This window comes from Chryseobacterium sp. CCNWLW53 (genome assembly GCF_037083525.1).
GTDB classification, from domain to species: Bacteria; Bacteroidota; Bacteroidia; order Flavobacteriales; family Weeksellaceae; genus Chryseobacterium; species Chryseobacterium lathyri.
This window is the reverse complement of sequence record NZ_JBAOJR010000002.1, coordinates 115343-173013: the sequence shown is the minus strand read 5'-3', so window position 1 is coordinate 173013 and position 57671 is coordinate 115343. Positions and strand designations below refer to the sequence as shown.

44 protein-coding genes (1 of these 44 cut by a window edge) are annotated in these 57671 nt (G+C 40.4%); 15 read left to right on the top strand and 29 right to left on the bottom strand.

Features of this window, described 5'->3' with window-relative positions; genetic code table 11:
• Nucleotides 1-480: 480 nt before the first annotated feature.
• Entirely contained in the window at nt 481-1869 is a 1389-nt protein-coding gene (locus tag V6R96_RS05790) for an MFS transporter (protein WP_336378284.1), read from the bottom strand.
• Between the two features lie 142 nt (nt 1870-2011).
• Between V6R96_RS05790 and V6R96_RS05785 the strand changes: the two genes are divergently transcribed.
• Nucleotides 2012-2482, top strand: coding sequence for an Lrp/AsnC family transcriptional regulator (locus tag V6R96_RS05785; protein WP_336378283.1), 471 nt, complete (start codon nt 2012-2014; stop codon nt 2480-2482).
• A 291-nt stretch (nt 2483-2773) separates the two neighbouring features.
• The gene (locus V6R96_RS05780; protein WP_336378282.1) at nt 2774-3544 is read left to right on the top strand and encodes a methyltransferase domain-containing protein; all 771 of its coding nucleotides are present in this window, start codon (nt 2774-2776) and stop codon (nt 3542-3544) included.
• A gap of 55 nt (nt 3545-3599) precedes the next feature.
• On the opposite strand, the gene V6R96_RS05775 is transcribed toward V6R96_RS05780, so the two are convergent.
• A complete protein-coding gene (locus V6R96_RS05775; protein WP_336378281.1) occupies nt 3600-4115 on the bottom strand; it encodes a hypothetical protein in 516 nt (171 codons plus the stop codon).
• A gap of 19 nt (nt 4116-4134) precedes the next feature.
• A complete protein-coding gene (locus V6R96_RS05770) occupies nt 4135-5187 on the bottom strand; it encodes a hypothetical protein (RefSeq protein ID WP_336378280.1) in 1053 nt (350 codons plus the stop codon).
• Nucleotides 5188-5721: 534 nt separating this feature from the next.
• Between V6R96_RS05770 and V6R96_RS05765 the strand changes: the two genes are divergently transcribed.
• A complete protein-coding gene (locus V6R96_RS05765; RefSeq protein ID WP_336378279.1) occupies nt 5722-6900 on the top strand; it encodes a T9SS type A sorting domain-containing protein in 1179 nt (392 codons plus the stop codon).
• Between the two features lie 344 nt (nt 6901-7244).
• Here the strand turns inward: V6R96_RS05765 and V6R96_RS05760 are convergent, their stop codons facing one another.
• The 3 genes from V6R96_RS05760 to V6R96_RS05750 form a co-directional block, all read right to left on the bottom strand.
• Nucleotides 7245-7967, bottom strand: a complete 723-nt coding sequence (locus tag V6R96_RS05760; protein WP_336378278.1) for a siderophore-interacting protein — start codon at nt 7965-7967, stop codon at nt 7245-7247.
• Between the two features lie 82 nt (nt 7968-8049).
• On the bottom strand, nt 8050-8922 hold the full coding sequence (locus tag V6R96_RS05755; RefSeq protein WP_336378277.1) for an AraC family transcriptional regulator: 873 nt from the start codon (nt 8920-8922) through the stop codon (nt 8050-8052).
• Between the two features lie 53 nt (nt 8923-8975).
• A complete protein-coding gene (locus V6R96_RS05750; protein ID WP_111954469.1) occupies nt 8976-9611 on the bottom strand; it encodes a LysE family translocator in 636 nt (211 codons plus the stop codon).
• Nucleotides 9612-9857: 246 nt separating this feature from the next.
• Here V6R96_RS05750 and V6R96_RS05745 point away from each other — a divergent pair, with 246 nt between their 5' ends.
• The 5 genes from V6R96_RS05745 to V6R96_RS05725 all read left to right on the top strand — a co-directional run bounded on the left by V6R96_RS05745 (nt 9858) and on the right by V6R96_RS05725 (nt 15667).
• The gene (locus V6R96_RS05745; protein ID WP_336378276.1) at nt 9858-10016 is read left to right on the top strand and encodes a hypothetical protein; all 159 of its coding nucleotides are present in this window, start codon (nt 9858-9860) and stop codon (nt 10014-10016) included.
• 180 nt (nt 10017-10196) lie between these two features.
• Nucleotides 10197-12536, top strand: a complete 2340-nt coding sequence (locus V6R96_RS05740) for a TonB-dependent receptor (protein WP_336378275.1) — start codon at nt 10197-10199, stop codon at nt 12534-12536.
• Nucleotides 12537-12539: 3 nt separating this feature from the next.
• Nucleotides 12540-13355 (top strand): DUF4249 domain-containing protein, encoded by an 816-nt coding sequence (locus tag V6R96_RS05735; RefSeq protein WP_223558998.1) that lies wholly within the window; start codon nt 12540-12542, stop codon nt 13353-13355.
• 294 nt (nt 13356-13649) lie between these two features.
• Nucleotides 13650-14309: a hypothetical protein gene (locus tag V6R96_RS05730; protein ID WP_111954463.1), complete on the top strand. Its 660-nt coding sequence runs from the start codon at nt 13650-13652 to the stop codon at nt 14307-14309.
• Nucleotides 14310-14650: 341 nt separating this feature from the next.
• A complete protein-coding gene (locus V6R96_RS05725; RefSeq protein WP_336378274.1) occupies nt 14651-15667 on the top strand; it encodes a hypothetical protein in 1017 nt (338 codons plus the stop codon).
• A 116-nt stretch (nt 15668-15783) separates the two neighbouring features.
• On the opposite strand, the gene tssD is transcribed toward V6R96_RS05725, so the two are convergent.
• From tssD to V6R96_RS05615, 22 genes are all read right to left on the bottom strand, one after another.
• A complete protein-coding gene (tssD, locus tag V6R96_RS05720) occupies nt 15784-16191 on the bottom strand; it encodes a type VI secretion system tube protein TssD (protein ID WP_111954459.1) in 408 nt (135 codons plus the stop codon).
• A 198-nt stretch (nt 16192-16389) separates the two neighbouring features.
• The gene (locus V6R96_RS05715) at nt 16390-17955 is read right to left on the bottom strand and encodes an ABC transporter permease/substrate-binding protein (protein WP_336378273.1); all 1566 of its coding nucleotides are present in this window, start codon (nt 17953-17955) and stop codon (nt 16390-16392) included.
• The gene (locus V6R96_RS05710; RefSeq protein WP_336378272.1) at nt 17952-18863 is read right to left on the bottom strand and encodes an ABC transporter ATP-binding protein; all 912 of its coding nucleotides are present in this window, start codon (nt 18861-18863) and stop codon (nt 17952-17954) included. Before V6R96_RS05710 ends, V6R96_RS05715 begins: the two co-directional genes overlap by 4 nt.
• Before the next feature lie 9 nt (nt 18864-18872).
• Complete coding sequence (gene egtB / locus V6R96_RS05705; RefSeq protein WP_336378271.1) at nt 18873-20045, bottom strand: ergothioneine biosynthesis protein EgtB; 1173 nt, start codon at nt 20043-20045, stop codon at nt 18873-18875.
• A gap of 253 nt (nt 20046-20298) precedes the next feature.
• Nucleotides 20299-21282 carry an L-histidine N(alpha)-methyltransferase gene (gene egtD / locus V6R96_RS05700; RefSeq protein ID WP_336378270.1) on the bottom strand — a complete coding sequence of 328 codons (984 nt, stop codon included), beginning with the start codon at nt 21280-21282 and terminating at the stop codon, nt 20299-20301.
• Nucleotides 21283-21421: 139 nt separating this feature from the next.
• Nucleotides 21422-21916: a GNAT family N-acetyltransferase gene (locus V6R96_RS05695; RefSeq protein ID WP_223558992.1), complete on the bottom strand. Its 495-nt coding sequence runs from the start codon at nt 21914-21916 to the stop codon at nt 21422-21424.
• A 357-nt stretch (nt 21917-22273) separates the two neighbouring features.
• Entirely contained in the window at nt 22274-23416 is a 1143-nt protein-coding gene (locus V6R96_RS05690) for a 1-acyl-sn-glycerol-3-phosphate acyltransferase (protein WP_336378269.1), read from the bottom strand.
• Between the two features lie 393 nt (nt 23417-23809).
• A complete protein-coding gene (locus tag V6R96_RS05685) occupies nt 23810-24355 on the bottom strand; it encodes a hypothetical protein (protein ID WP_223558990.1) in 546 nt (181 codons plus the stop codon).
• A 184-nt stretch (nt 24356-24539) separates the two neighbouring features.
• Nucleotides 24540-25565, bottom strand: a complete 1026-nt coding sequence (locus V6R96_RS05680) for a terpene synthase family protein (RefSeq protein ID WP_111954443.1) — start codon at nt 25563-25565, stop codon at nt 24540-24542.
• Nucleotides 25566-25585: 20 nt separating this feature from the next.
• Nucleotides 25586-26410: a terpene synthase family protein gene (locus tag V6R96_RS05675; protein WP_336378268.1), complete on the bottom strand. Its 825-nt coding sequence runs from the start codon at nt 26408-26410 to the stop codon at nt 25586-25588.
• A 198-nt stretch (nt 26411-26608) separates the two neighbouring features.
• Nucleotides 26609-27625 (bottom strand): terpene synthase family protein, encoded by a 1017-nt coding sequence (locus V6R96_RS05670; RefSeq protein ID WP_336378267.1) that lies wholly within the window; start codon nt 27623-27625, stop codon nt 26609-26611.
• A 28-nt stretch (nt 27626-27653) separates the two neighbouring features.
• Nucleotides 27654-28652 (bottom strand): terpene synthase family protein, encoded by a 999-nt coding sequence (locus V6R96_RS05665; RefSeq protein WP_336378266.1) that lies wholly within the window; start codon nt 28650-28652, stop codon nt 27654-27656.
• 684 nt (nt 28653-29336) lie between these two features.
• Complete coding sequence (locus tag V6R96_RS05660; protein WP_336378265.1) at nt 29337-29675, bottom strand: hypothetical protein; 339 nt, start codon at nt 29673-29675, stop codon at nt 29337-29339.
• A gap of 30 nt (nt 29676-29705) precedes the next feature.
• Nucleotides 29706-30242, bottom strand: coding sequence for a hypothetical protein (locus tag V6R96_RS05655; RefSeq protein ID WP_336378264.1), 537 nt, complete (start codon nt 30240-30242; stop codon nt 29706-29708).
• The gene (locus tag V6R96_RS05650) at nt 30239-31492 is read right to left on the bottom strand and encodes a condensation domain-containing protein (protein WP_336378263.1); all 1254 of its coding nucleotides are present in this window, start codon (nt 31490-31492) and stop codon (nt 30239-30241) included. Before V6R96_RS05650 ends, V6R96_RS05655 begins: the two co-directional genes overlap by 4 nt.
• Nucleotides 31489-32760: a condensation domain-containing protein gene (locus tag V6R96_RS05645; RefSeq protein WP_336378262.1), complete on the bottom strand. Its 1272-nt coding sequence runs from the start codon at nt 32758-32760 to the stop codon at nt 31489-31491. Before V6R96_RS05645 ends, V6R96_RS05650 begins: the two co-directional genes overlap by 4 nt.
• A gap of 3 nt (nt 32761-32763) precedes the next feature.
• On the bottom strand, nt 32764-35169 hold the full coding sequence (locus tag V6R96_RS05640; protein WP_336378261.1) for a nucleotide disphospho-sugar-binding domain-containing protein: 2406 nt from the start codon (nt 35167-35169) through the stop codon (nt 32764-32766).
• Nucleotides 35162-35956: an alpha/beta hydrolase gene (locus tag V6R96_RS05635; RefSeq protein ID WP_336378260.1), complete on the bottom strand. Its 795-nt coding sequence runs from the start codon at nt 35954-35956 to the stop codon at nt 35162-35164. Before V6R96_RS05635 ends, V6R96_RS05640 begins: the two co-directional genes overlap by 8 nt.
• The gene (locus V6R96_RS05630; RefSeq protein WP_034728171.1) at nt 35947-36246 is read right to left on the bottom strand and encodes an acyl carrier protein; all 300 of its coding nucleotides are present in this window, start codon (nt 36244-36246) and stop codon (nt 35947-35949) included. Before V6R96_RS05630 ends, V6R96_RS05635 begins: the two co-directional genes overlap by 10 nt.
• Complete coding sequence (locus V6R96_RS05625) at nt 36234-40466, bottom strand: beta-ketoacyl synthase N-terminal-like domain-containing protein (RefSeq protein WP_336378259.1); 4233 nt, start codon at nt 40464-40466, stop codon at nt 36234-36236. The genes V6R96_RS05630 and V6R96_RS05625 overlap by 13 nt, the downstream gene beginning before the upstream one ends.
• Before the next feature lie 19 nt (nt 40467-40485).
• The gene (locus tag V6R96_RS05620; RefSeq protein WP_336378258.1) at nt 40486-47487 is read right to left on the bottom strand and encodes an SDR family NAD(P)-dependent oxidoreductase; all 7002 of its coding nucleotides are present in this window, start codon (nt 47485-47487) and stop codon (nt 40486-40488) included.
• A gap of 694 nt (nt 47488-48181) precedes the next feature.
• Nucleotides 48182-50557, bottom strand: a complete 2376-nt coding sequence (locus V6R96_RS05615) for an outer membrane beta-barrel family protein (protein ID WP_336378257.1) — start codon at nt 50555-50557, stop codon at nt 48182-48184.
• Nucleotides 50558-50666: 109 nt separating this feature from the next.
• On the opposite strand from V6R96_RS05615, the gene V6R96_RS05610 reads away from it, so the two are divergent.
• Nucleotides 50667-52331 carry a histidine kinase gene (locus tag V6R96_RS05610; protein ID WP_336378256.1) on the top strand — a complete coding sequence of 555 codons (1665 nt, stop codon included), beginning with the start codon at nt 50667-50669 and terminating at the stop codon, nt 52329-52331.
• Nucleotides 52331-53029 (top strand): LytTR family DNA-binding domain-containing protein, encoded by a 699-nt coding sequence (locus V6R96_RS05605; RefSeq protein ID WP_111959651.1) that lies wholly within the window; start codon nt 52331-52333, stop codon nt 53027-53029. Before V6R96_RS05610 ends, V6R96_RS05605 begins: the two co-directional genes overlap by 1 nt.
• Before the next feature lie 30 nt (nt 53030-53059).
• Here V6R96_RS05605 and glsA read toward each other — a convergent pair whose 3' ends face one another.
• On the bottom strand, nt 53060-54067 hold the full coding sequence (glsA, locus tag V6R96_RS05600; protein ID WP_336378255.1) for a glutaminase A: 1008 nt from the start codon (nt 54065-54067) through the stop codon (nt 53060-53062).
• Between the two features lie 234 nt (nt 54068-54301).
• Here glsA and V6R96_RS05595 point away from each other — a divergent pair, with 234 nt between their 5' ends.
• The 5 genes from V6R96_RS05595 to V6R96_RS05575 all read left to right on the top strand — a co-directional run.
• The gene (locus tag V6R96_RS05595; protein WP_336378254.1) at nt 54302-54712 is read left to right on the top strand and encodes a hypothetical protein; all 411 of its coding nucleotides are present in this window, start codon (nt 54302-54304) and stop codon (nt 54710-54712) included.
• Nucleotides 54713-54896: 184 nt separating this feature from the next.
• Nucleotides 54897-55910 carry an NAD-dependent epimerase/dehydratase family protein gene (locus tag V6R96_RS05590; protein ID WP_336378253.1) on the top strand — a complete coding sequence of 338 codons (1014 nt, stop codon included), beginning with the start codon at nt 54897-54899 and terminating at the stop codon, nt 55908-55910.
• Nucleotides 55911-55949: 39 nt separating this feature from the next.
• Complete coding sequence (locus V6R96_RS05585) at nt 55950-56522, top strand: Crp/Fnr family transcriptional regulator (protein ID WP_223558975.1); 573 nt, start codon at nt 55950-55952, stop codon at nt 56520-56522.
• A 95-nt stretch (nt 56523-56617) separates the two neighbouring features.
• On the top strand, nt 56618-57316 hold the full coding sequence (locus tag V6R96_RS05580; RefSeq protein WP_336378252.1) for a DUF1826 domain-containing protein: 699 nt from the start codon (nt 56618-56620) through the stop codon (nt 57314-57316).
• 94 nt (nt 57317-57410) lie between these two features.
• Nucleotides 57411-57671: the 5' portion of a cupin domain-containing protein gene (locus V6R96_RS05575; protein WP_336378251.1), read on the top strand. The gene runs 207 nt beyond the window's last position; 261 of the gene's 468 nt are visible here — the first part of the coding sequence; its start codon is at nt 57411-57413; its stop codon lies off the right edge, out of view.

Sequence of the window (57671 nt, the reverse complement as noted above, 5' to 3'; positions counted from 1 at the left end):
TTTTTTAACGAATCAAATTATAATTTTCTTAACGCTACAGCTTCCTAGGCCAACATTATCGGCCATAATAAAAATGATACTATCAGACATATTTATAAGCCAATAACTATTATAATTTTATACGTTCTTTTGTCTTGAAACAAAAATGAACCAAAAATTCAAGACTGGAATCTTTCGCTAAAAATTAAAACTTGCTCATAAAATTCCCAAACTCGTGCGGATTCATTGTTACCGCTTCGGTTCAATATTCTTACCGCACTCAGACAGTGGGAATTTTTTAACGAATCAAATTATAATTTTCTTAACGCTACAGCTTCCTAGGCCAGGATACAGGCTAAACTACGAAAGGAAGCAGGTGTATTCAAAATATTTATACTACAGCTTAATCAACGGCAGAGACGTCTTCTTTACTCTCCTCAAAATAGAAAGTAACAATAATTTCTTTGCGTTGAAATCATGGATTTATACATATTTCTCTTTTTATGAAACAGCAATTTCCGTCTGCCTGATTTTTAAACTTTTAAAGATAAAATACAAAAGCATTCCAAGAGCCAGTAAAGCATAACCTACCAGGATGATTAAACTCAAATCTCCAACCGCATATTTTGACGGAAAGATCTGACTCATCAGAGTCATGAACGAAAGGCCGATACCCGCTCCCAGAAAGTAACTGGTAGAACTTAAGCTGGAGGCCACACCATAATGAGAAGGCTCCACATCCTGAATTCCCATCACCGAAAGTGCCGTAAAACAGAAGGTCATTCCGATTCCTGAAATACAGGCTGCTCCCAACAATACCACTGCCAAAGGATGCCCTGTATACACCGCAATCAGTAGGGATAAAGCGCCTGTCAGCATAAAACTCCATCCGAAAACACCCATTTGTGAAGAACTTAATCTCTTGGAAACATGAGGTAAAACAAATTTTGCCGCCAGTGCAGACATGATACTGAACGGTACAAGCATCAACCCTGCTGATGCTGCACTATGTCCCATATCTTTCTGAAGCATTAATGAAATTAGAAAAAGAAATCCTATGAAAAATGCTCCCAGTGTAAAGAAAACTGCATTAGAAATCATCAGCGATCTGTGTTTCAATAACTGTAAATCGATCAAAGGCTGAGCTACAGATTTCAGTCTGATAAATACAGCAGTCAAAAGTAAAACAGCAAGTACCAGAGAACCGATGATCATCATTGGATTTTCTTTGATATGAACCAATTCATGGGTTCCGTAGGTAAGACTCAGCAGGCCTAAAACCAGCAGCATTCCTGAAATGAGATCTGTTTTTTGTCCGGCTTCGCTTTTTTCATCTGCAGGAAGGTACTGGTAGGCAAAAATCAGGGTCAATAAAAGAATAGGAACATTGATCAGGAAAACCCAGTGCCAGCTCAGATAAGTACTGATAATTCCTCCTACAGAAAGCCCGCTTCCGGAACCGATCGCAGCAAACGAACTGAAAATCCCGATCGCCCGGTTACGTTCCTGCTCTTCCCTGAAAGTATTCGTCACAATGGATAAAGCGGAAGGCATGATCAAAGCCGCTCCCAGTCCCTGAAGGGCACGGAATACAGCCAAGACTTCAAAGCTTTGCGAAAGTCCCGCTCCCAATGATGTCAGCATAAAAATAAGAGCTCCAATAAGGAATATTTTTTTACGCCCGATCTGGTCCGAAAGTTTTCCGCCAATAATCAGGAAACCTCCAAAAAACAGTACATAAAGGGTCTGCAGCCACTGTACAGTCTCCGCCCCAATATGAAACTGCTCCTGAATAGAAGGAATCGTTAAATTAATAATGGCAATATCCAAAGCCTCTACAAAAGTTCCTACTGATGCTAATATTAATATTAAATTTTTCCTTGTACTCATAGATTTAAATTTCCTGCAAAATTAATTTTAAAAGAACATATGTAAAAATTATATAGTAAATTTGGAACAAATTTGTATTTTTATCAAATTTAAAAGAACAAATACATTATCACCATTAATAACAAGCTTAAAAACAGAACAAATGACCGCAGAACATTACATTCCCGATGAAAAGGACCTTTCTATCCTGCGTTTACTACAGAAGGATGCCAAAATGAGTGTGCGTGATATTTCCGCAAGGATCAATTTAAGCCCCACACCCACTCATGAACGGATCAAGCGGATGGAAAAGCTTGGCATTATAAGGGAGTATACGGCTGTACTAGACCGTAAAAAGGTAAATAAAGGCATGATGGTGATCTGCATGATTGCCCTGAATGTTCACAATAAAAAAACAGCCGGAAAGTTCATTGAAGAAGTAGGAAAACTGAAAGAGGTTGTAGAGTTTTACAACATCAGCGGGGATTTTGATTTTATGCTGAAGATCCTGGCTCCAAATATGGATGACTTCCATGAGTTTTTTGTCAATAAGCTCTCTGAAATTGAAGGAATCGGGCAGACGAAAAGTATTTTTGTGATGAACAGCATTAAGGAAAGCACGCAGATTTTATAAAGGATGGAAGCGGGAAGATGGGAGATGGAGGCGCTTTCAGTCTGTAAATGGATTCAAGAGCTTTTTAAGATCCTTGTCAAGTTTTAAAACCATGACAAAGACTTTTACCAAATTCATACTAAATTAAAACCTCAAATATTCAATAAAAACGAGATTGATTACCCTTTCTCACTACAGTAACTTCCCGCTTCCATCTTCCCGCTCCCCATCTTTTAAGAATCTTTTAATATTTTAATTTCCTTATTCTATTCAGGAATTGCTAAATTGAAGATTCATTTAAATTCACTGAATATGCCCTGGAATCCTGACGTTTACAATCAATTTAAAAATATCCGTTTCAAACCGTTTTATGATCTTGCCGAGCTGATCACCGATGAAAGTAACATGAAAGCAGTAGACATCGGATGTGGAACAGGTGAGCAGACTGCCATCCTTACGGATAAACTTCAAGGAGCTGTTTTTACTGGAATAGATTCTTCTCCCGAAATGCTTGAAAAATCCAGGACCCTTGAAAATGAACGTCTCCACTTTAAATTATCGACAACTGAAGCTATGCTTGATGCTGATGAAAGCTGGGATCTTATTTTCAGTAACGCTGCCCTGCAATGGTCCGACAACCATCAGGAATTATTTCCAAAGCTGATCTCCAAACTGAATGTGGGTGGTCAACTAGCTGTACAGATGCCTTATCAGCCGGGAAATACCCTGAATAAAATTCTTTTTGAGCTGGCGGATGAAGAGCCGTTTAAATCTCAGCTTAACAGCTGGAACCGTCCTTCTGCCGTCCTGACCATTGATGAATATGCACAGATCCTCTTCGATAACGGCATTCAAGATTTGAATCTTTCCCAAAAGGTATATCCTATTATTGCCGAAGATCATGATACCCTATTCAACTTTATCTCAGGATCGGCCTTGATTCCTTACCTGGAAAGACTTGATGAGGAACAGCAAAAAACCTTTACAACAGAGTTCAAACTGCGTATTACGAGGAATTTTCCAAAACTTCCGGCTATTTATGCTTTCAAAAGAATCCTGCTGTATGGGAGAAAAAATAAATAAAAAAAGCCCTGTTTACTTCTAATACAGGGCTTTTTTGAATAGTCTTATCGTATTGCTATTTCCAATAATTCCAGACCGTTCCGTCAAAAACAGCAAACGTTTTACTGGCTGTATCGTAGCATATCATTCCCGGGTACGGATTTTTCACATTGAGATGCGGCGAAGATATTTTGGGAAGAATCATCGCTTTATCTGATGATTCAAGGACCAGCACTCCATCTGCGCTACCTTCCTTATTACCTATCACTACTCCATTTCCGGCTTCATCCGAATCATTAGGTATTACTGATGCAGCATTTCCCACATCACTAAGCGCTTTCCAAGTATTATTTTCGTACACCTTCACTTTGCCATCGGATGTATCAAATACAAATGTTCCGTTTGCCGGACTGCCTGCAGGAATTCCCTGTGTTGCCGGAAGAATAAGCCCTTTTGTATTGGTGGATGTATTATTGAAATCCAGTATGGTGCTTCTTCCGTCAATTGTTTCTTTCCCTATAGCGACCTGAGTGTAAAAAACATTAAAAATCATCAATGTCAGCGCTATACTTATCTTTTTTATAGGTTTCATATTATGTTCAAAATTTAGGTTAATCATTACAGCTTCTTTCAATACATTTCCATTGGGTACCGTTGTACAGTTTAACACAGTTGTCCTGAATATCATAAACAAGCATTCCTTCTTTCGGTTCAGCAACTGCATCTCCTGGCTTAGGAGTCTGGTCTACATGCTGCACTCTGGTGATAACAAAGCCTTTAGTTTTCGATTCTAATGCAAGAAAACCATTAGGAATATTCTCAGGCCAGCTTTTGGCTTTCTGCTGTGTAGTGATTCCCATTTTCGTATAGCCATCAGGAGTTCCCGAAAGTCCGGGTTTTGTACAGTAATTATCTAATTCATGAACAATTTCATCCGCAAAACCACAGGCAAATTTGTCATCAGGAAGCCCGGCAGGCCAAAGACCCGGACATGAAGCCTGAGTAGCATTTGGTCCGCAGAAGCTGGCATTTCCGGGAGCAAGTCCTGTTACCGTATCCATTGCAATGGCTATAATCTGGCTGTCATTACTGAGTATGGAGCTTCCTCCTCCATTTACCTGGGCTTTGGCAATACAATAGGCTTTTCCCAAAGGAGCACCAACATAATTTATAAAAGGATAGGTAATGGACTGCTGGCTGAAAGTTCCGCATATTTCCACGACGCTGTATGTTCCCATATCAATGGTTGAAGTAGCTCCGGGAAATGTCCCCCAGAATGAAGGGTCTCCCTGAGAAACCGAACCGGTAAGGGAAAGGTAAGCTTTTGTTCCCAGTTTCACTTTTGAGTTCTTCTGGCTTCCGAAAATTCCTATGATGATTGATCCCTCAGATTTTACACTGGCAGCATCTCTGATCTCAAGGTTACCGTTTACCGTAACACCTTTTACAGTAAGCACTCCTCCAGGTTCAATAATAAGAAGTGTACCCTGTGGGATGGTTATATCATTAGCTAAAGTCAGGTTTCCGGTAAGACAGTAAGTCTGCCCGGGATTCATCGCCTGACCTGTGTAGGCTGTACATTGCGCGTTCGTAATACCGTAAAAAAGAACCATTAACAAGAAAATGAATTTCCCATTAATGGTGCTAAAATTTAAATTATTCATATGACTTTATAATAAATTAATATTTTTCACATAATTTAATGCGTTAAAAATAAAATTTTAGTTAGCCCTCTATTCAACAATTTACATACCAAAATTTTATTCAGAGTCTCATTTGAGCTCGAATTATTTAGGTCAAAAACACTTAATTAACGCAATAACAGGAAATTAAACACGTGTTTAAAAAAATAAAATTATTTTAAAAATTAAATCAGTGTTTGCCAATTCAGATTGATTTCTTTTTAACAGCATTTATAAAAAAGATGACCATCATGATATATCTTCTGAATTAAAATTTATTGTTTCAAATTTAGTTAAGCTGCCACTCAATTATATCCGTATTGAAAAGGCTTTCAAAAGTAATTAGATGACACAAATAAAATGTATAGAAATTAATTATAATGCACAGATTTCCCTTTATTACTGAATTTAAAGCAATAAATAATCCTTAAACATCACATCAAAGTGAGAAAAAATCCATTACAATAATAATATTTCATACTTTAGTGATAACTAAAACCATCAAAACTCAAATTTATGAAAACACCATTATTATCCATGAAAAGTGGCCTGGCAGCAGCTATGCTTTTTTTAGCAGGAATTGCTAATGCCCAGCAATGGCAAATTACCGGAAACGCTGGCATCACATCGGCAAATTATGCAGGCACAGTAGATCCGAGACCTTTTTTCCTGAGAACCAACGGAGCATCTGCCAATCCGGGGCAAGCTATCCTTAATGAAGCAGGTTCGTTTATCGTAGACGCTGTGAATAACTCCAATACCGCCAAAGTAAAAGGAAGTATCGTGACGGGAAGCTCCAATATTCTTGGAGGACTGGCCAGCAGTTCTATAGTAAGCGGCTGGGGAAATGATCTCGCCAACGGCGGAGGTGCCAACATCGTGAGCGGACAGGACAATGTGATCCTGAATAATTCAAGCAAGTCTGTGGCATTGGGCTGGAAAAATACTATCAGAAACCATAACCAGTTCGCATTAGGGGTAGGCATCGATCTTAAGGATGTATATTCCGGAGGATTCGGAATTGACCTGGCTGCTACCGGAAACCGTTCTTTCGTGATTGGGTCTGGAACCGGAGGAGTGAAACTGACGAATAATATTCCGCTGTCCATTATGTTTGGCTTATCTCCTACATCAACCATGCTGATCAAGGATCAAAGTGTCGGCATTCTTACACTCGCCCCTACCGCCAATTTCCACACGGTGGGAACGGTAAGGCATGAAAATCTGCCCACAGGAAGCGGCCGCGCCCTGGTTGTAGATACGAGTGGTAATGTAATGGTTTCGAATACGCCGCTCAACAAAACATCTTCGGCTTCAGATGAAACCATCCAGCAGCTGGAAGACCGCATTAAAAACCTTGAAAATACAGTAGAGGAACTGAAACAGCTTCTATTGAATAAAGGAGTTTCATCAACTGATCTTTCTTCTTCAGATGTTGCCCAACTCGCTCAAAATGTTCCCAATCCCACCAAAAACGGAACGAGCATCAGCTATTATCTTCCGAAAAGTATAAAAACAGCTTCTATTGAAGTATACAACATCACTGGCCAACTGGTGAAATCCCTCCCACTCCGTGAGAAAGGCAACGGAACGATCACCCTATCAGGTTCAGATCTGCAATCCGGAACATATGTATATACCATGATGACAGACGGAAAAGTGACGGGTTCTAAAAAAATGGTTATCCGGGATTAAATTCTTGATATTATATTTTCAAAAAAACGGCTGAAGAGGATTCTTCAGCTGTTTTTCTGATTCAATCCATTTTTCCGAAGAAAAGAATATTATTTTTTGGATTTAAGGATTTTCACCTCCCGTTTCAGGGAATCTATCTGTTCTTTTAGAATTTTAATGTACTCTTGTTGGTTTTCTAATATGTATTCTGGGATGTTTCATGAAAGCACCTGAATTAGTTGAAGTATTACCAAGCCTGGAGAAGAAAAAATTAGTGGTGGAAATGAGGAAAAAACTAATTTCAGAATTGCTTCTGTAATATATTGACTCCACCAATCTTTTAATCTTTACTAAAGATTTTATATTTACAACCCCCTCTTCCCCACCATCCAATACGCCTGCGACCTGATACACTTCCCATCCACTCCTTTCGCCTTAAGAAACTTCCGGATCACAGACATGGTATTTCCGTTTCCTGTAAGATAAAAAACCGCTTCATTATTGTAAACGGCTTGTTTTTCTTCTTTTAAAAAATCGTTTAAAGCTTCCATGATGTTCTGAATGTCGTTTTTAGGAGCGTGATAGCCGTACAGTTCCAATTTTTTCAAAACAGAGGAATCTTCCAGCTCATGAAGGCATACAAATGCACCGCCGATCTCTTCCGCTGCTTCTTTGATGGACAGAGAGCTTCCCAGCGAAGTTGCATCCCCTATGGAAAAATGGATTTCTGCATTGGGTTCAAAAAAGCGTTTCCCTCTTGGCATCAGTATTTTTGTAGTTTCGCCTGGTGAAAGACGGCTTGCAAAACGGCTTCCTACAGCATCCGTATCATGAAGATGGAAAATCACATCAAAAGTTCCTGCGTTCTTATTAAAACTGAAGGGTGAATAATTACGGTAATCCCTTTCGTTGACTCTTATTCCTATAGCGTAAGCCGGTTCAAAAGGAACATCTTCCAGATCAGAAGTAAAACGGATAAGGCGGAGATCTTTTGAAACAGCTTCTGTATGGGTAACGGTGCATTCTTTAAATTTTGAGGACATGACATTTTCTAATGTGTCATTCATCCATTTTGGTAGGCTTGGCATAAATAATTTTTAATGCAAAGGAAGCTTCAAAATGAATGCAGACCGATAGCCGTATCAGGGTATTAGTTGGACAATTCGTGGGTTACTTCCTGTTCCGGTATTTGTTCCGGAATTCTGTCGGCGGGCAGCCTTCAACTTTAGAAAATAAGCGGGAAAAGTAGGCATGATCGCTGTAGCCCAGCTCATACGCAATTTCTTTTACACTAAGTTGAGTGAAGGATAAAAGTCTTTTGGCTTCTATCAAAACTTCCTGATGGATCCAGTGCTGGGCAGATTTACCTGTTACCTCACGAATAACCTCAGTCAGATAGCCGGGTGAAATATTCAAAAGCCCGGCATAGGCTGATGGACTTTTCAGGGTTTTAAACTCTTTTCTTACCAGAATCCTGAACTTTCTGGTCAATTGAACGACACGGTTTTCACTGGATGCTCCTGCATGATTTCCGCCTAAAAAGATAAGGACATACAAGCCTGTAAAAGCACTGATTAATGACTGAACAACAAGAAATCCTTCTTTAGTAGCCAGCATTTCTTCCGTACAGGACATCTGAAGCAACCCGGCACAGGCATTGAGCTTTTCAACCCAGCTATCATCAGCAGGTACCGGCTGTACATCTACTAAAGTTTCTTCAAAAACCGATCTTGCAGCATCGGGTAACAGGTCTGCTTTCACGGCAATAAACCATCCGGTGACCTTTTCCATTAAAATTCCCTGATGAACCTGACCGGGCAGCAAAAAGAAAACAGCAGCATCCCGGGCTTCTATGATCTTGAAATCAACCATCATCTTAGCCCTTCCACTTTCCAGAAATGTAAAAATATAATGGCTGTCCCGGTGAATTCCTTTATCAAAAAGGTTATCTATGGTGCTCATCGTCCGCTTTTCAATTCTTTCGATCAGGATACCATGCCGGGTAATACTGTTTAAATCATAAGTGGGAATGGTCTGTTTCATACTTTGGAATCAGTTATTGATACGACATTTACAGCAATAAGCTATATACCCGCTTATTTAGCCTTCGACAAAGCCATTTTTACAGCTAAATAAGTAAGTACGCCCGCCATAAACCATTTCTGAATCTTTACCCAAAATGGATTACCCGCAAAAAATGCGGCCACCTTTGCAGCTGTGAGTACGATGATAAAATTAACGCTGAAGCTTACAAAAACCTGGACAATTCCCAGTTCAAAGCTTTGCAATAAAACAGAACCATATTCAGGTTTTATGAATTGCGGGAAAAAGGACAGGTAAAATACAGCGACTTTCGGGTTCAGTGCGCTGGTGAGGAAGCCAACGCTAAAAAGCTTTTTGGTGCCATCATGCGGGCTGTTTTTATCTACTTCAAATATATTTTTACTCTTAGGTTTTATTGCCTGGTACGCTAAATACAGAAGATAAACGGTTCCAAGTGTTTTCAGAACGGTATAAGCAACCGGAACTGCCAGTAATACCGCTGTAAGCCCGAAAGATACCATGACAATATGAAACATAAAACCACATACTACTCCTGCCAGAGAAATCAGTCCGGATTTTTTTCCCTGTGTAATTGATTTTGAAATGAGGTAGATCATATTAGGCCCGGGACTTATCACTAAAACAAGGGCAGCCAGAACAAAGAATAAAAGTTCGTGAAGTGGAATCATTTTTTATGCAGTTATTTATTAAACAGTCTGTGCGGAAAATAAGGTACCCGGATTCGGAAAATACTCATTGAACAAATATATTTAATTTCATTCACAGTCTGTATAAAGTGATACTCATTTTTATCTGCAGTGATCATTTAACATTAAGATGACAATCAAAATATAAGCCTGGTTGTGGTATTTTGTTATTTTTGTATTCCCGGAACAGGGATTTTCTACCTTTTCAGGATGACCATACCAAAAACTATGAACCGAAATCAATTGCTGCCTGTTAACTATACAGGAAAAAAGACCATAAAGAGATCAATTCAGTCTCAAAATACCTTCCCTCCTCTTCAGGCTATTCAGGAACCCATCTGCCATAAAAGATTGAGAAATTCTTATTCCGGTTTTAGTATCTGGTAGAATATTTTTTTCAACTTCTGTAATATTGCTTGAATTTTTACGTTTGACAGTAAACCATGAACTATTACCTAACACTAAAAGTTTTACCCGTCTAATTCCTTTTTCTGCAATTAGCTTTAACATCACTCAAACTAAACATACTATTTGACAGGATTTCTACTACATTAAAATTTAAACTCAATGCAAAAATTGTTTTTTAAAACTGCCGTCACCGCCGCTGTAGTCTGTTTCAGCTCCATGGCGCTGGCGCAGCAGAAATACTCGGTAAGTGGTACTGTGAAGGATCATAAGAACGGAGAGCTGCTGATCGGGGTTACTGTAAAAGTAAGTGAAGATCCGTCTGTTTCTGTGGTTGCCAACGAATATGGCTTTTATTCCCTATCACTTCCCGAAGGAAGTTATACGCTGATCGTTTCCTATCCGGGTTACCGTGATTTTGAGCTGCCGGTAAAGGTGGAACAGAATACCAAGCTGGATCTGCCACTCGATCAGGAAGAAAAAGGAGATGAAAAAGTGGGGAAAATTGATGAAGTCGTTATTTCAGGGATTAAAAAGGATAAAAACCTTACCTCGGCCCAGATGGGAACTGAAACTTTAAGCATCAAAAATATAGAAAAACTGCCGGTTTTGTTCGGGGAAAAGGATGTGATGAAAACGATACAGCTTTTACCGGGAATCAAAAGCAATGGTGAAGGAAGCAGCGGATTCAGCGTAAGAGGCGGTGCTACGGATCAGAACCTGATCTTACTGGATGAAGCACCTGTTTATAATGCTTCGCACTTATTAGGTTTCTTCAGTACCTTCAACAGTGATGCACTGAAAGATGCCAGCATTATTAAAGGAAACAGTCCTGCCCAGTACGGGGGCCGTCTTTCTTCTGTGATGGATGTTAAAATGAAAGACGGAAATAATAAGGATTATAATGTGAATGGAGGAATTGGACTGATCAGCAGCAGATTGAGTGTGGAAGGCCCTATTCAGAAGGAAAAATCTTCATTCATTGTTTCCGGAAGAAGGACCTATGCCGATCTGTTTCTTAAGACGAGTGATGATTATAAGGACAGTAAGCTTTATTTCTACGATTTGAATTTGAAAGCCAATTATCAGATTAATGAGAACAACCGTCTTTATTTATCCGGATATTTCGGAAGAGATGTCCTGGGACTAGGTGATACCTTCTCAACAGATTGGGGAAATACAACGGCAACACTCCGATGGAACAGTATTATCAGCAGTAAGCTGTTTTCCAATACTTCATTAATTTACAGCAATTACAATTATAAAATCAGCCTGAAAAGCAATGATAATACGTTTGGCCTTGATTCCCAGATCGAGGACTGGAACCTTAAGCAGGATTTCACGTGGTTTGCCGGAAATAAGCATTCGGTGCGTTTCGGGCTTCAGTCTATTCACCATACGATCACGCCAAGCAGTGCTTCCGGTACGAGTGTGAGCAGCTTTCCGAGAAACCCGAGAAAATCATGGGAAAATGCGGTGTATATCAATGATGATTTTAAAGCCTCAGATAAATTAACCGTAAATTATGGTTTAAGGCTTTCTACCTTCAGCATTTTGGGTGGTGACACGTATAATACCTATGATAATGGAGTGATTACGGACAGCAGATTTTTGGAAAAAGGCAAATTCGGGAAAACATACTTTAATCTTGAACCGAGAATTACCGCCAATTACCGCATCAATGAGGTAAGCAGCATCAAGGCCGGATATTCCCGCAACACACAGAATCTGCACCTTCTGAGCAACAGCAGCAGCGGAAATCCTACAGACCAGTGGATAGGGAGCAGCTACAGCGTAAAGCCGGAAATAGCCGATCAGATCAGTGCCGGATACAGCAGAAATTTCAATCATAACAATTATGAACTGAACGCTGAGATTTATTACAAATCCATGCAAAACCAGATCGACTTTAAAAATGGTGCGCAGATTACCTTTGATACGGCAGCAGATGTAGAAAGTGAATTGCTGTATGGTAAAGGAAGAGCCTACGGACTGGAACTGATCGCCAAGAAGAAAAGCGGAAGATTGACAGGATGGATTTCTTATACGTTGTCTAAAACAGAAAGAAAAATAAACGGAATCAATGATAATGAGTGGTATAATGCCAGAATGGACAAAACCCACGATCTATCTATTGTCGCCACTTATGAACTGAATAAGAAATGGTCTTTATCCGGATTATTCCTTTACAGCACAGGGAATGCCGTTACCTTCCCTACTGCCAAATATGAGCTGAACGGGCAGACTATTTTTCAGTACAGCAGCAGGAATGCAGACCGTATGCCTGCCTACCACAGAATGGATCTGAGCGCTACCTATGAACCGGAATCTACCAAGCGTTTCAAAGGATCATGGTCATTCGGTATTTATAATCTCTACGGCAGGGAAAATGCCTATACCATTACGTTTGAAGACAATCCGAACAATCCTGGAACAACGCGCGCTATGCAGACTTCCCTTTTCCGTTGGGTACCCAATATCACTTATAATTTCAAATTTTAGATCATGAAGAATATCATTTTTATCATATTATCGCTGTTTTTACTAACTTCCTGTGAAAAAGAGATCGATCTTGATCTGGATGACAAGAGTGGAAACATCGTCATAGAAGGCAATATAACAAACCAGCCGGGACCCTATATTGTAAGAATCACAAAATCTGTAGCTTTTACACAAAACAATCAATATCCTGCGGTTACTGATGCACAGGTTGTTGTAAGTGATAATACAGGTCAAACAGAAACTTTACAGTATGTAGGGGACGGCAAATATATAACCACAGCTTTTACCGGAGTGACCGGGAGAACCTATACCCTGAGAATACAGGCTGAAGGAAAGCAGTATACGGCTCAAAGTACCATGCCTGAAGTTGTCAGCTTTGATGGCCTGACGCAGGATTCGTTTACCTTCGGAAGCGAAACCACCTATACCCTTTTACCTGTTTTCACCGACCCCGCGGTATTAGGGAACCGTTATCTTTTCAATTTTACCATCAATAACATGACGAAAAAGACATTTGAGGTATTTTCAGATAATGTAAATAACGGAATGGTCAACCAAAGACCTTTGTTTCTCCCGAATGAGGATAATGATGATGACCCTACGGATCATAAGGTAGTGCCCGGGGATACTGTTTATGTAGAAATGCAGTCCATTGATCATAATATATTCACCTATTATTCTGCTCTTCTTCAGATTTCAGGGGATGGCGGGCCCGGCGGAGGCGTTACCCCTTCCAATCCTCCAAGTAATATTAACAATGGGGCTTTGGGTTATTTCTCAGCACATACGGTACAGAAAAAAAGTATTGTCATTCAATAAATTATAATCATCAAGCTATATAAAAAGGCTATTCCTAATAATTTGGAGTAGCCTTTTTTATCACTCTGCTAAAATTATTCTTCTACAGTTTATCTGAATTGTTTTATCAGAATTCATGTTTACAGGATTGGTTAAAAATAATTCACAAACAACTAATAAACAACACATTACCATCAATAAGTATTTCTACTGACGATAATATTTGGTTATTTACACGCTAAAATCCGGTTCTTTTTCTTCGTTCCTTTGAGTTGTTCAATAAGTAATTACAAACACCAACCAAAAAACAAAACAATGGAAACAATTCAAATTACACAGACCGAAGTGGGTTTCAAAGATCCGTTCGAACGCGTTATTTCAACCTCAAAAGCAGGAGGAGAATCCAAAGAGTCTTATTCTATCGAGGTAGCAGGAGAAGGACAGCTTACAGGGCTTTCCTATAGTGTACCACCATTCACTCAGGGAAGAATCACAGCTTCTCTTCAGGTATCTGCCATGTCCAGCCAGGATGTGAAAAATCTGAATGACCTGGCCATGAGCATGCTGAGTGCCAGCTATAAAGAAGAAGTTAAAGAGTACGAAAAAACATCGGCAAGTGCCAATTTATCCGTTTGGACTTGGTTCTTCGGTGGCGGTGGCGCTTCTGCTTCTTATGAAAAAACAAAAGAATCTATGAAATCCAAAGGGCTTACAGAGGCTCAGATCACTACATTAATGGATGCTTTTCTTGAAAAGGCAAAGCAGATGTCTACTGTAAATATTGACTTTTACGTGAATAATTCGGCCAATGACTTTGCTGTTTCGGGGGACCTGTATCTGTATACGGTTTCAGGAACCATCAAAACTGAAAAAGGAACGGCACAGTACCGTATGCTGGCTGATCAGGCTTCTGCAGGCGGACCTCCTCCTTCTGGCGGCGGTGCTCCTTCTTCGGGAACCATTAAACTGAACTAACATTAAGTTTTAAGTTTATTGAGATGATTAAAGTTCGGAACGGTGATGCCGTTCCGAATTTTGATACAATGATTATTTATCTATTCTATTTAGCCTGAGTTCCGGATAAGATATTTCTGTTTTTAATAAGCTAAGGAAGCCTGAAGCCTGAAGAGAAAAGTTTTTGAGGTCATAAAAAATAATTATATATCAGTTTTTATTAATTTTCTTAAGACTAATTAATTCAATTTTAAGAAACATCAGTCCAATAATAACTTCAAACCTCCCACTTCCAGCTTCCAGCACATTAATCTTTTCTTAACCCGAACTCCTATTTATCAATCCAATAAAACCACCAAATCATGAAACTAAGTAAAGAAGAACTGGCCCTGCACGATGAAATGGCCAAAAGACTCCCTGAACTCGTTGAAGAGTATTTTAAAAGACCCGAGATCACTTCTTTAGGGGTCTCTTTGAAAACAGTGAACGATCAACTGATCCCAAGCCTTAGCTATACGTTCGGAGTAAAAAAGAAACTGCCTTTAGCCAAAGTCAGCAATCCAATTCCGGCTATCCTTTTTGGCTATCCTACAGACGTTGTGGAGTTTGAAATTCAGCCTAATAATTTAGCAGCTCCGGATTCAGTTTTGGCAGCAAGAAATGAAAAAACAGATCCGCTTATCGGCGGGGTAAGCATTTCGGCTAACGGGGAACTGATGCAGAACGGAAGGGAAGTCGCCGGAAACGGGACGTTGGGCGTCATGGTAAATAAAACAGGGGACGATAATCCTTATTTAATAACGTGTGCCCATGTACTGGCAGGAACGACCACAGAACTGGATTCGGATGTGTGCCAGCAGTCTAAATGGGAAACAACCCTGAATTACTGTCACAATTGTGCGTCCCTGAAGAGTTATTACCATGAAAATGTTACATTTAAACGTAATTCAGCAACGATCAGTGCATGGCTGGACTGTGCTATTGCAAGAAAGGGATGGTTCAGATACGCCACAATAGGAAAAGTATACGGTGTGGGAAATATCATTGGGGGATTTTCTGATATCAACCCTGAACTTATTGGTGAGGAAGTGATGAAAAGCGGCATTGCAACAGAAGTCACCACCGGGGAAGTAACAAGTATTACCACTTCGCTGAAAGCCAGAAACTTTAACGGTACAGAAGTGACAGCCAATAATATGATTATGGTAAAGGGTAACTCAGGATCTTTTTCTGCTTCAGGAGATTCCGGGTCTGCCGTTTTTACAACTAATGGCTCCCTGATGATCGGTGTGCTTACAGGCGCTGGGCTTACCAGCGGCTTAACTTCCGTTTCTGCGGCTGATGCTATTTTAAGCCAGTGGTCGGATTTGAGTTTTTAAATTCAAAAAAAGATCAGTCCACAAACTTTATTTACAAACAAAAAAGACAGAATGGTATCCTAATTTTATAGGTAACCATTCTGTCTGATTTTTTTTAAGTTTAAGAAACTATATTCCTAAGAAGTAGGCCATTCTGCTTTGTAAGAAGAATTACCTAAGTCAATCTGCTCTGCACTTACGATGAAGCTGATGTACATACTGTTTTCATCTACTGCATTGAAATCTACTTCGTGCTGAATTACATATCCGTTCTCCCATTTCAGAGTAGTCAGTGTTCCTTCTTCATGAGATTTGTTGAACGTTACTTCTCCGGTTGTAGGCTTGTATTTTCCGTTCAGAAGACTTTCCAGAATATCTGATTTTTCTGTAGCTTCCACTGTGATTTTGATAAGCGCATTAGAAGGATCTGATGCCACTCTACCTGATACGTCCGTAGAACGTGATACACTGTAGTGAAGTTTTAGCAGTTTCTGCCCTTCTCCACCATTGAATTTTAAGATTCCTCTTGAATTTCTTTCTGCCATGATTTGTAAATTAATGGTTAATATTTTGTGATCTGATGTTATTCTAATTCACCAAATATAGAAGTAGTTGCGGTATAAAAAGGGCTTTTTATGATTTATCTGAGAAAGTGTAGTAGTAGTACGACTAACAAGTGTTAGGGTTTTTTATTAATTATAAATCAAATATTTACAGTTTTAAAGGAAAGATCAGATTTTATTTTATCTGTCTTTGAAATATTTTTTAAGATCTGATATATTCTTTATCTGAAGATCCTGAGACTGTTTTCTGCGCATCATCAATGCATAGGAATTATTGAATCCAAGAGGTTTAAGCCACTGAATACCGTACTGCTTTTTAAACTCCGAATTGACATAATTGTATGTTTTATCAGGACTCTGGGTTACATTTTTAAGCGTTTGCTCCGAAGGCTTTAAAAGGACCAGAAGTCCGGTTCCCGTATATTCAGGATAAAAATCAATTCCATCATTCATTAAGGCATCAAAACAGATCTTGGTGCCACCCAGCCCTGTTTTTGTTTCCACCTTATAGTCTGTATAGCCTTCAATAAGCATTTTATACATTTCTGTGAGAATATACTGCTCACCAAAAATCTTCGACCCTATGCGTATTGTTCCGGAATTTCCTTTCCTTGAATTTTTATACAAATTATTTTTAATTAAAAAATCCTTTGCTATTTTTTCCGGTGTCTGGTTAAGATAATCAGATTTATAATTCAGATCGGTCATTATGGAGTCATTGAATTTACCGGCCAGCAGACCAAGGGTTTCTTCCAGCTCAGGAAATTTCTTCAGTGTTTTTGTTTTAAGAATGGGTGCTGCAAAATAAGGCGGAAATATTTTTTTGTCATCATTCAGAACATACAGGTCAAAAGCTTTGATCCTGCCATCGGTAGAATATCCGCTGATAAGATCCAGCTCCTTTTCATAGGCCGCTTTATACATAATGGCATCGTTTACCACAACAGGATTTACATTCAGTCCGTACACCGAACGCAAACCTAGGTCACCATCCTGTCTTCCCATAAATTCAGGGGTAAAACCTGCCTTAATTTTATTCTTTGACCCGGAAGTAAACAGATAAGCTGCACCAACAATAATAAAAACAGCCGGAATTATATATTTCAGTTTCTGAAATAAACGATAGCCGGATTTCTGTACAATGGCAATGATTTGGTCGAGCAAAACCGCCAACAAAGCCGCAGGAATAGCACCTGCCAGGATCATATTGGTATTATTCAGAGAGATGCCTCCGAAAATAAACTCGCCCAAGCCACCTGCTGCCACAAAGGATGCCAATGTAGCCACTCCGACATTGATCACCGCTGCCGTTCGGATTCCGGCAATGATAACAGGCATGGCCAGAGGAAGTTTCACTTTAAAAAGGAGCTGCCTTCTGTTCATCCCCATTGCTTTGGCCGCTTCTACAACGGTGGGGCTTACTTCTGTAATCCCTGTATAGGTGTTTCGGATGATGGGTAAAAGAGCATAAATTAACAGGGCAACGATAGCAGGCCTGGCCCCGATTCCAAAAACAGGAATCATAAAACCCAGCAGGGCAATACTCGGAATAGTCTGCAAAATACTGGCAAAACCAAGCACAGGGCTGGAGAATTTTCTTTTCCTCGCAATCAGTATTCCTAAAGGTACTCCGACAACAATTGCCAAAAGTAATGATAGAAAGGTAAGCCCCAGATGCTGTACAACCTGGGTCAGTAATTTTTCCTGCTGTTCTATGATAAACTGCCAAAGACTTTGCTGCGTCATACGATCTGTAATTTTCTATACTCATTGAATGCCCTGATCAGGCTTTCATAATATTCAGTGTTTCTGTGATCCGAGCTTAATTTCTGTAAAGCATTCCAGACACTGGTATTTTCAGTAAAACCAAATTCACTGTACAGGCTTTCTGAATTAGCAAGATCTTTCAAAACCGCAATTTTGTATTCAAGCAAAAGCCTGTTTTCGGTAAAAAATTCATTGACAAAATCGTTTTGAGGACGATAAAGCATCTCTTCAGGGGTTCCTGTCTGGATAATTTTCCCTTTATCCATAAGGCATATGCGGTGTCCCAGTTCAAAAGCTTCCTGAACATCATGGGTAACCAGGATAATGGTTTTATTTTTAAGCTCTTCCAGCGATTTAAATTCTGAATGAATGTCAGCTTTGGTGATATTGTCCAGCGCTCCGAAAGGCTCGTCCATCAGCAGAACGGGTGTATTGGCGATCAGAGCTCTTGCAATGCCCACTCTCTGCTGCTGTCCCCCACTCAGTTCGCCGGGAAACCGTGAAAGTATATCTTCTGAAAGATGAAGCTTATTCAACAATTCATGGGTCCGGTTTTCTGTTTTCTTCCTGTCCCATCTCAGTAATTCGGGGACTACGGCAATATTCTGTTGAATGGTGTAATGAGGAAACAGACCGGAATGCTGCATCACAAAACCGATTCCCATCCGCAGTTCTTCCGGTTTCTGATCACGGATATTTTTACCGTTGATGGAAATATTTCCTGAATCCGCTTCTACAAGACGATTGATCATTTTAAGGGTCGTCGTTTTGCCACAACCGCTCGTTCCCAGAAGGACTAATATTTCCTGATCATGGGCCTGAAAAGAAATATCGTCTACTGCAGGTTTTCCGTTAAAATTCTTTGAAACTGATTCAACTGTAATCATTGGCAAAAATTATTGAGCAAGTCTGATTCCTGTAAACTGCCATTTCAGATTGGTCTGAAAGAAATTACGATAGGTATTCCTGCTGTGTCCGGCAGGTGTAGCCTCAGAAGCACCACGCAAAACCATTTGATTGACCATGAATTTGCCGTTATACTCTCCTACTGCTCCCGCTTCTTTCTTGAAACCGGGATATGGTAAATAGGCAGAATTGGTCCATTCCCAACGGTTTCCCCAATTGAAATTACCGGATGCTGCTTCCCACTCTGCTTCGGTAGGCAGGCGCATTTCTTTCCAGGATGCAAAAGCAGAGGCTTCATAAAAATTAATGTGGCAGACTGCTTCATTAAGGTCAACTTCCTGTAAGCCGTTTAGGGTATAGTTCATCCATTTCCCATCAATAAAATGCCAGTACAGCGGAGATTCCGCATCGCTCTGCTTTACCCAATCCCATCCTTCAGCATGCCAGTGTCTGAAATCGGTATACCCTCCAGCTTCCATAAACTGCAGATATTCTCCGTTGGTCACCAACTGATCTGCAATTTCAAAATCATTAAGATATACTTTATGCCTGCCCAGTTCATTATCAAAGCAGAAACCTTCTCCTTTAAACCCTATTTCATAAATTCCTTCAGAAAACTTTAGCATTTCAGCAGGTCTATAGCTTTCTTTTTTTGAGATCAATTCTTTTCTATAGGCTGGAAAAAGCGGATTGTGTCCTAAGATGTATTTAATATCGGTAATTAATAATTCCTGGTGCTGCTGTTCATGATTAAGACCCAATTCTAAGAGCGGTTCAACAGTTTCAGTCATAAACCTGCTCTGAAGAAATATTTTCATATGCTCATCCACATACTGCCTGTATTTATAAATATCCGAAACGGAAGGACGGCTGAGATTTCCACGGTCGGTACGGATCACTCTTGCCCCAATAGTTTCGTAATAGCTGTTAAAAACAAAATTATACTGGGCATCGAAAACTTTATAATCAGGAAAATTGGGAATGAGAATAAAAGTCTCAAAAAACCAGGTGGTATGGCCAAGATGCCATTTCGGAGGGCTTACATCTATGATGGGCTGCACTACATAATCCTCAATTTCCAAAGGAGCACAGATTTCTTCGGAATGTTTTCGGATATCTGTATACTTTTTTACTAAATCCGTTGTCGCTATATTCAGTGTCATGCTCTTTAGTTTTTAGTAGGTTATAATTTAGGTTCAAATAAATATACTTCTTATTTTTCTTTGAAAGAACGTTTGTCTCTATGAGATCTAATTAATCTGTGGAGTATTATGCTTTTATTTAACGCAAAGTTTTATTAGTTCAAACATATTATTTAGATAAGCAAAAAAGTCAACAAAGTCGTTGACGAAGCTGTACGGTTGTTGATTTGCTTCTTGAGAATTCATGGTATTAATTCTGTACCCTTATTTCTCTTTATTTTGCCTGCCAGACGACATCTACAAACCATTTTTTTGAGTCTTTGATCTCTCCTATCCGTTTAAAACCCGATTTTTCTCTTAATTCTTCAATTTTTTCTTCAGAAAATTTCTGTGAAATTTCCATGTCAATAAGTTCATTTTCTTCAAATGAAATGCTGTCGTTTCCTATTTTTATGGTCTGTTTTTGCAGGCTTACAAGATAGCTTTTACAGGCTCCGCTTATGGGATCATAGGTTTGATAATGCTGGAATTGTTTCAAGTCAAAATTGGCATCAAGTTCCCGGTTGATACGGGTCAGCAGATTAAGGTTAAATGCTGCCGTAATACCTTTCCGGTCGTTGTAAGCATTTAAAATAGTGTGAGGATTTTTCTTGAGATCGAAACCGACCAATACCCTGTCGCCGGAAGTCAGATTCCGGTTTAAACTGTGACAAAAATTTTCAGCTTCCCCGGGATTCATATTGCCTATATTGCTTCCTAAAAACAGGATAACTTTTCTTCTGCCGGAAAGTGACGCTGCTTTCTGAAGCATTTCAAAATATTCTCCTTCCAAAGCCTGTACTTCCAAATCCGGTAATTCCCGGCTCAATTTTTCTTTTAATATGGAAAGGATGTTGCCTGAGATATCAATAGGCATATAGGTGAACTGAGTTCCCTGTTCCACCAGATGCTTCAATAAAAATGTGGACTTCATGGCATCTCCAGCTCCCAGTTCGATCAAATCGAATGGCTCATTTTCAGGGATAACAAGACTGGCCAGATCAGTTGTTTTATTTTTGAAGATGTCGAGCTCACACTGGGTGAGGTAATATTCAGGCATAGCCATGATTTCCTGGAAAAGCCGGTCTCCTTCTTTATCGTAAAAGTATTTTGAAGATAATCTTTTGGGACTGTTTTTCAAGCCTTCCAGAACATCCGGACGAAAACTGTCAACATGATGATTTTCAACCTTTGGGCATGGGTTTATTTGTAAATTCATATGTTTTAATTTGTGTGGTTGTTAGTTCACTACAACTATCTTGCCGCCTCAACGTTGAATTTACAAAAAAATATTTTCTATCGTTTCATTAACATAAATATCTGCTTAATTGATGTAACTGATCGTCCGCTCTGAGCATTTATTTTCCTAGTTCATACTCAATTTCACCATCATTTAAATCTGCTGTTTTCACAAAATTAAGACGTTCCAGCAGTTTAATTGCAGGGCCGTTATGCTGATCTGTTGCTGCCCATATACGCTTCAGCCCTAATGTATGCAGTCCGAAATCAATGGCCAGTGTCATTCCGGCAGTCATATATCCTTTGCCGTAATATTGTGCCAATAAAACACATCCCAGCTCACCTTCTCCTTTATCCAATCCCCGGTAATACCCGCAGGTCCCAACAATTTTATGAGTTTCATTGTCCACGATGCCCCAGTGAATAGAATTTCCATCCAGATAATCCTGATTGATCTTTGCCTGCATTTCTGCTGCCTGCTGAACAGTTTCCGCCCGGATAGCATCATAAAATGAGATTTCGATAAGATCATCAAGGTCTGCATCCTTAATCTGTCGTAGTGATACCCTATCGCCTGTTATGTGTGGAAAATACTCATGTTGAAATAGTTTCATGTTTTTTAGTTTTTAATCAGCCGTTAAGATATGAATAGCCCAAGCGTTACTCATGCTTTTTTAGGAAAGTTTTAAATTTAAAAATAGTTAAGGATACTAGACAAAAATAGTGCATTATCTTTCTGTCTTTGTTCTTTTGTCTTGAAACAAAATGAACCAAAAATTCAAGGCTGGAAACTTTCACTAAAAATTAAAACTTGATCCTAAAATTTCCAAACTCGTGCGGAGGGAGTGTTTCTGCTTCGTTTCAGTTGGCGATCCCGCACTCAAACAGTGGAAATTTTTAACGGATAAAATTTTAATTTTCTTAACGCTCCAGCTTCCTAGACCGATATTCGAATAACTCTTCAGCAATACTTACATTAATGAGTTGTTCTCATACTTCATTTTATTAATCAGAGGGTTCGCATACATGGTAAGAAAAAACTCTTTGGAAATGGCATCAGAAGGATCTATACGCATTTCAAGTCTGCGCACAAACAGTTGTTTTTCCTGTTCTGTATATTGATCAGCATAAGTATCGGTATTGTGAAGCAGGTCGTAAGCTATAAATTTGGTTGGCCAAAGCCTATAGTTCTGAATGATTGAATCATCAATGATCTGCGCAATTGCCTTCAGCTGCTTATTTTTATTTTCAGAATTGGCCGCAATATCATCCAGCTCAGTATCAAGAACGTTGCCTGCATGCAGGTGAATCCGTTTTTTCTGACCTAAAACTCCACTGAGCATGGTCATAAAATCCTCATCTTTACCTTTAACGTACTCCTCATCTCTGTGCCTGGCCAAAAGCTGCGGCATTTTTAAGGAATCTGTAGGATCATATTCGTAGGAAATAGATACGGGAACGATTTTCAGGGTTTTAAAATAATCTGCCAATGGCATATCTTCTGCAGCCATAGCAAGCATTTTTAAAACGCCCTGCTGGGTAACATCATTTCCGTCTTTTGTACGGCCTTCGCGCTGGGCAATCCAGACAGAACGGTTTTCTTTATGTAAAAGTTCTTTAATATATTCCGACATGATCTGGGAGCTCTTCAGCTGCTCACGAAGCGGCAATCCTCTCTGAACGAGAAAATTACGGTTCAGTTTGGCCAGGTCATGTAAAAAAGTTTTCTGAACAAGATTATCGCCTATCGCTGAAGCCGTCATGATAAGGCCTTTCTCCAAAAGAACCAGGTTGATGAGTGAAGTATCTAAAACAATATCTCTATGGTTCGAAATGAAAAGATACGGCGTCTGCTTATCCAGCTTATCGAATCCTGAAGTGGTAAGGCCCTCGGAACTTTTCGCAAGGATCTGACGAATGGTATAGGCAATAAAATTGTGCTGAAAATCACTTACAGAGTGAATGTTTTTAAACTGCTCTCTCCAGATTTTCTTATCCGTATCAGGAAAAGTAAAACTCATCAGCGCGTTCATCATAGGATCACGGGCAATTCCAAGTAATGCTTCATTCACTTCACTGTCATCAAAAAACCGGATCTCATCGAACTTTGACATGTAATACTGTTAAAATTAAACTTTTTGCAAAAGAACAAAAATTTATTGAGGGTACGCCACAATGTTTGTTAAAGTATTATGATTTACGTTTAAGTTTAAACAGACAATCTGTTTTTATAAATAGATAAAACATTAAACCAATTATCAATCCATTTTATAAGTTCTGTTGTCTTGAAACAAAAGAACCAAAAATTCAAGGCTGGAATCTTTCGCTAAAAATTAAAATTTGCTCCTAAAATCCCCAAAACTAGTGCGGATTCAAGATTACTTTTTCAGTTCTATATTCGGGCCGCACTCAGACAGTGGGAATTTTTTAACGGATCAATTTTTAATTTTTTTAACGCTACAGCTTCCTAAGCCGATAAACAGGTTACCACAATAAAAAGAAAGCCATTATTTTACTTTTTCCAACAGATAAAGTTTAGCGCCTGAAAATGCCAGTTTAGGCATCAGGTTTCCTTCCAGCACCATGGTTTTGTTGTTGACATCAATTACTGAAATATAATTATTGGAATTGTATTCTATATAGTTTTCTTTTTCTTTGGTTAAAGGATTTTTTCCGAATTCCATAGAATATTTTACCCAATCTTCTTCTCCCGAACTGCAATGTACCGGTTTGAATTTGGATTTTTTAGCCTTGAAAATAATCTGGTCAAAACCTTCCGTACAATCTGATGTAAATGAACTTTCCGGATTCTGATCTTTTGAAAAGTCTTCAAACGAGCCTTTATAAACCCCTACAATTTTCCAGGTTCCATCCACACGGTCTTCATCTATTTTTCCTTTGGCTTTGCTTACTGCCCAGCTGATGCCATTCACCGTTCCTTTTACAGCTTTGTAGCCTATGGTCGCAGCTCCTGTCACTACTTTTGCAGCGGTTCTTACAACGCAGGAGTTCAGCACAAATGCAGCTGAGGCCAGTAATATTATTTTTTTCATATCATCAAGTTATTAAGAATACGAAGGTAAGATTTTAAAAATATTATGTTTATTCCTGTAGTGTGGATTTTCAGCTTTAGTGATCTACTGCTTGAAAAAAAGTATATTTTTCGAAAAATAAAAAAACAGCAAAAAATTTCATCTTTGCTGTTTTTTTATTACTTCAACAGTATTCTATTTGCAGCTATTTCTGTACAAAAATACTGTGTGGGATAAGAATGTCATCTCCTTCTCTTCCATATTGTGGCACAATAAATCCTTTCGGTTCATACCGGTTGGTTCCGGAGTTATAATACCAGTTGGCACATCCGCTTATCTGTAGCTTAATATGGTAAATATGATCGTATGCCTGTTGTTGAAAAGCTCCAAAATCCGGGAGTGACTTGTGCAGATCATCCAATTCCTGACCATAGGCATCATGCAGTCTCATCGCTTCAGTACAGGCCTCCTGATAGGTAAGGTTATACTGATGGCTTAAAATGAAAATAATATTCAGACTTTCACTTTCTATTTCAAGTTCTTTTTTCAGAGAAGCAAAATCATTCTGGATCACAATAATCAGGGAGAGCAGCTCTCTGCAACGCTGTACAATAGGGTGATTATAGATAAAAACCGGCAATGGAGAATTCGTTGCAGGATCTATCAGATCACCATACGGCCACATCCCGATTGAATATTTTCTAAAGCTGAGATAATGCGGAAGTAACGGATAGATTCTTTTCTCGGCCTGTTTGAAAGGAATTTCCTCGATCATTCCGTAGATGATGAATTCATAAAAATTGATAGCCACCCTGTCTATCCAGAAACGAGGCATAAATGTTTCCCACTCTTTTCGTGCTTTTGCCATTTGCCGGAGAATACCAATTTCATCCGGAAGAGGATCATCTCCCATCATGACTTCATATACCCTTTCTGCCATCGCTTTCAGTTCTTTTGCGGGAGTCATTCCGAAATAGTCATCAAATAGTGTGATGTAGATCATTAACCTAGCACAAGGGCGCATCCGTTCTATGCTGTCACAGGTAGGATTCATATAGGTAGCTACGCGGGACAGGAACTGGGGTTTGCATCTTTTTATTCCTTCTTCAGAAATAAAAGTATAATCATGGTCATACCATATTTTTTCTTCGTCATCAAAGGCATTGGCAATTGGGCTGGTAACGGTGGGCCATGGGTAGCGGCATTTAGGAACAACTAAATCTTCTCTCATGGGTTTATTTTTTATCAATTTTAAATAGCTTTCACATCATTATTAATTTCCGGCCAGGCAAAACCTACTCCTCCATGCTGGTATCTTTCAGTTTCCAGATAAAAAGAATTCACTCCCTGAAGTCCAACTCCTGCGTAATAAACGAACTTGTCTACGTGCTCCTGATATTCACCAAACTCGCGGTACTCAGCATGTAAGGCAAGTACTTTTGCCAATTCTTCATTATGGATGCGGAATGCCTGTGCGCAGGCATCCTCCAATGAAAGATTATATTCCTGCTGTAATACAAAAACCAGGTTAAAAACCTCTGTACCCTTCGCCATTTCTTTTGGCAGAGAATGAATATCATTTTGCCATGCAACAACCAGGGTCATATGAGATATCATTTTTTGAACGACAACATGCTCAAAAATATGTTCAGGAAGTACAAGACCTGATTCAATCTCACCTAAGATCAGATAGAGACGCATAAGAACAGAATATTCACGAATGGTTTTGAAAAGCGTAAGTGACGGTGGACGCTCTGCTATTTTATAAGGGTACTCCAGTTCAATCCCATATCTGAATGACTGATAAAAGTAATAAATAAAACGCTCCACCCATAGGTCGGGCATCAACGCGCGGAATTCGTCCCTTATTAACGCCATATGTTGGTAGAGAGCATTTTCGTCCTCCTTTGGTTGGGCACCCTTGAGAATGTCTACACAACGAATCCGTAACTGTTGGATTTCCTCCAGGGACGAATGCTCCACCTGATCATCAAGAGCCACGTACTGAAGCATAAACCTGTTACAGGGAATACTCTGTTCATAGGTTAAGTCCGGCCACATACGCGCAGTGCACATGTGCAGCCTCATTTTCTTGTATGTTGTGCGTTGTTTTTCGGTCAGGAAAGTGTAATCATTATCAATCCATCCGTCCATATCTTTACCCATCTGTTCTGCATTTGGATTGATAAGGTCGGGCCAAGGATAATGGCCACGTGGCAGATAATCTTTTGAATTATATTCTTCCGGTTTCATATTGTTTATTGTTGTTTGTCATTATAGAAAAATTTCATTTTCAGGGAGAATACTGTCTCTTTTTTCAATATCCCTGTAGCCATCCGGTTTATAACGTAATGTGTCCAAATGATACCAGGTATTTAAGCCTTGTATTCCAATTCCCATGTGTAGGGCATAGTTTTCAATATCTTTATTTATACTCCCAAAATCTGGAAGAGCTGATTGCAAGGCAACAAACTCTGTCACACACGCATCATGAAAACGTAGGGATTCTTTACAGGCTTCGCCAAAAGTTAGTCCGTATTCATCTTCCATTACCCTTATTAAATCACAGGGAACTTTGCTTGTACCCCTTACTGATTCTTTTTCTAAAGAATAAAAGTCATTCTGAAAACCTATAATTTTCCCCATAAGTGACCGTATCCTCTGTATTACAGGATGATCGACAACATGCTTCGGAAGTGTAAATCCTATTTCACATTCCACAAAATTCATAAAGGGGATCACTGCTACGTCAAATTCCCGAATAATAGAATAAACAGCCAAATTGGGACGTGTGCCAGTTGCCGTATATGCTGTCATTTCTCTTATTCCAAAAAGAAGATATTCATACATGTCCTTGGCCATGCGCTCCATCCATTCATTGGGCATAAAAGCTTGGTATTCATCACGCATAATAGCGTATTGGTGAAAGAAAGCCATTTCATCAGGAAGTGGATCCGCTCCCAATAATATTGATCTTACCCGTTCTGCTGCATGCTTTATCTCTTCCCTTGTGCTTAGCTCATAATAATCGTCACTCACAGTGACTGCTACCATCCACCTAACGGCAGGTTTCATCCGTTCATAGCTTGTATTTTCATTGGGCAGCATCCTTATTGTTGTATAGGCTAAATTGGCAATTTTGTATAATCTTCGTTCGGACGCTGTTAAAAATGTGTAATCATTGTCGAGCCAGCCCTCTGCATCTTCTTTCAGCCGTTCGACATGAGCAGGAATAGAAGTCTCAGGGAATGGGTAATACCCCAGCGACAATGGGTTTTGGTAACTGTTCATATTGGATTATTTAAGATGCTTATTAATATTATATTTGATTTAGCCTTTCTTTCAGTTCCTTTACATCCGGAAATTCCAGTGCATTGTAACGGCCAAGTTTTGTAGAAATATTTTTCCAACCGCTTAGGACCATGCTCATATAATGTACCCAATTGACAACTGCATCCTGCCAGATACCGAAGTCAGGCAAAGAAGACTGAAGGGTTACAAATTCTTTCAGGTCTTCATTGTGCAGGCGCAGATCTTCAAGGCAGGCATCTTCCAGTGAGATCTGGCGTTCGTGCTGGATCACTTTAACAATATTGTAATAAACACTGTCGGTTGCTTCATCTTTCACTACAGACTGTACTTCGTTGAAATAAGTCACCAGATGACAGGCCAGAGTCTGCAGGCGGCGGATGACCGGATGCTCATGGATCTCCGGCGGAAGAATGATTCCTGTTTCTACCTCTGTAAGCTGTAAAAAAGGATACAGGCAGATAGAATCTTCCCTTAAAGCAATGCATTCTTCTATGGTCGGAAACACTTTTTTCTCCTTGTATTGAAGTTCAGTTTCCAGTCCGGTAAAGTACCTGCTGATCATCTTTGTAAACCGCACGATTGATTCCTGAGGGATAAACTGCAACAGTTCCTGCCTTAATGAAGCCAGCATAGATCCTAATGGTATTGTTGCTTCTTCAGCGCTTAACTCACCATTGAGAACTGCAACGGACTGGATATGGATTTTTTTAATATCTCCAGATGTGCTTTCCTCGTACAGATCGTCATTATAAAGTGTCCACAACATCAGTCTGCAGATAGGTTTGAAACGTTCAAGCGATGCTGTGGGAAACCATTGGGCAGCAATATGTGCAGTTTTAGTTTTTTTGTATTTTTTGCGGAGGTCAGGGTTCTGTTCATAAAGCCACAGATATTCGCCATCTATCCATTGGTTTTCGGTAATTTCCTGCAGCTGGTCTGCATGAGGGTTCTTTAATGTCGGGAAGGGATAATTAAATTGTTTGTTTAAGAGTTCAAGTGTGTTCATGGTTTTATTATTTTACTGTTTTTTCACATAAGGATACTATTTATAGGTATAAGTAGTTTAAAATTGATCATTGATAACGGGGCAAATAAATTAGTGTAAACATAAATCCCAACCTATCCACAAATAGTTGTACTTAAGACAAATTAAGAGGCTGATACCAAATAAACTAATTTATATTGAGCTTACCTGTTATATTTCTGTATGGGTTCGTGTAAGTATTAGAAGCAGGAAGAGATCAGTTCCCTAACTTTATTGCAAGAAAAATTTTCATAAATTTTAATTTGATGATTAATATTTTTACGGCATTAGTTTATAGCAATGAAAATAAAAAAAAATACAACACAATTCAATTTTATTTCACATAAGTTTGACATTAATAACCATATAATCCTGATAAGCAATATTTAAGGGCCTTTGTGAACAACAAAAACATTTAAATGCAGCACGAAATACCAATATTATTGTTTTTGGGAGGCTTTTTTTCTCCCGTTTATGAGCACAGGACTATAAGAATAATGTAATCTGATAAAAAATCTTGTGATAATCGGTTTCTATTTGCCATCATGCAGACAATATCCTGCAACGAAATACCCAATTAAAATATTACAAATCATCAGCCTTACAATTAGAAAATAAACCTGGAAGGCAAAGTAATTTTCAACTGAATCCGCATGAGAGAAGCTTCTAAAAAATATCTATTTCAATAGCAATGTCTATATCTTCTATTTCTATACGGTTGATGCTGTCCAGCTGAAATGTTCCTTTTGCTGAAAAAGATTTACTGTAAGTTATATCATCACCCTGATTATCTGATTGCAATGTTAGGTTACACGCAAAAAAGCCTTCATTAACTGAAAATGTTTTTGAAGGAGTGTCAACAAAAATATCCTCTTGGCTGATTTCTACCTGCCAATTTTTGCAGACATAATTTTCCGGCTGTGTATTGCTTAATACATCACTCCAGATTCTGTAATCATTGCTAAATTTTTCTGCAATGTGATCTTTAATCTTGTTAATTTCCATGGTTATAGTTTTTTGATGTTAGAATTAAAGTTAGTAGCTAGCCACCTCAGGCTTATACATCCATCTCCTCAACCTTCTCACCGGCAGATACACAAAAATAACAGAAAGAATTCCTGCCAGCACGCCTACAAGCACTGCCATCGCCGTAGCATCCAGTTTATAATATTTTGAAAAACCATACTGTGCAAAAAGTAATACAGACAAAACCAGTAATCCGGTAATAAGTCCGTGCAGAATGCTCAGTTTGGTCATCAGTTTCTTTTTATTGAGTTGCTCATCTACGGTAAACTCAATGGCACCCTGCTCGGCAGCAATAATAACCCTGTTGATGACATCGATGGTAAGCACCACCGGTAAGAATATGGCCATGGGCAGGGTCAGCCGGGCCAGATTTTGGGTTCCGGAAAAGAAGTGTGTGTATCCCAATTCCTGAAAGCTGGCGTAAGCGATAATGAAATTGAAGAACACATTCGGAAGGACATAATAAATCGTCCGCCTGATGAGAAAGCGTTTCAGCGTGGTTTTCTTGATTTTTTTAGGGGGTGGCGGCTTCAGTTTAAATTTCATAGCGACGAGGTCAGGAGTTCAATAGCTTTGTTTTTAATTGTAACGGCTTCTTCTTTGGGAAGGAAATGCTCGTTGGACATAAACGTAAAATCCATTTGCTGGTTATACGTTGTGGCGACCAAAGTATTCGAATTCAGCCATGGAAAAGCAACAGTCGGACTAATGACGGTTTCTACTTTAAAATTTTTATAATCGCTTGGGATATTGATCCTTCCCATATTGGAAAGCGTTACATCATGCCCACCTTTACTGGATTTCATCATGGAAATCATACGTTCGACAACGGGATGCATCTGCTCACCCATCCACAGAAGCTCTCTGGCCTCCATTTTTTCGATTTTTCCGACAAGATCTTTTTTGATCTGTCTGGCATTATCCAGTAGATCTGTACTTCCTTTTTTTAATGACAGTTCAACGGTCGGTGCAAAAGCAAATACATGATCCTGCCTGATCTCCGGAATAAAATGGCGGACATCTACAGGACTGATCACCTTACCTTTTGCCTGCTTTCCCTGAATCTCCTGAAAAGCCTGCATAAATGAGGAACAGAACAAAGCATGTACAGAAACACCATGAGCTTTGGACTTTTCAGTGATTTGCGCAGTTGTATCTGAATTCAACTTCCAATGGACCACGTAATTTTTTCCGAGGTTTCTTATCTTACTTTTTCGCTGCATAAGAAAAAAGAGTCGGGCCATCACCAGGTAAAAACGGGCTTTGCGCTTCTTTTTTTTCATATTGAAATCCAAAGGCAGAAAATCATCTACAGAACTGAATACCTCATAAGGCTGCAGCTCCACAGCAGGATCATCCAGCAAAGTAAGAAGCTCCGTCATCATGGTGACAAGGGAAGTTCCGTCGCAGATACAGTGAGGCAGTACCCAAAGAATTTCGGACACATCATTTCCTTTAATCCAAACCAATTGGGCCAGTGGCTTTTTTTCATCTTTAAACAACCGAAACCACTCAGTTTCGGATTCCTGCAGCCAGTCTTCATCAGTTTTCCGTTCAACAATACGAAGCGGAATAGACTCAATTCCTTTTACTTCTATAAAAAACGGATACTTTTCACTGCTGTTATCAATTCTGGTTCTCAGCAAAGGATGTTTCTGCTGGATTTTTTCTAAAGCAGCCTTAAAGTTCTCCTCAGGGATATTCCCCTTGATTTTTGCCGTAAATACACAATTGACAGGGGTTTCCGGATCAACGTACATAATCCGTTCCACCATCATTAAATTTCGCCTGATCATAATACTGCTATATGGTCTAATTGTAATTTCACCGTCTGAATCACCTCATCACGAATGGCTAAGGCTTCAGCATACGGTAAATATCCTTCGCTTCCTACAAAAGAAAAATCCATTTCCCCGTTGAATGTTGATGTCACCATCGTCGTCGTATTACCCAAAGGTCCGATCACAGAAGGACTGAAAATAGTATCCAGTGTAAATTCTTTGTATTGATGGGGAATCTGAATGCGTCCCAAATTGGAAAACATACAGTCGTTGGAAGACTTTCCATGCTTCAACAGCTTCGTGAAATTTTTCAAAGCATCATGGGCAGACTCCATTACCATCATCGTAATGTAAGGATTAAGCTTGGAGGTTTTCCGTTCTACAGATTCCTGCATCAGTCTTAAATTTTCCGAGAAACTTATTTTTTGATTCGCTGAAACCACGATCATCAGTCCGAAAGCAAAAATATGGTCTTCTTTGATCTGGCTGGCAAAACGCCTGATATCCACCGGACACGAAACCTTATTGAAAGCCGCAGTACCCCTTACTTTACTGAATGCCTGGAGTAGAACTGCACATAAAAAAGTGTTCACTGTAACTTCTTGCGATTTACAGTAGGCAATCAGTTCATGACTCATCTCTTTGTCGAATTTCCAGTGAATAAGATAGTCATTTTGCCGGTCAACGGCTTTTTTGTTGACAGGAATACATTTGATGGCTGTCGCCGCCAGTCTTCCGATCACTTTCGCTTTCAGTTTTTGTTTGCGATTCGTTAAAACCTCAGCAGGAACCACATCATGAATTCCGAGTATGGGATTTTCCACCCCAATTTCTGCAGAAGGACGATCCAGCAGCTGCAAAAATTCATACAGGAAAGCCATCGCAGAACCGCCATCGCATAAACAGTGATGAAAAGAAAAAAGCATATCTGAAACCTCTTCCCCCTTGATCCATACAAATCGGATCAGTGGTAGTTCTCCATAATTAAATAAGGTTTTCCACTCTCTTGCGGATTCTTCTTTCCAGTCATCCTCTCCTTTTCGGACCACCATCCGTATCGGGATGGGCAGAAGTCTTTCCGGAACTTCAAACCATGGAATATTGTTTTCATCATGGCTGATGAGTGCTCTCAACCACGGATGCTTGCGCTGAATCTGGTTCAGCGCATGTTGAATATTTTCCTCTTTAAAGGTTCCGCGCAACCGGAACGGAATCACCGCATTGAAAGGTTCTGTTCCGTCACCCAGCAGCATGCGCTCACCAAATAACAATTTTCTTTTCATAAACTATACTGTAACTAATGTTGAACGATGTTGCTGTACAAAATCTTCCAGAAGCTCTACCGCACGGTCATTGCCGCCGGCATTCAGTAAGTTCGTCTGAACCTCCTTCGCTGCGTTTCTGTAGGCAGGATTTTCCAGCAGTTCAAAAACGGTTTCACGAAGAGCTTCAACACGCAATCGCTTGTATCGGATGCTGATTCCACAACCAGCCTTTTCTATTAATTTGGCAATATGAAAATGGTCGTAAGCAATAGGCGTAATCAACATAGGTAATCCGTTGGTGAAGGTATCATTTACGGTATTAAAACCTCCGTGACAGATTACCACATCCATATGAGGCATCAATGCAGATTGAGGGACAAAGCCGTTCACAATAAAATTAGAAGGCCATTCATCAAATATGTCCGGCGGAGTGGCTGCAATCACCGTTACAGGCTGATCTGCAAACGCGGCAATCACTTTTTCAAAAAAGGCTTTCCGGATATCTACCAACAGTGTTCCAAGTGATACAAATATTTTCGGTGTTGTAGATGCTCCCAGCTTTTCCCAGTCAAATGAAGCTGGATTCGGACGTCCTTTTACGGGACCTACAAATCTCATATGAGAAGGAACAGTTTCAAAATCTGCAAACGTCTGTGAGGTGAATACCAGATTTAACTTATTGGAATGGATAAAAATCCCTTCATCATCAATTCCCACTTCTTTTTGAAGATCTTTGATCAGGTTTTGCTGCCATTCGAATATTTTTGGGGCATTATTCGCCGTATCTCCCATTACATCAGGAGGAACAGGTGTAGTCGTTACGCACGGAATATGATGTTTATGAGCAAAAAGAGCTCCTCCGAAAGTGATGCAGTCATTCACCAGAACATCCGGTTTCCAGCTTTCCATCAGACGCTCCAATCCGGGCATCATCATCTTGGCAAACGGAACATAGGTTTCTTCCAGTGCGAGTTTCATCACTTCAGGTCCTGAACATGCCGGACCGTCATCCTGCCTCTTTAAAATACGCTGAATATCTTCCTGAAACGGACTCAAATCTTCTTCAGGATAAAAATAACTTCCTCCTTCAGGAATGTGTTTGTTATCTAAAGGAGTAATTCCAAACCATTTTACTTCATGTCCACGAGCGATCAAACTAGCTCCTACACTTAAGGTCGGGCTGATATGTCCAAAAAACGGTGGGATCACAAATAAAAATTTAGACCCCGGCTTTATGGTTTCATCAGCAGGGATTAATGCTTTTTCAAGCAAACTGGCTGCAGTGGCTGTACCTCCGGCTTCGGTGAAAGATTCACGAACCGTTTCAGCAGCTTCTGTATACTCTGAATGATGCAAGATATTTTTCACGGCTTCGTTTAAGTGATGGGATTTAAATCTGTTAAAATTAAGACGCTCTCCTGCTCCGGTACGCACTACACGACCTGCCACATGAGACTGATCATACGCAATCGGGATCACAACCAACGGAAGACCATTGGAAAGGGCTTCTGAAACGGTATTGTGACCTCCGTGACAAACGACTCCATCCAGATGAGGCAGCAGATCCAGTTGAGGAACCTGATGATAAACCATAAAGTTCTCCGGCCAGCTGTCAAAAAGCTGCGGATCAGAAACCAATACCACGGTCAGATCTTCATCTTTAAAGGCATCTACCACTTTTTGGAAGAACGCTTTTTTATGATCATGATCGAAAGTCGTTCCGATGCTTACTAAGATCTTTTTGTGAGTACTGCTTTTCAATCTGTCCCAGTCAAATTCACATGAAATTCTACGTTCCGTAAGAACAGGACCTGGGAACTGATAGTTTTCCGGCAGATCCATTTCACCAAAGAAATATTTTGAAGTTAAAACAAGCGTCAACAGATCGGAAGAAGCTAATGAACGGTTTTCCGTTATACCCAGTTCTTTCTGCAGTTCAATGATCTTATTCACTTCCCATTCGTGTACTTTAGGCAGCTCGTCCATCATTTTAATGGCAGCCGGAGCGGTAACGGATGTGCTGTAGGGAAAATTCAGTTTTTTAGCAGCAATAGCGGCCGCAAATAACTGATGATCCCCAATCACCATAGCGGGTTGATATTGTTTTAGTAAGGTAACGATCCCATTGTAGCAATGTCTGTTTAAGGGAATCAATACGTCATCATAAAGAAACTTGATACTGTCGATACCGTAGACTACTTTTTTAGAAATAATATCAAGATAGCTCTCACTTTCTCTTTTTTCCTCGTCGGTCTGGTCATATTGAATGAGCAAAAGTTCTCCCCCGGCAGGAAGCTTTGAACTTAAATTTTTATCAAGACTGATCCAGGCCACTTCATGTCCTCTTTGCAGTAATTCTGCGCCGATGCTTAAGGTTGGATTGACATGGCCTGTCAATGGTGGAACAACAAATACAAATTTAGCCATGATTTTGTGTTAATGCGTTAGATAATGATTGAGATAAAAAATGAACCATCGATTCTGCGATCTGAACGGGTTCCTGTATCGGGACATTGTGATCACCGGGAATCAGTTCCAGTTCAGATGAAATGATCTGCGTTTTCAGCCATTCCCCTGTAGGTTTACAGTTCGATTCAGATCCGTAAAGCAAAAGTGTGGGGATATTCAGTTCTGAGAAATCAGCTTCCCCCAGAAAATGTTTTTCCCTGATCATATCTGCTTTGATGCTGGTCTTTTCAAACAGGAATTCATACATCCGGTGGTTTTTCTCCATCTGCCTTTTACCCATCTGAACTTTGGTGGTATCCGTAAAATTGGCCACATAATGTTCGAGGAATTCTTTACTATACTCATCGATGATGTTACGGGCCTTTTCATCCTGAGGGTCCGGTGCTTCTATAACGACCAGCTGACTGACACGTTCCGGCGCTCTCAATGCTGTTTTCAAAGCGATAAGTCCTCCGAAACTGTATCCGGCCAGATGTACTTTTTTAAGGTTTAAAACATCCATCAGAGCCAATACATCGGATGACATACTTTCCAGATCGTAGCCGTCTGTAAAACGCTCACTCATGCCATGGCTTTTCAGATCATACATCACGACATGGAAATGTTTCGCCAGAATCGGGGCAATATTGAAATAATAAATGGAGAGGTTGCTGAACATCCCGTGGATAAGCACCACTGTCTGTTCAGCCCCTTTGTTGAGTTCCTGAATATGAACCTGTTTATGGTTTACATTGATTATTGGCATTCGTAGATATAATTGATGATCATACGGAGGTCAAGGTTGATCAGTTCGTCTAAGTCCATAGAAGACAGCCATCCCGTGAAGTCAATCTGATCTCCGAAATGCGCTTTGATCTTCTCCGAAAAAGAAACGATCTCTATGCTGTCCATTTCCAGATCTTTCGTGAATGAACTGTCCGGAGTGATATCCATTTCCTCTACAAATTCGGCACCTATCACTTCTGTAATAAAACCTTTTAAAAGTGTGAACAATTCTTCGTGATTCAATTTTAATGTGTTGTTTATAGTGTCCATCCGATAATATATTTTTTATGTTTAATAGTTTTTATTTCAGTTTGGCTGATCCATAAATGGTCCCCTTCGATATGTGTGATTTCAAAGGCTTTTGGATTTCCTTTCAGTCCGGTTCCCAGAAACTTTCCGTAGGCTTCTTTGGCTACCCAGAATTTGGTGGTCCATTCCGCCTGATCTCTGTCTTTTAATAAGGTTAATTCGTGACCGGTAAATACCAGGTCATAAAATCCGGAGCTCCGTTCTTCCATGATCTCCATGTCGATTCCTACCGGACCACCCTGACGTGCAATACCTACCGCATCCTTTTCTTTATGGGCTAAAGAAATATGGATATCTTCTGTGACATCGCCTATCAGATAAGGTTTTCCAACTTCATCCTTTCTTATTTCAAAAGTGATGGGGAAACAAGGATGGTTTTTCTTTTCACGGAGAAGATTGCGAACGGCATCCTTTACCGCTACACGGCTCACCATCCATTCTTTTCGTTTGTTGGGAAACAATTGCTGATGATATTGTTTTTCCGTTTGGTTGAAATATCTTTTGAGAATAAAATCCCAAGAAGCCACTCTCGTATACGCCTGGTGGAAGAAAAATACTTCAGGAGCTATTTCCTCCGAAAGACGGTTGTGCAAAGGCGACATGGAGACATTCCACAGCGGTTCATCGATTTCCAGACGTCGGTTTTGCCAGCCTGTAATCGCGCACCATACTTTTCCGTCTCTTTTCAGGATAATATCGGCAATGGCAAATTCTTCATTGAGTTCGGTAAGGATACAGGTACATTCAAAAAGGCCGTCCTGATCTTCCATATCTCCGAAGAATTCAATATCTCTGATTTTCACAGGGAAAGCAATACGGTCTTTGGTCAGGGTAAGCTGCAGCCACAATCCGAATAATTGTCCGGCATTATCCAGTAAAGATCCTTTTCCTCCGTTTCCTTTAATTTTTCCTACAATTCCTTTCGTTCCTACTGCTGAAACCTCTGTAATTCCCTGGTAGAGTTCTCCATGGAACATATGTTTGTCATAGATTTCTTCAGGTGTTCTTTCGATTGGCAGAAGATCCCCGATCGACAGGTTAAAGGCCGGAACAGCAGGTGCAGATGAAGCCAGTAAAACTTCGGCATTGGCGAAGTTCTCGATATCAAGGTAGGCATGGTTATTGGAACGCCATTCTCCTTTGACTGTTTTTTCAAAAGGTTTGGCCACATTCATCCATTGAAACACACTTACATTCATGATTTTATGAACGCGGGTTCCCGGTATTTCAGCCTGTGCTATTTCTGCTAACTGCTCAAAAATCATGGTCATCGGGATCACCGGTTCCATATCAGAGACATTGGTCCATCCTTTCGGCTGTCTCAATAAACTGTGATCGATGAGGTAAGGATGCGTGTCTAAAGTGACATACAGAAGTTTCGAGAAATTCTTACTGGCAGGTACTTTAGAAACCACAGGTCTTGGGATTGTAATTTCCGGGCGGTTTTGAAACAGCGTCAATACTTCTTCCTGCATCCGGATCATATCGGTGATGTTTTCCTGGAAAGCCTGAACCAGAGGATGACCTGTCTTAGCTACCGCTGCTGAAACCGTATTTTGTTTCGGCATTTCAAAAGACTGCGCCAGATTTTGAATTTCTTTAAAATCACGAATAATCGGCGAACCTAACTGTAATTTGATTCCCTTTCCTGATGATTTTTTAGATTGATTCTGTACTTCTAAAAAGTCCAATGCTACGGTTTTACCTTCCACAAATAATGCGGCTACCACACGTTGCAGCTGAGCCAGGGCAGATCTTGTAGCCACGCTGGAAGCAATCGTACTGAATGCTTTTCCTTTCAAAGTATCATCAATAAACCCGATCAGTCCTCCGGTACCAATCTGAATAAAGAATTTTGCGCCTTCTTCATACAGTTTATCCGTCAGTTCACGGAAACGGACCGGCTGCACCAAATGCTCTGCGCTTAGTTTTCTGATCGCATCCTGATCGGCAGGATACGGTTCTAAAGTCGTTGCAGACCACAACGGGATTTTCGTCTGTTGAAACTGCGCTTTTTCCATTCCTGCTAAGATCACATCCAGTTTATCAGCGATAAACGGTGAGTGAAAACCGGACTGGAACGGCAGGATCTGATGAAAGATCTGTTTTGATTTTAACAATGGAACCAGCTCATCCAGAGCAGCATTACTACCACAAAGAATCACCTGATTGGGGCAGTTATCATTGGAAATATAAAGATTGGGAATAGCATCTATAAAAGGCTTCACCGCATCAATCCCCGCTCCGATCGCAATGAATCTGGAATCTTTTAATTCAAAGGTTTCCGGATTCAGAACATCAATCAAAGCTTTAACAGAATTCACTTCTGCCAGTTCAGAGGAATATCCAGCCAGCCATTCTCCCAGGCTGTGTCCCGCGTTCATATCCGGAACAATTCCCAGTTTTTTCAGGGCGTTATCAAGGATGCTGCATTTGTTGAAAATTCCCAATGCATCGCTTAATAAACCTTCCCCTTCTGTTTCGATAGGTTCGGTTAATCCAAAATAACGGCTCACACTGTCCACTTCTCCTTTTGCAAGGCCATCCAGACCCGGAAATACGAAAGCGATTTTACCTCCATCTTTCAGTAAAGGGATGTTGGTGTACCAGATATCCTGTTTATTGCGCCATGGATTATTTTTAGCTACAATTTTAGTCGCTTTTTCTATTCTTTCAGGGGTCGGGTCGAATAAAGCAATCCGGTAATCCCCTTCTCCTACTCTGTTGTCGTTGTTTTTTAAAGCTGAAAGCAGTTCTTCATGGGTAGGTCTTGCCAATACTAAAACACGGTCCTTTTTCGGCATATCATAGCCTTCCAAAACGACGTGTGCATTGATCCCTCCAAATCCGAAGGCATTGACTGCCGCTACTTTCGGCAAGCCTGTTTTTGACCAGCTTTTTGGTTCCTGTACCGGAGCAAAACGCGTCTGCTCCATATCTGCAATTGGATTTTCGCAATATAACGTAGGCGGTAGCGTATCATGATGAAGCGCCAGACAGGTCTTGATTAAACCTGCGATCCCGGCAGCCGGCATAGCATGTCCGATATTGGATTTAACGGAACCGATTCCTACAGCCTGCGTTGTTTCTTCTTTAGTAAAGAACTGAGCCAGGGTCTGAAGTTCTGTTTTATCTCCAAGCGGTGTCCCTGTTCCGTGGGCTTCCAGATAACCGATCTGCTTTTCGTCCAGATCTGCATTGATCCAAGCCTGTTGTAAAGCTTTAAGCTGACCTTTAACGGACGGGCTCATCACGCTGGTTCCATTCCCATCGCTGCTTACTCCAACACCTTTGATCACGGCGTAGATTTTATCCTGATCGCGGACCGCGTCTTCCATTCGTTTTAACACGACGAAACCACAGCCTTCACCAATTAATAAACCGTCTGCATCCATACTGAACGGCTTGATCTGCTGTTGATGAGACAAAGCTCCCAACTGGGCAAAAATGCTCCAGAAAGCAGCATTCTGTCCGGTATGCACACCTCCCGCAATGACCATATCACAACGGCCACGGTTCAGTTCCTGAACGGCGTGATCTACCGCAATCAGGGCACTGGCACAGGCAGCATCTACGGTGAATGCAGCACCTCCCAGATTGAAACGATTCGCCACTAAAGAGGCTACCAGATTGGGAATCAATCCCATGGCTGTATCTGCGGCAAAACGGCCTTTTCGCTCCTGGAAAGCATGCTTTACCTTTTCAATATCCGCTGAAGATACCTGAGGCAGCAATTCCTGCAACAGCGAAGAAATCTGTTCTCCCGTACGCACAATTTCAATGGCACGCGTTGCGCCGGGACCGGTATAGTTTCCTTTACCGATAATGATTCCTGTTTTTTCAAGAGATGTTCCCTTTTGAAATACACCGGCATCTTCCAACGCTTTCTGCACCAGATCAAGGGTTAATAAATGATCCGGCTCGGTGCCTTCTACTGCCAATGGAAGAATTCCAAAAGCCGTAGGATCAAATTCATAATCTGAAATAAATCCACCGCGCTGACAGTAAAATCTGTCGACAGGACTGGTAGCATCACTGAAGTGTACAGGATCAATCCTATCAGCCGGAGCCGATTGGGTGGAATCTACCTTATTGACAATATTCTCCCAAAAAGTATGGGCATCCTGTGCCCCGGGAAAGACACAGGATAAGCCAATAACAGCAACATCTGTTTTTTTCATAGTTATCGTATACAGAGGTTTACCAGTTGTTTCCAGACATGATCAATACTTGACTTTCGGTTCCGTATTTGATCTCATTAAGGAAAATTTCTTTCCCCTGATCCAATGGAATTAAAGAAATACCGCGGCGTTCATATTCTGTTTCCAGAGTCGATGAAACCATTCCGGCTCCTTTCCATGGCCCCCAGTTGATGGAGATTACTTTTCCTTTTAATTTTTTGTTTAAAGCTTTCGCATAATCATCCAGTACAGAGTTGGCCGCAGCATAATCTGTCTGCCCTTTGTTCCCGTATACTGAAGCGATGCTTGAGAAAAGCACTACAAACTGACAGTCAGCTCGAAGTTCTTCTGCCAATACACGAAGAGGTTTTACTTTCGTATCAAAGACACGTTCAAATGAGCTGGAGGTTTTCTGTCTGAACAGTTTGTCTTCCAAAAGACCTGCCCCATGAATAACGCCGTCCAAACGGTTGTATTTTTCGTAAATATTTTTGATCAGATCTGATAATCCCTCTTCATCACAAAGATCTAAGGACTGATACAATACGGTATTTCCTATCTGCTCCATATCACGGATGGTACGCAGGATCTGATTGTTTTTAAAAATTCTTACGGTCTCTTTTTCTATTTCGGAAGGAGAAGTGAATTTTCCGGTTTTAATAAGATAGCTTCTTATTTCTTCCTTGGTTTTCATGGCTTCCACTTCTTTAAGGTCTGCTATGACATCCCTGGGATCTGCTGATCTTCCTACAAGAATATAAGTACAAGGATATGCTCCGGACATATGCTTCACCAATTCAGAAGTGATTCCCTGTCCGCCTCCAAGTACCAAGACTACAGATTCCTGATCCAGCTGGATATGCGCTTCTTCAAGGCTTGTAGACAATGGAGAAGGGATGATCTCTATTTTATGCCTTTGGTCGTGTTTGTAAACGACTTCGGAAGGTTTATCTGTGGTTAATATTTCTTTTAAAGCGATCTCTGTAATCTGATCAACTTCCTGTGGCGTGCTCAGACTGATCAGCCTGCATGAAGTCTGTTCAAATTCTCTCGCTAAACTTTTGAAAAGTCCCGGATAGCCTTTGTAATGACGCAAAAGACGGGTATCGGTCAGTTCCTGAATATGGGCCGGAATATCTGAAATCAGATACACCCATTTGGCTTTATCAAGATCCAGTTTCTTGATCTGATCTACGTGATCAATGATGCTGTGTTTTACGGTTGAGGAGAACAGATCCAGAATGATGAGTCCGTCAAAATCTTTAAGATCCCTTTCCGTATCCACCAATTCTGCAATAGCGCCATATTTTTCAAGGGTGTTTTTGATCGCCCTCGTTTGCGGACTGTTGTCCTGAGTGATTGCAAAACATTTTCCCTTTATGATTTCTGTATTCTGTTCTATAGAAACATCGGTTGGAGTCAGGTCAAAACGAAGACGTGACAATAAATTCTGAGCAGGTTCAGCATCAGCATCGGTATTTCCACTCATTTCGCTGATCCATGAGGCCAGTCCTTTTAATGTTTTAATGGCAGCCAGCTTTTCCATCAGATCATCCGCCTGGTCCATATCCTGACCGAAACCTATTTTGGTTTTAAGGTCTCCGATAATTTCCATTCTTTTAATAGAGTCAATGCTCAAATCTGCTTCAAGGTCAAGATCCAATCCAAGCATTTCCTTTGGATAACCTGTTTTCTCACTGACAATATCCAGAATTATATTTTGAAGCTCTTCAAGAGAGAATGCTGATTTACTTTCTACACCTGCTGCTGGTGTTACTGCAGTTCCGTTTTTTTCAGGAGCAGCTGTTGGAGTTCCAGTTAATTCTGTCAACCAGGAAACCAGACCGCTTAACGTTTTGATCGATGCTAATTTTTCCATGACCGTATCTTCATCGGCATTACCTGATGTAAGCGCTCCCAACTCACTGCGAAGCGTTCCGATGATTTCTACCCTTTTGATAGAGTCAATACTCAAATCTGCTTCCAGGTCCATTTCCATACCGAGCATTTCGTGTGGATATCCTGTTTTATCGCTGACCACCTGTAGCAACAGGGTTTTAATATCTTTTACCGGAGCCTGTTTTACCGCAACAGCAGCTGGCTTTTCTACATGGACCGGCTGTGCAGGAATCGTCACCAAACGATCGTTCACAGGTGCTTGTACCGGCGCAGCATAAACAGGTGCAGGGCTGACTTGTGGATTCTGTCCCAAGAAGGAAAGCATCACATCACGCTGTGCCTGAATCAGCTGTTTCATGGTATTTAAATATTCCTGAAGCATACGTTCAGCAGCAGGCTGAGATTCGGCTACAGGGGCTGGTTGGTTATTCGTAAAATTGTTCATGGGAATAGGATTTAATATCGGTAATGCACCGTTAGCCGGCAGATTACCTGTGGTTGGATGCGCCATTTGTCCGTTCACACGCCAGATGGCTGGATTTTTCTTATACAGTTCAGGCTGGTCTATCTGAATCAGTCTGGCATTACGGCCGTCGAAAAGTTTTTCAATGCTGAAGCTTCGGCCTGTTCCCAGATATTGTGCCAGCATGGAAAGAAGATGGCTCAGTTTATTTCGGTTACTGTCTTCTACATACAGGATCAGCTGATCTTTTTCCAGGCAGGATTTAGTCAGTCCGGAAAGAACTTTTCCAGGGCCTACTTCGATGAATATTCTGGCTCCGTCTTCATACATCGCCTGAAGTTCCTCTACAAATCTTACCGGCTTTACCAAATGATCCGTGAGTCTTTCTTTGATTTCCGATGGACTTGTTGGATAGGTTTCCGCAGTTGTATTCGACCAAACCGGAATCTGCATTTCATGGAAAGGAACGTCTTTTAAAACCTCATCATATAAGCCTTTAGACTTGGCCAATAACGGACTGTGGAATGCACACGCTACTTCTAATTTCTTTGCAGAGATGCGTTCCTGTTTTAGGGTTTCCATTAATTTATTGATGGCCGGCGTACTTCCCGCCACTACACATTGGGTCGGAGCATTATAATTAACCGGATAGCAACCTTCTGTTTTGTCTAATACCGGTTGTAACTGTTCTCTTGTTGCGCTTACCGCAATCATAGTTCCCGGATCACCTCCTTCTACTGAATCCAGAATGGCATGAGCCCTTTGAATACTTAGATCAACCAGTTTTTCTTCTTCAAAAACTCCAGCAAAACATAAAGCTGGTAATTCACCATAACTGTGACCTGCCACCATATCCGGAACGATGTCCAGTGATTTCAGGAAGTTAGCTAAAGCCAGGTCAACCATTCCTAAGATAGGTTGTGCCACGCGGGTATCTTTAATGGTTTCTTTCTGTTGTTTTAAGGCAGCTTCATCAAACGTTGCTGAAGGGAAAACTACTTTCTCCAATTCAGGATATTCTTCAATCAGGTTACGCATGGCCGGAAAAGCGACGAACAGATCGCGGGCCATATTGATTCTCTGACTGCCCTGTCCGGGGAAAAGAAAAGCTACTTTACCGTCACGTTTATTCACCGTGAAAGTGTCTTTACTTTCAATGCCGGATAGTGCCAGTTCGATGTTCATCATCAAATGTTCGGCGGTATCAGCAACGATGGTTAACTGAATTGGTTTTTCTGAGCCTACTGCCAAGCTGTAAGCCATATCTTTTAATGGAATATCACCGTTAACCTCTAATAAAGATTTAATCTGTGACAATTGAATTTTCGCATCCTCATACGTATCCCCACGGAATACAAATAATTCTGACGGCCACGATTGCAATACAGCAGAATCGTCTTCCTTAGGATGGTTGGCAATGACCGTATGGAAATTGGTTCCCCCAAATCCAAAAGCACTGATCCCTGCATAACGGTTTTTCTCTCCCCATAAACCACTTTCTGCATAAAAAGCAAAAGGGCTGGTTTGGGCATTATAATAAGCATTAGGCTGCTGTAAATGAAGTGTTGGTGGTTTTACGCCGTGGTATACCGCCAGTGAAGCTTTGATCAGTCCGGCTAATCCTGCCGCACATTTGGTATGCCCGATCTGCGTTTTTACGGAGCCTAAGTGAGTCTGTCCCGGTATGGCTCCTGAACGGCTGAATAAATTCGTGAGTGCACTCAATTCGGTTTTATCTCCTACTACAGTTCCGGTTCCATGGGCTTCCACTAAACCAACTGACGCAGGACTGATTCCTGCCTGGGTGTACGCGCGTTCCAACGCCCGTACCTGTCCTATTTTTCTCGGGGCTGTAAGACCTAACGCTTTTCCGTCACTTGATCCTCCTACTCCTTTGATCACAGAATAAATACGGTCACCATCTCTAACAGCATCTTCGTATCTTTTTAAGACTAGTATTGCCACTCCTTCTCCAAGGGCAATTCCGTCGGCTTCTCCGTCAAATGTCGAGCATCTTCCTTTTCTGGAAAGTGCATGAGTGCTTGAAAACATAAGATAATCATTGATCCCGTTATGTAAATCTGCTCCTCCGGCAAGCACCATATCGGATTTGCCTAATACAAGTTCCTGACAGGCCAGATCAATAGCTGCCAGAGAAGAAGCACACGCCGCATCTACCGTGAAATTTCTTCCCCCCAGATCCAGACGGTTTGTAATTCTCCCTGCGATCACATTAGCCAAAATACCAGGAAATGAATCTTCCGTCGTATGGGGAAATGCCTGCTTCACTTCTTCATGAAGTTCTCCGAAAACCTGTTTATAGTATCCTCTGAAACTATAGCTGTTGGCGAGATCATTACCGCCTTCAGCGCCTATAATAACAGAAATATTTTCTCTGTTGATGTGTTTTTCTCCATAACCTGCATCTTCCATCGCACGTTTGGCAACCAATAAGGTCAACAGCTGTGTGGGTTCAATGGCAGCAAGGGATTGTGGAGGAATTCCGAAGGCCAAAGGATCAAAATCAATTTTCGGAATAAATCCTCCCCATTTGGAATGAGATACATCCGGTCCGTCTGAATCCGGATGATAATACAATTCTTTGTTCCAGCGCTCATCAGGAACTTCTGTAACACTGTCTCTTCCTAAAATGATGTTTCGCCAGTACTCTTCAAGGTTTTTAGCGCCCGGGAAAACACATTCCATCCCGACAATCGCTACATCCAGAGGTTTTTCTGAGGATACCGGCTGTTCCGGTAAAGCCGCCTCTTCAATGTATTTATAGTTATCAATACTTACATTCTGATGAAGGGATGCAAGGGAAATCACCCGGTTTTGCATCGTGGCCACCTGACCGATCATGTACATTCCAAGATCCAGCTGCTCGTTTTTAGGAACATTAACCAACTTGTCTCCCTGACGGTCAATTCCTTTTGCAGCAATTCTAAGCCGGCCCACATTTAGTTTTTCAAGCTGTTCCCAAATTTCTTTTTTATCCATTCCGGCTGCCAGAAGTTTAATTTTCTCGGTGCTGAAATGTTTAGCAAAAGCTGTATTTAAACAACGTGTTTCGTGTCCCGGTGCTGTTTCCAGTAAAACTGTGTCTTTTGCCTGCATAGCCTGCACCTGGAATTCTTCCTGAATAGCTCCGGTACGTACAGCTTCTTCCGTATAGAGATAGGCTGTTCCGATCAGTACTCCAACCTTTACGCCTCTTGCTGCTAACGGAGCTGCCATGATAGAAACGAATGCTGTTGAAAATGCATTATGAATTCCGCCCGCAAAAAATACGCTGATATTTTCAGGATGTTCTTCTTTTAAAATACGTTCAATCTGTTTTTCCCAAAGCACCATGCTGGAAAGCGGACCTACATGACCACCGCATTCACGGCCTTCAAAGATAAAATTGGTAGCACCTTCTTTCAGGAAAATATCCAGCAATGCAGGAGAAGGAACGTGAAGGAAAGTTGTAATTCCCGCCTTTTCAAATACCTTAGCCTGTGCAGGTCTTCCTCCGGCAATAAGGACTACGGGAGGTTTCGCTTCCAATATATAAGCAGTCTGCTCTTCTCTCAATTCCTGAGGGGCAAATCCAAGAATACCTACACCCCACGTTTTTTCACCAGCCAGTTTTTTGGTTTCCATCACCAAAGCTTTCGCCTGCTCACCTTTCAACAATGATAAAGCGACAAAAGGCAAAGCGCCTGCATCTGCTACTGCATTGGCAAATAACGGAACATCGCTGACACGGGTCATTGGTCCCTGTGCGATAGGGTAACGCAATCCCAGCTTTTGAGCCATTATATTATTCTCACTGATCACTTTAAGTGCTTTAGCCTGCTTCAAATGACCATACATGGCTTCTCTGAATCCAAAAACCATTTTTTTTAGGGTTTTGAAATCTTCATACAGATCTATTGCCAATGAAATATCCTGGCCCATAGGAATATAGCTGTTGTTTAGGTCAAGATCAGTAAAATATTGTCTAAGCTCATCAGCCGTGATATCTTCCGGTAGCGCAGGTGAGTTGGGTCTCACCAATATCCGGTGATTCGCTATTATTTTAGTTTCAGTACCATTCAGTTTTGAGGAAAGGTCTTTGATCTCCTGAGGAACGGAACTTTCGGGGAATAATGCTAGCTGACTATCCAGTACAACACCTGCTGCTCCCAGTGCTTTGGCAGCAGAAGCTGTATGAATCCCTACTCCTCCATGCATCCAAACGGGAACAGAATTAATTTCTTTGATGACACGCTGAAATAATACAAATGTAGACTCATAGCCTACGAGGCCACCTGCTTCATTGCCTTTGATAATAATCCCTTCGGCACCAGACTGTTCGGCCAACCTGGCTTCATCTAAACTGGTCACCTGATAAATGACGGGAAGATCCGGTATAAGGTTCATTAAAATACCGGACGGAAGGATGGCCAACCTAACTTTTTCGGGAATCTGAAGGGATATAAATTTGTCGTTCGGCAGATAGATCCCATAAGAAGGTATATCTGTCTGGTTCATTTGATTCAGCGCTTCCTGAGCTGCTTTTGAATCATGTCCTAAGCTTAAGACGGGAAACGCACCTGCCTCATGCAATTTCAGCATAAGATTAACATCCGGCTTTTCAAAAGGCGTTACACCAATAATGGTTAAGTTTTTCATTGCATTCATGATATTGAGATAATAACTGGGAAATTATATAACACAACTCGCAACCTTTCGGCATAAAGAGCATTTATCAATTATTAGGGAATAAAAATAATAAATTTATATTACATTTCTAATCATAAATAAAATTTAATAATTAATTATTAATAATTAATTATTATTAATTTAAATACCATTAAAAAATATAGATTATATTTCTATTATCGAAAAATGAGACAGCACAACCTATAAGCTTCAATTATAAAGGTTTATAATTGATAATTTAAAGCAAATATAGAAATAAAAAATAAAATAAATCAAAAATAAGGGAATTATTTTTCTATATTACAAAAATATAACACACCTATAAAAGCGTATGAAATCTACATAATCTGTAGTTTGCTGATCCGGTAAAAAGAATCGGTAAATTCAGAATTTTGAAAAAATAATAACAAAATTTCATAAGATTTTCGCAAAAAAAATAACGTTACCGGAAAGCAACGTTATGATAATAAGAAGATTATAAAAAAGTCCTTATTATTTGATTGACAAAATTATATCATCCATTAATATTTCATCTGTCATCTGTTAGTATTTTTTTCGTCACAGAAGACGAAAGATCAAATTTAAATCAAAAAATGCACTCGCAGATTTTGCAGATCAGGCAGAAATTATTGTTTTATTAAAATGCCAATAAATTATCTAAAATTTAATCTCTGTTGCCACTTTTAGCTTGCCGTACCGTCTGATTATCTTTTTGGTTGAATCTGTAAACCAGCGTTAAACGATAGCGGGCAGCATTAGGAATACTGGTCTGGCTGATTTCGTAATCTGCCCCTACAGTTCTGCTGTTTGACTTTCGTAATCCAAACAGGTTGCTTATATCAAACATAAGCGTTGCTTTGTCTTTTAAAAAAGTCTTGCTGAGTCCAACATCAATACTGTGAAGTGCATCTGTATGAGTCTGGGCAGTAGCATTGGCTCCTCTGAAATTATAAAGCGTTTGAAAAGCAAGTTTGTTCTTCAGTTTCAGCTGGGCACTTACGCGGGCGGTTAAGGTATTCCCGGAATAATCGAAGCTTTGATCTTTATAACTGCCCTGTTCTGCATAATGAAACAGATTAAGCTCTGTATTAACCTGCAGCCATTTGACAGGATTATAAAGCACTGACAGCTCAAAACCGTGACGGGTTTCCCTTTTTATATTAACCGGCATTGTAATAAACAGCCCCTCCGCATTCCGGAACGTATAATCTTCCATTACTCCGGTATTTCGCTGATAATAGAAGGATGGATTAAAGGTAAGCGTCTTCCAGTTTTTAAGAAAAGCGATTTCAAAAACATTGGCATAAGATGGATTAAGATCCGGATTTCCCACATAACGGCTGCTTAGATCAGTCAGTTCATTAAAAGGATAAATCATGCCCAGCCTTGGTCTGTTGATTCTTTTGCTGTAGCTTCCCTGTAAAGTTGTTCGCTCATTGAAACGATAGCTTACATTTAATGTTGGAAACAGACGGTTATAATTTTTCTCATTGGTATAGGTGCCCGCACGGTCTTCGATACCGATATGGGTAAGCTCGCCACGTAAACCTGCCTGATAACTTAAAGCTCCGGTCTTTCCGGAAAACTGTACGTAAGCACTTCCAATCAATTCTTTATATAACAAATGATTATCAATCTGATCAATGATCTCCCAGCCCGCTGAATTCTGCTGTTCCGCGATAAAGTCGGTGTTTACTCTCCGGTCTTCTAACTTCAAACCGAATTCCAAAGTGGAAGTACTGTCCAGTGGCTGCACCATATCTGTTTTAATCATAAAATCCTTGCTCTCACCCATTGAACCTGTCCTGATCATTGGTAAATCTACAGCAGCTGGAAATATTTTGCGGGTTGATAAGTTCCAGTCTTTGTCACTATCCCAGAAGTCATACTGCATATCTACAGTCAGCTTCTTTCCTGCTTTAGCAAAGTTTTTGGTATAATTGAATTCGAGCTGGTTATAGCTGCGCCTTTCCCATGATTCGCCCTTTCTGGTGAGACTGCTGTCGATAATTCCGTTTTTATTTGAATATAAATAATTAAGCTGGGTCTTGTCGTGATCGTGGGTTGAATTCCTCATGAAAGCTGCGGTAATGGTATTATGATCATTGATCTTAAAATCGGCCCCAAAATAAAGTAATTTGGCATCATCATGCCGGTTCTCATCCTGTCTCTGGTCCAGATCTACCCGTGTTCCTGAAAGTCCCGTAGACTGTTTCATTGTATACAGACCTACATAATCTGAGAACCGAATACCGTAGGTAGCAAACAGATTGAGTTTATTTGATTTATAATTCAGGCTGGGGCTGATACGGGTTTCGTTGGGTATGCCGCCTACCAGACGCAGCTGACCATTGAACCCTGCCTTTTTATTCTTTTTAAGTATGATATTGATAATCCCCGCAGAACCGGCTGCATCGAATCTGGAAGAAGGATTGGTGATCACCTCCACGCGCTCTACCTGATCGGCGGGCACCTGTTCCAAAGCATTGCTCTGAGTCAGTCCGGTCCGGCGGCCGTCAATTAATACCAATACATTAGAATTCCCCCGTAAACTGATTTCTCCACCCGGACTCACACTAACAGAAGGAACAACGTTGAGAAGATCCGTCACCGCACCTGACTGCGAGAGGACATCCTTACCTACTTCAAAGACTTTTTTGTCCAGTTTTAAACTGACCGATGAACGCTGTCCTGTTACAGACACTTCCTGTAACAGTTTTGTATCAGGCTCCAAAATGACCGTTCCCACATTGACTGCCTCATCAGTCTTAACCTCCACAGGCCTGCTGATCGTCTGAAAACCCGCAAGAGCATAACTGATGGTATAGTTTCCAGCCGTAATGCTTTCCAGCCTGAATATTCCTTTGGCATCCGAAATACCGGCGGCAATCGCCCGATCTCCGTTATCCTTTAATGTTACCGTTACATAAGATATGGGTATATCCTGTTTTTCCTGAATAACTCCAGTAATCTGACCTTTCTGTGCAAATGAATACTGAACAGACAGGATGATAAAAAAAATGATGGCTACTTGTTTCATGATGTAAATTTAAATCGCAGAAACAGCCATTCACAGAAGAAACATCTGAACAGCTCCACAAGCTTTCAAACGACATCTGATTTTTCAAATTAGCTTGTATATTTACATTATGTATTATTTAATATTTTTATTAACGCTGCTTGACCTGCTGGCTATACCTGTTATCCGCAATGAAGATCCGGTACCGGTTTATAAAACCGGAGACAATATGGCCTGGATAAGTAAAAATTATAATGATAAAGACTGGTCTGAGACCAGGGGTAATACTTCGGATAAAATATTCTGGTCACGTACCCATGTTGATCTACGTCCGGTGGAAAACGAGCTGATACCTCTCGGTCTTCAGATCAATTCTTTCGGTGCTTTTGAAGTGTACTGGGATGGTGTACTGATCGGCAGAAACGGACAGCTTCCGAAAAATGGAAATCCGGAAATACCGGGAACTGAATGCAGTTATTACAGGATTCCGAATCATCTGATTTCGCCCGGTCTTCATACGATTGCCATGCGCAGCTCCCAATCCCTGTATCCTGATGTCCAGCGGAGTATTGGATTCACAATCAACAATTACGAAACATTACTGACATACCCACTGGTCACAACGGCCTATATGAACCTGATGGCCGGAGCTTTTCTGATCGCTGCCGTTTATTATTTCTTCCTCTATCTGAACAGCAAAAGAAAACAGAAAGACATCCTTATATTTGCGACCATATGCCTTCTTTTTTTCACTTTACTGATCATGGAATATCTGAAATTCCATGTGAAACTCCCCTATTCTGAGTTCTTCTTACGTCTTGAAATCATCGGATGGCTGACGTTTACCAATGCGCTGCTGGTTCCTTGGTATTTTATTATTCAGTTTAACTTCAGGTATGGGAAATGGCTGATGCTCGCCCTGCTGCTGACACTGCTTGGACTTTATTGGTTCAATTACGGGCATTATGACCTGACTGCCCGGCTCTACAGCCTGGCCATGCTGATAACTGCCTTCATTGTGGTTCTGAATGGCATTCTTCAAAAGGAAAAAGGGGGTTTTATTGCTCTGACTGCTCTTTTGGCAAGTGCATTGGTCAACAGGCTTGTGGTTTATGATTATGGGTTGTTCATTAGTTTTACTATCATTGTACTCTCTATGCTTTATCTGCACTCTATCCGTACCAGTGTCATTGAGGCAGAGCATCAGAATGCTGTTTTACTTTCGTCGAGGCTGCAACTGGAATTGCTTAAAAAAAATATTCAGCCTCACTTTTTAAGAAATACGCTGACTTCGATGATGGACTGGGTAGAAGAATCCCCCAAGGACGGAGCCCGCTTTATCCAGGCATTGGCCACAGAATTTGATATTATGAACGAGATCTCTGAACAGACCCTGATCCCTGTTACGAAAGAACTGGAGTTATGCCGCCAACACCTGTCAGTTATGGGTTTTCGGAAGGAAATAAATTATATCTGGGAACAAAAAGGAATCGATGAAACACAGCTGATACCTCCGGCAATCATTCATACCTTACTGGAGAATGGTATTACACACAGCGAGCCACTGTCCGGAAATACAATTCAATTTGTACTCCATTATTCTTTATCAAAAGAGGCTCACCAATATACTTTTGAAACTATCGCGAAGAACCGGCCAATCATGACAGACCGTGCGGGCGGAAACGGCTTTAAGTATATCAAAGCAAGACTGACTGAAAGTTATGGCCAAAACTGGAAACTCGAATCGGGCTCTACGGAAACCGGCTGGATGTCTACCATTCAAATTGTAAGGTGATGAATATAGTAATTATAGAGGATGAGGCCAGAATTGCCCGTCGTTTGCAGCGTATGACGTCCGAATTCTTTACGGACAGACCCCATGAGATCATTATCTGTGATTCCCTGCAAAAGGGACTTGATCAGGTTTCAACCCGAATTCCCGATCTGCTCCTACTCGATCTTAATCTCAATGGGGATAATGGTTTTGAGCTATTGGAACATATGGTAGCCGCTTCTTTTCATACCATAATTGTTTCTGCCAATACAGATAAGGCGATTACCGCTTTCGCGTACGGGGTTCTTGATTTTGTTCCCAAACCCTTTGACCAGGACAGACTTTTTAAGGCTTTAACAAGATTCGTCAGCCCTGCCATAAAACCGGATGAAGGCATTAAATACCTCGCTGTAAAAAGAGCCGGACAGGTTCGTCTGATCAATATTTCTGAGGTGATCTACATCAAAGGGGCCGGAATTTATACTGAGCTGCATCTCAGTAACGGACAGAATGAGCTTCATGATAAATCCCTTGAATATTTGCAGCAACTTCTTCCTGAGAGGTTTGAACGTATTCATAAGTCTTATCTTGTTAATTTTCAGCAGATCGAAAAAATTATCATCAATCCCGGTACACGGTATGGAGCCTTGCTTAAAACAGGTGAAGTATTGCCTGTAGGACGTTCGAAGTATAAAGATTTGAAAAATAAAATGGTCTGATGTCTGAATTCGACATGTGAAGACCTATTCTTAAAACAGACTCAGATCATACTGTTTCACCAGGTCTAAAATCATGTGATAACCGGCCGAGGAATTTCCATGCTGATCTAAAGCGGGACTGAAAACACCAATTCCCATTTTCCCGGGAACGCTCACGGCAATTCCGCCTCCAACACCGGATTTGCTAGGTACGCCTACTGTTCTGGCATATTCTCCACTGAATTCGTACATCCCGGCTATGAGCATCTGAGATTGGATCAGTTTCGACATTTCTGCATTTTTATACTTGGTATCTCCGTCAAAACGAACACATTCATTGGCAAAGAAATATCCAATTTTAGCCAAATCTTCAGCCGTAAGCTCAATAGAACATTGTTTGAAATAATTGTCCAGCTGATCTTCATTTCCTGAGATCAGTCCGTTGTTTTTCATCAGGTAAAACATGCCACGGTTACGGTGGCCTGTAGATTTTTCGGATTCGTAAACGGATGTATTGTAATCAATTGTATTATTTTTGGTTATATATCTTACCAGATCCAAAATTTTAAGAAACGGTTTTTCACCTTCTCCTGAAATTAGTGAAGTGGTAAGAATAGCTCCCGCATTCATCATCGGATTCAATGGTTTGCCCATCGTTTCAAGGTTGGAAAAGTGATTGAAAGGTTTATCTGTTCCAAAATACCCCATTTTATCAAAAACATTTGCCTCCCCTTTCTCATTGACAGCAATCATCAATGCAATGATTTTGGAGATACTCTGCATGCTAAATTTCTTGTGAACATCGCCAGTATTAAAGATTTTACCGTTTTTACCGACCACTGAAAAAGCGATTGCTCTGGCATCCATTTTACCTAGTTCAGGAATGTAATCAGCCACTTTCCCCTCCGTATAATAGTTTCTGTTTTTTTCCAGGATGCTGTTTAAGGTTTTTTCCGAAATTGTGGAAATATCTGCTTTCTGGGCATACATCACTGTGTTTAAGGAAAGAAAAGCTGCAATACAGATTCTTTTTGCAGAAAGTAAAAAACTATTATTCATAAAGGTATTTTCGGCCAACAACTTATCATCAACCTTTAAAAACAAAGATAAAGCATTTCCCCCTCTGCCAGCAAATCTACAGGAAAATATAGTTCTCAGTTTTGTTTTCCTAACCTAAGTATTTCTACCCAAAGCCATAATTGGTTATTTGTACTATAAAACAGCTGTATTCTTCTTTGTTACTTTGGAATACAGAACAGTTAATAAAAAAATAACCTACAAAATAAATTCAATATGGACACTACAAACATCAATGCCAACTCTGCCGGCCAGCTTCAATTGGGTGGAGGCGCACAATTCTGGGTTTACCTTTCACCTCAAAACAATACATCCAAAATGATTTCCACATGGCGCGTTACATTCTCACAGGGTAACTGGAGCGATTCGATTTCCAGTGAAGCTCCGACGAAACAAATTCAGACCCCAAATCTTTCGGGTATTTTTGAAATTAAAGTGGAATTATTAAGCGGTTCTACCGGTACATGGCGCCAAATTCCGCCTCAGGCAGGAAGTTACAATGAAATAGGCTGCAATTCGAACTGCGCTTCTATGGTAGGTATTGTTGCTGACAGCACCAACCCTGCTCCCGGAGCTATTAATGCCCATTTCTGGACAACCTGGGATGCTATGTGCAAAGCAGGATAAAACAATTGGCTCATGGTATTAAGCTGTCAGCTATTCATTTAATGACATCATATACAAAACAGATGAAGCTGTCTCATTATTGAGATGGCTTTATATTTTTATCGCAGAAACCGTCATTATCTAACAAAAGTCAAGTGCATTGGCAAACAGTTGCAGGAACTTTGTGTCATTAAAATAAGCAATTATGATACAGAAAAATTTGGCTTTAGTTTCCGGGGCCAACGGACATTTAGGAAATAATCTGGTAAGATTCCTGATCAATAAAGGAGTTCCTGTAAGAGCCAGCGTAAGAAATATTAATAATAAAGCACCATTTACAGGATTGGACTGCGAGGTGGTACAGGCAGATATCACCGACAAACCGTCTTTTATAAAAGCTTTACAGGGAGTGGAAACATTCTATGCAGTGGGAGCATCTTTCAAGCTGTGGGCACAGGATCCTAAAACAGAAATTTATGATGTGAATATTCAGGGAACAAAAAATACGATTGAAGCTGCAGCAGAAGCAGGCGTAAAACGTATTGTTTATGTAAGTTCTATAGCGGCATTAGATTATACAAAACTCCCTACCAAAGAAAGTTACGGCTACAATCCTGACCGCAGGGATATGTATTACAATTCTAAAAATGACGGCGAAAAGCTGGCATTTGAACTGGCCAGAAAACTGGGAATAGAAATAGTATCCGTGATGCCTTCAGCAATGATCGGAAGTGAGGCTTTTTTACCATTGAATGTTTCTTATGGAGTTTTAAAGCTCATTCTCAATAAAGAAATCCCGGTAGATACTAAAATAACCCTGAACTGGATTGATGTAAAAGATGTAGCGGAAGGCTGCTATCTGGCTGCACAGAACGGCAGGAATGGAGAGCGCTATATCCTTGCCAATGAGAAGTGTATGACCATTACAGACACTACTATCTTAGCCAATACATTATTTCCTGAGCTAAAGATCAAAATTCCCGGTTCAGTGCCTAAAGCTATTTTATTTATTATTGCCGGAATTATGGAGCTTACTGCTAAAATACAGAAAAAGCCACCTGTTCTTACCCGCAAGGATATTGCGATGTTTTCGGGTTTGCAGCAAGATTTTGACATTACAAAATCCAGAAAAGAATTGGGATTCAACCCCAAAAGTCCGGAACAGGCAGTAAAGGAAGCACTACTTTATTTAATGGAGCATAAAGAGCTATTGAAATAGTTATTGTAAATTTGAATTTATAACCATTTGTAAGGTACGATGCAGCAGAAATTAATTGATTTTATCCAGTCCGGACATCCTCTTTCCCAAATGGATAAGGATTTAATTTTTCAATATTTTGAACCGGTACTTTTTCCTAAAAACCGTATTATTGAAGAAGCGGGAAAAGTACCGGAATACCTTTATTATATCATATCAGGCTATCTACGCCTGTTCCATTATAACGAAAATGGAGATGAGGTAACAACGCATATCAATTGTCCTCCGGGATTTTTTACCTCTTATTTTAATTTCATAAATGCAACAAAATCTAATGAAAATGTTGAATGCATCACTGAATGTGAGCTCCTACGAATCACCAGGACGGATCTTGATTCTTTAACTTCAAAAAGTGAAGCTATGAAAGATTTCAGCATAGAAGTTTTTCAAAAATCTATTGTCTATAATGAAACCCGATCCACTGAGCTTGCCACTCTTTCCGGAGAAAAACGCTACAGGAAACTTATTGAAAATTATCCGGGAATCCTGCATAATGTGCCTATTACCTATATTGCTTCTTTCCTGGGAATGAAGCCTGAAAGCCTGAGCCGTATCCGCAGGAAACTGATATAAAATAATCTCCTCATAAAATCCAAATAATATCTGGTATTGGTCTTCATTATCTTATAGCCTAATCCTTATTTTTGCAGAACATTAAGCAACTTATTATGAATCTAAAATTTTCTGACCACAATCAAATTGGAGTAGTTTCTACTTTTTCTGAGCTTATAAATGCCAATTTTCAGGGAGCGATGAATGCAGTTTGCTTGAACAGAAATTTAGACGGTGATTTTAAAGAAATTGTGTCTCAACTTCAATTAAAAGAGAATATTACGGAAGTTTCTATTGAAGATCTTTTAGCACTGCAGCTATCAGAAGAAGGGAATGCTGCGAGGGAAATTATCTTGAGTGATTTAAAGCAATTAACTGATTTCGGAGCCTCCCCTTCCCTTAATTTACTCAAAAGTTACGAGCGAGATGAGGAGTTCGATTTTATTTCAACCGATGTATATTCGTATCATGTGGACCGCTCCCCTGTTGGTACCCAAACTTTTTTATGTACCTACCATGGTGCTGCAAGTGATATCTTACCTAATGATCAGGCTACACAAAAAATCCTGATTCCGGAAATCCGGGAAAAGCTTAAAGAATTACATGACGGTCCGGAAGCAGAATTCGAAATGTTCCTGAAAGACTGTTTCTTCGATCTGCATTACCAGCCCAAATCCAATGCCCAACCCATAAATTTAGGATCAGGACATCTTTGGAAATTGGCAGTAGATCATCCGGGGCAGCAAGTCCTGCCTTGTATTCATAGGGCTCCTGTTGAAAGGGATGGTGAGTATAGGCTGTTGCTGATTTGCTAAATGGTTGATTTTTCAATAAAAGCTGTTTTGCTTGCATTGCTGTATAATTTTTGGTAAATTGATGTACATTATTTTAAATCAATATCTAACTCACATGGCTGATACAGTTATATTATCTGAAGGAGCGGAATTCGATCACGTTATACAGGAGGTTTCAAAATACATCCACCTTTATGTAATGGCCTTTGAAAAGGAAGAGCGAAGCATTATACGCATAGATAAACGTGAAAAAATGTATGGCGGAAACGGAACTGTATACATGATCCAAATGTTTGATCAGAATGAGCTGGCCAATAATCGTCTGGGTGCTTATATGGTTCTATTAAATACAGGTGATGAATCCGGGTTTCATACC

What these genes read in the sequence shown, in the direction of transcription:
- V6R96_RS05790 (WP_336378284.1), bottom strand. Translation starts at nt 1,869, where the DNA reads ATGAGTACAAGGAAAAATTTAATATTAATATTAGCATCAGTAGGAACT.
- V6R96_RS05785 (WP_336378283.1), top strand. Translation starts at nt 2,012, where the DNA reads ATGACCGCAGAACATTACATTCCCGATGAAAAGGACCTTTCTATCCTG.
- V6R96_RS05780 (WP_336378282.1), top strand. Translation starts at nt 2,774, where the DNA reads ATGCCCTGGAATCCTGACGTTTACAATCAATTTAAAAATATCCGTTTC.
- V6R96_RS05775 (WP_336378281.1), bottom strand. Translation starts at nt 4,115, where the DNA reads ATGAAACCTATAAAAAAGATAAGTATAGCGCTGACATTGATGATTTTT.
- V6R96_RS05770 (WP_336378280.1), bottom strand. Translation starts at nt 5,187, where the DNA reads ATGAATAATTTAAATTTTAGCACCATTAATGGGAAATTCATTTTCTTG.
- V6R96_RS05765 (WP_336378279.1), top strand. Translation starts at nt 5,722, where the DNA reads ATGAAAACACCATTATTATCCATGAAAAGTGGCCTGGCAGCAGCTATG.
- V6R96_RS05760 (WP_336378278.1), bottom strand. Translation starts at nt 7,967, where the DNA reads ATGCCAAGCCTACCAAAATGGATGAATGACACATTAGAAAATGTCATG.
- V6R96_RS05755 (WP_336378277.1), bottom strand. Translation starts at nt 8,922, where the DNA reads ATGAAACAGACCATTCCCACTTATGATTTAAACAGTATTACCCGGCAT.
- V6R96_RS05750 (WP_111954469.1), bottom strand. Translation starts at nt 9,611, where the DNA reads ATGATTCCACTTCACGAACTTTTATTCTTTGTTCTGGCTGCCCTTGTT.
- V6R96_RS05745 (WP_336378276.1), top strand. Translation starts at nt 9,858, where the DNA reads ATGAACCGAAATCAATTGCTGCCTGTTAACTATACAGGAAAAAAGACC.
- V6R96_RS05740 (WP_336378275.1), top strand. Translation starts at nt 10,197, where the DNA reads ATGCAAAAATTGTTTTTTAAAACTGCCGTCACCGCCGCTGTAGTCTGT.
- V6R96_RS05735 (WP_223558998.1), top strand. Translation starts at nt 12,540, where the DNA reads ATGAAGAATATCATTTTTATCATATTATCGCTGTTTTTACTAACTTCC.
- V6R96_RS05730 (WP_111954463.1), top strand. Translation starts at nt 13,650, where the DNA reads ATGGAAACAATTCAAATTACACAGACCGAAGTGGGTTTCAAAGATCCG.
- V6R96_RS05725 (WP_336378274.1), top strand. Translation starts at nt 14,651, where the DNA reads ATGAAACTAAGTAAAGAAGAACTGGCCCTGCACGATGAAATGGCCAAA.
- tssD (WP_111954459.1), bottom strand. Translation starts at nt 16,191, where the DNA reads ATGGCAGAAAGAAATTCAAGAGGAATCTTAAAATTCAATGGTGGAGAA.
- V6R96_RS05715 (WP_336378273.1), bottom strand. Translation starts at nt 17,955, where the DNA reads ATGACGCAGCAAAGTCTTTGGCAGTTTATCATAGAACAGCAGGAAAAA.
- V6R96_RS05710 (WP_336378272.1), bottom strand. Translation starts at nt 18,863, where the DNA reads ATGATTACAGTTGAATCAGTTTCAAAGAATTTTAACGGAAAACCTGCA.
- egtB (WP_336378271.1), bottom strand. Translation starts at nt 20,045, where the DNA reads ATGACACTGAATATAGCGACAACGGATTTAGTAAAAAAGTATACAGAT.
- egtD (WP_336378270.1), bottom strand. Translation starts at nt 21,282, where the DNA reads ATGAATTTACAAATAAACCCATGCCCAAAGGTTGAAAATCATCATGTT.
- V6R96_RS05695 (WP_223558992.1), bottom strand. Translation starts at nt 21,916, where the DNA reads ATGAAACTATTTCAACATGAGTATTTTCCACACATAACAGGCGATAGG.
- V6R96_RS05690 (WP_336378269.1), bottom strand. Translation starts at nt 23,416, where the DNA reads ATGTCAAAGTTCGATGAGATCCGGTTTTTTGATGACAGTGAAGTGAAT.
- V6R96_RS05685 (WP_223558990.1), bottom strand. Translation starts at nt 24,355, where the DNA reads ATGAAAAAAATAATATTACTGGCCTCAGCTGCATTTGTGCTGAACTCC.
- V6R96_RS05680 (WP_111954443.1), bottom strand. Translation starts at nt 25,565, where the DNA reads ATGAGAGAAGATTTAGTTGTTCCTAAATGCCGCTACCCATGGCCCACC.
- V6R96_RS05675 (WP_336378268.1), bottom strand. Translation starts at nt 26,410, where the DNA reads ATGTGCACTGCGCGTATGTGGCCGGACTTAACCTATGAACAGAGTATT.
- V6R96_RS05670 (WP_336378267.1), bottom strand. Translation starts at nt 27,625, where the DNA reads ATGAACAGTTACCAAAACCCATTGTCGCTGGGGTATTACCCATTCCCT.
- V6R96_RS05665 (WP_336378266.1), bottom strand. Translation starts at nt 28,652, where the DNA reads ATGAACACACTTGAACTCTTAAACAAACAATTTAATTATCCCTTCCCG.
- V6R96_RS05660 (WP_336378265.1), bottom strand. Translation starts at nt 29,675, where the DNA reads ATGGAAATTAACAAGATTAAAGATCACATTGCAGAAAAATTTAGCAAT.
- V6R96_RS05655 (WP_336378264.1), bottom strand. Translation starts at nt 30,242, where the DNA reads ATGAAATTTAAACTGAAGCCGCCACCCCCTAAAAAAATCAAGAAAACC.
- V6R96_RS05650 (WP_336378263.1), bottom strand. Translation starts at nt 31,492, where the DNA reads ATGATCAGGCGAAATTTAATGATGGTGGAACGGATTATGTACGTTGAT.
- V6R96_RS05645 (WP_336378262.1), bottom strand. Translation starts at nt 32,760, where the DNA reads ATGAAAAGAAAATTGTTATTTGGTGAGCGCATGCTGCTGGGTGACGGA.
- V6R96_RS05640 (WP_336378261.1), bottom strand. Translation starts at nt 35,169, where the DNA reads ATGGCTAAATTTGTATTTGTTGTTCCACCATTGACAGGCCATGTCAAT.
- V6R96_RS05635 (WP_336378260.1), bottom strand. Translation starts at nt 35,956, where the DNA reads ATGCCAATAATCAATGTAAACCATAAACAGGTTCATATTCAGGAACTC.
- V6R96_RS05630 (WP_034728171.1), bottom strand. Translation starts at nt 36,246, where the DNA reads ATGGACACTATAAACAACACATTAAAATTGAATCACGAAGAATTGTTC.
- V6R96_RS05625 (WP_336378259.1), bottom strand. Translation starts at nt 40,466, where the DNA reads ATGAAAAAAACAGATGTTGCTGTTATTGGCTTATCCTGTGTCTTTCCC.
- V6R96_RS05620 (WP_336378258.1), bottom strand. Translation starts at nt 47,487, where the DNA reads ATGAAAAACTTAACCATTATTGGTGTAACGCCTTTTGAAAAGCCGGAT.
- V6R96_RS05615 (WP_336378257.1), bottom strand. Translation starts at nt 50,557, where the DNA reads ATGAAACAAGTAGCCATCATTTTTTTTATCATCCTGTCTGTTCAGTAT.
- V6R96_RS05610 (WP_336378256.1), top strand. Translation starts at nt 50,667, where the DNA reads ATGTATTATTTAATATTTTTATTAACGCTGCTTGACCTGCTGGCTATA.
- V6R96_RS05605 (WP_111959651.1), top strand. Translation starts at nt 52,331, where the DNA reads ATGAATATAGTAATTATAGAGGATGAGGCCAGAATTGCCCGTCGTTTG.
- glsA (WP_336378255.1), bottom strand. Translation starts at nt 54,067, where the DNA reads ATGAATAATAGTTTTTTACTTTCTGCAAAAAGAATCTGTATTGCAGCT.
- V6R96_RS05595 (WP_336378254.1), top strand. Translation starts at nt 54,302, where the DNA reads ATGGACACTACAAACATCAATGCCAACTCTGCCGGCCAGCTTCAATTG.
- V6R96_RS05590 (WP_336378253.1), top strand. Translation starts at nt 54,897, where the DNA reads ATGATACAGAAAAATTTGGCTTTAGTTTCCGGGGCCAACGGACATTTA.
- V6R96_RS05585 (WP_223558975.1), top strand. Translation starts at nt 55,950, where the DNA reads ATGCAGCAGAAATTAATTGATTTTATCCAGTCCGGACATCCTCTTTCC.
- V6R96_RS05580 (WP_336378252.1), top strand. Translation starts at nt 56,618, where the DNA reads ATGAATCTAAAATTTTCTGACCACAATCAAATTGGAGTAGTTTCTACT.